Genomic DNA, 57671 nt, shown 5'->3' on the forward strand with positions numbered 1-57671 from the left:
GTTCCAGGCGCGCATTACCTCCGCCGACCACAAGACCATCAATCAAGCTCATCGTGGGCTGTTTGCGCATCGCCGTTCCTCTTCGTCGGATGGGGATAGTTTTGCAAACATCCCGCGAAAGCGGGAATCCATGTTGCCTTACGAGCAAGAGCAAGGTGGGTTGACCAGCTTCGCTGTTGTAGGGCGCCTCCGCTTGACCAGCTTCGCTGTTGTGAAGCGCCTCGCGGGAATGACGGCAACGCAAGATTGAGCTTTTCCGCAATAAATGACCCATATAACCCGCATCAGCCAACAGGCTGGATGTCGATTTCTGGGTTAGCCAATCGTCATTTACATGAAGGGGCTTGCTGGACCAGACGCGTAGTCATCCCGGCAAGTTGGGTAGTACCCAAACCCCTTCCAAGCGGGCAGAAGAAGGAACAAGAAATGAAGAGATCCATTTTTTAACCATTGACCGGGCCATGCCTGCTCGTCGCCCCAGGCATGTGAACACCAACAACCACAGGAGTTAGTGAACGTGTAGTCACACTCAAAGCAAGCAAGGAGTAACCACCATGAAGATGAGACATCTAAAGATGGTAAATGCCATACGCATGGCATTAGCTCTAGGAAGCTGTGTGTTGACGGCGGTCGCGGTAGCGCAAACCGCAACCACCGGACAACAGTCCCCCACAGCTAACACTCAGACGACTCCTCCAACAACTTCAGCTTCATCGACGGCCGCGCAATCACAACCAGCACAGGCGCAACCGGCGACCAATCCGCCAGCCGCGCAGAAACCCGCGACATTGCAGGCCATAACAGTTACCGGCTCGCTGATTCGCAGCGTTGACGTGGAAACGGCGCAACCGGTGACCGAACTGTCACACGAAGCCATTCAACAGCAGGGCTTTGTGAGTGTCGGCCAGATTCTGCAGAACGTTTCCTCGGTAGGCTCTTCCGGTACCAGCAGCCAGAGCGCCCTGGGCAATATCGTGGGGCAGTTTGTCAGCCTGCGCGGCTTAGGCGCGCCACGCACCTTGGTGCTGGTGGATGGCCAGCGTTGGACCACGGACATTTTCGGCGAAACCGATCTAAGCACGATCCCGAGTTCGATCATCGATCACGTGGAAATCCTGCAGGACGGCGCTTCGGCAATTTATGGCTCCGACGCGATTGCCGGTGTGGTGAATATCATCACCAAAAAGGATTTTGATGGCCTTCAGGTCGACACCTACAACAGCATGTATTCACCGCAGAACGACGGAAAAACCGGCCAGTTCAGTCTCACTGGCGGCAAGAAGTTCTCCAGAGGTTCGTTCCTGTTCAACATAACGGCACAAAACACCGATGGCTTGATGGCCAACGATCGCGATTACAGCAAGTACGGATTTTTTAGCCTTGGACCGAACTATCCCCAGAGCCAGCAGATCCCATCGCCGTATGGAACGATCACCGGCGCGCTGAATCCGGCGACCGGCCTGCCGGTGAGTCTGCCGCCACTGGCCAATGGCCCGATTACCGTCAACATGGGCCAGAACGGGCTTGATATCGCCAACTACCATCTGGACACCTTCGGATCGCAATATCCGTCGCCTTATTTCAACAACGATTACCAGAACTCGTCGTATCTCGAAACGCTGATTCCGAACAATCGCCTGCGGTCGTATTTGCTGAAAGGCGATTACAAGCTGACGGATCACATCACCGCGACCTTCACCGGCACGTACAACACCGCCAACTCCGAAGTGAGTACCAGTGGTTATGAACTCAGTTCGTTGACCCCGGCCAACGGCGCGCATCTGGCCGAAGCGCTGGGTCTTCCGGTGGGCACATTCCCGGCGGTCTATTTCCCGACGGTGTCCTCGCAGAGTTATTACAATCCGTTGCCGGGCAATAACCTCGAATTCGACCTGCCGTTGCAATATCCCGATCGCGTTACGACCAACAAGATCAAGCAGGCCGGCTACCGTGTGGGACTTGAAGGCGATTTCTCGATCGGCGATCGAGGGTTCAACTGGGATGCCGGCTACAGCGACTATCGCTACGACCAGTCGAGTTTTGGTCCAGGCAATCTCAACATGGTTCACCTGGAGCAGGCACTCGGTCCGTCCTTCATGGGCCCCAACGGCGTCGTGGAATGCGGCACGCCAGGCAATGTGATCGCCGGCTGCGTACCGCTCAATCCGTTCTCCGGTTCGGGTGGCATCACCCCGGCGGAAATCAACTATCTCAACATCATTGCCGGCACGCGCTCCTTCAGCGAAATGAAAACCGCGGACGTCAATTTGTCGGGCGATATGGTCACGTTCCCGGATTCGATGGGCGGCGGTGACATGACCTTTGCCGTGGGCGCCGATCACCGCACGATCTCCGGTGGCGCTACGCCCGATGAATACACGCAGCTCGGTCTCAACACCAATCTGCAGCAAAACGCAGGTGCCGGCTCCTATGGCCTCAACGAGGCCTACGCCGAAGTGAACATTCCCATTTTGAAAGATATGCCGGGCGCGCAATTGCTGGACGTTGACCTCGCGCATCGCTTCTCGCGCTACACGAACTTCGGCAACACCAACAATAACCAGTTCAAATTGTCGTGGCAGCCGATCAATGACCTGCTTGTTCGCGCCAGCTATGGCACGGGTTTCCGTGCGCCGGCCATCGCCAATTTGTATGGCGGCACCTTGCAGAGCTTCACGACTTATACCGATCCGTGCGACGTCAACTTTGGCTTGACCGGCAATCCCATCGTCAAGCAGCGTTGCCTGAATGGGTTCGCCGGCGTGCCGGCGGTCGGCCCCGGCTTCACGCAACTCAATATCAATGGTCAGCCGATCTCCCAGCCCGACACAACCAGTACGACGCCTTTTTACACCGGCGCCAATCCCAACCTGAAACCGGAAACGTCCAGGAGTTACTCCGCGGGCCTGGTCTACAGCCCGCATTATCTGACCGGCTTTAACGCCACCCTGGACTGGTATCGCATCAGGATCGACAACGTCATCACGTTGCCGACGGCCAACAGCATTCTCGACAATTGCTATCTATTGGGCGAGACACAACAGTGCGACCAGTTCCAGCGCTCCACCGCCGGAGGGCCATTCCAAGGCCAGGTCATCAATCTGTTGCAAGCGCTGGTCAACCAGGGCTTTGTCGAAGAGCGCGGCGAAGATCTGGACTTGACCTATCGCTTCCCCGAGACGCCGATCGGCCAGTTCAAGTTTGACTCCAACAGCACCTATATCAACTCGGTCAAGGAGCAGACCACGCCCGGCGGCCCGATCATTTCCAACACGCTGGGTGGTTACGACACGGTGCTTGGTCCATTGTGGCGCTTCCGCTCCACGGTCAATATGAATTGGAGTTACCGGCAATTCGGCGCGACCTGGACGATCCGTTACTACTCATCGCTGTCCGAGCCGTGCATTCCGCCCAATCCATCCTTGAGTGAGGTGTTCCCTTGCAACAATCCCAATAAGGACCTCGCCGTATCACCGACTGGAATAAATCGGCAGGGCGGCCTTGCCTTCAACGACGTGCAAGTGAATTGGCAAACGCCATGGAAAGGACGCATCTCGTTTGGCGCCACCGATGTCTTCAATCGCAAGGCGCCGCTTTCCTACACCGGGGTATACAGCGTGGCTGGTCCATTGGGCCCAACCGGTACGGATGGCTACGGTGATTATCCGTACAACCCGCAATACGATATCGGCCGCGTTATTTACATCAAGTACGAGCAGAAGTTCTTCTAGTCACGCTCGTTACTTGGTGCCCGCGGCATGTTGCGGGGCATGCACAAGGCAAAGGGCGCGGATAATCCGCGCCCTTTGTGGCTTTACCGCCGACCATGTGTGTGTGCTGCTGCGATTTCGACCCCAGGCGGACATTACAAAAGCCTTGAAGGCTCGATCGAATATATCCGACCAATAAACACGGTGATTGCCGTCGCCAGAAACGTAGCCGTAAATAGTCCAATGCGCTCCCATACAGCATCACTATCGGGTTTCGCCTTAGATAGAGTCTGCTCGAGAAATCGGTCCAGCTTGCTGACAACGTAACCCGACAGAAATGCAGAAGCCGCAGTCCTAACGGCGTCAATCGGCAATTGGTCGACGGTCGAATAAGGGGCGAAGGCAGTGGCAGCTGCCAAACCGCATAGGCCTCCAATCAGCGCCACCAGCCGATTCGCCCAGCGAGCCCCCGAGCCTGAACTGCCGGACGACAACTTGCTCGTAAGCCTCCAGATAAGGAAGAGAACCGAAACGTACGCAATGTCGGTCAAAAGTACCGTTACAGGCGCAGTGGAATTCATAATTTGCGCTAGATCCAATGTCATATCGCCCCCTCGCATGAACGCTCAATGGAAGAGATACCCTTTGCCATGACGCATTACTGAGTAAAGGATCGGCCTTGCAGACCATCGACATCCTTACAAGTCAATCACTTAGATCATACGCAACCCTGCCCTACGGCCTTTGACATCATTCAAAGCCATCCGCCTTCGACCCGAGCCGGACATATTTCGCGTGGCAGGATTTGGCGAGGTAATATAGCCGCGGTCCACTATCGGGAAGGGGCTGCCTGTTGTGAGTATTCAAAGCGTCAGCAGTACTCAGCCGCAGTCCCTGAGTGGCGTCATTGCGCCCCAGTACACGCATCACAAAAGGGAGTTCAATGAGTCGGCGGCGTCGATAGCCTCGACGGGCGCATCGACCCAGAATGCGAGCCTGCTGGCTTCGGCCGTTGCGGCAGCACTGGCGCAACTCGGGTTGACCTCCACCCCCAATGCGGCACCCGCCGCCATTACCGCTGCAACGGCGGCGAGTGGCACGGATGACGCGACCGCAAAGAACAACACGCCACTTGCCACCCTGCCGCAGCAGCCCAAAGCATCGCAGCAGGTGCAACAGTACAAGAACATTGCATCGACGTTCTCCAATCTGGCGCAGGCATTGGGCTCCAGTTCGAGCAGTGCGCCGTCTGCTTCAAGCAGCTCCAGCAGTTTAACCAGCGTCTTCCAAAGCCTCTGGACCTCACTCGGCTCGTCATCCGGAACATCCAGCGACGCTTCAAGCAGCACCATCCCGAGCCTGCATTCGTTTATACAAACGCTCGCGCACAATATCGGTGAAAGCGGTATTTCCGGCCTGCGTGGAGTGTTTGTCGATACTGTGGCTTGATGGCAGATGTTGATTCGCTGGGTTACGCTGCGCTAACCCAGCCTACGTATTGCATGCGGAGTGGTTTGCCATTCCGAAAAAGGCGGCACGTTGTTGTCACTCAACGTGCCGAAAATGGCGCACTGTCCTGACTCAGCGAGCCAACATGGCCGCCCTCATACGTACACGCGTTGATCCACCCTACGCTGGGGTGTGCGTGTCGACGAGGTGATGCAGGAAGTGAGGGGCGGCGTGCAGGCCGTTGCGTTCGCCGGTACGATGGGATGTGAAGGCGTTGTCCACCCGGCCTTTGCCTTCAGCCACAAGCACCGCTAGCGCAATTTCAGCCTGCCTGGATGTGGGGATTTGCCGCATTTCCCGACCCGAACTCCGCGTTGGGAGCGTGCCGTCGAGGTTTAAGGTGGGGCCAGAATCGGAATCGTTGCAATCCGAGGGGCGCGGCGGTGCCGTATGATGTTGGGAGATCATGAGCAACTCTTCTACAGTTGTTTGTGATTTAGCGGGTCGTGGGAGCGTCAACTCTCACGATCCGCGCCTCCAAGCATGGCTGCCTGAGTCATCGGTGTTGGCTGTTTCGCGAACTGCATCGATGACCCCACTAGAGTAACGAAGTGGCGGTGTGGCGGAATATAGGCTTTCGCTGACACATGCTGTACGTATAACGCCATTGGTCGTCTTCGATGGCCGCCCTCTTGGCTGGAGCGACACACCAAGATCGAATCAGCCGAGTGTGAATGTCAAAGCACCCGCCCCTGCGACATCTTCACGTTTTCCGTGCTGTCATTTCCGCTTTCGCGGGAATGGCGATGACGAAAGATTGATCTTTTTTGCACATCCATCTGCTGATTTTTCCCGCAAGCGCGGCCCCTCACTCCAAGCCCCGGATCAAGTCCGGGGCAGGCTCTCTCCCCGGAGGGGAGAGGGAGCCAAGTGAGGCTGCCGGACAGCAAAGCATCATCCACGCGGGTGGCGTACAGTAGTCGGCGGCCGACCTTGGACTGGCGCAGACGGAAACATCGCTACAGAGCTTCAAGACACATGCAGGAACGCTGGAACGGACGCATCACCAGGATCACGCAATAAAGAGGTTAACTCTTATGATCTCGACCGTCTTCTTGATCAATAAAAGTACTTCAAAAGTTGAAAAGCTCGCGGACGCCCCCGAGCTGCTTGAGCGGGATGGTGTCGTTTTCTCCCTGCGTGGCGGCCCCCGCACCCCTCGGCCCAGCGGCGGTCAGGTGTGGGACCCGGTCGCCGTGTACGCGCCTGACGAGCTGACCGAAGAAGAATTCCAGGAATTATATGAAGCAGGCAGACAGCGCGTTGATGAGCTGAATCTCAAGTACTGATCATTCGGCGCTCATCGCAGGGAATGCAAGCACGAGCACTCAAGCAGAGTGCTTGAGATAGTCGTCTACACAAGCAACGGCCTTCTGCAAACAGAAGGCCGTTTGCATTCAAGCACGCGCTGCAAATCGATTATCAAGCCAGCATAGATCGGACGCTCCGCCACCGAGACATCAACTCCGCCTATCGATAGATTTCATCTATCAAGGCCAGGAAAACTTTCAATTTAACTAGTGAAGGCAAGTTCAATAGGATCCATTCACCGCTTGCCACTGACGAATGAAGACGTGCTCCAAGCCAAGTTCTCATTGACGCTCTCAATCTCCAGGCAAGAGCGTGGCTATCACTTCTTTGGCGCATTTGGAATGCGAACGGATCTGTACGGACCCTCAGTCAGCGCGCCCACTTTTTCATTGAGAGCACTCCTATGAACGACAAAACCAAGTCTCCCTATCTGACTCACGCGACTGGCGCACCCGTCAGCGACAATGTGAACATCCAGACCGCAGGTCCGCGTGGACCGGCCCTGTTGCAAGACGTGTGGTTGATCGAAAAGCTGGCCCAATTCGCTCGCGAGGTGATTCCGGAACGGCGCATGCATGCCAAGGGTGCCGGCGCGCATGGCACGTTTACCGTCACGCATGACGTCACACGCTACACCAAGGCGAAGATTTTTTCGGAGATCGGCAAGCAGACGCCGATGTTCGCGCGCTTCTCGACCGTGGCCGGCGAGCGTGGCGCGGCCGATGCCGAGCGCGATATTCGCGGGTTTGCGCTCAAGTTCTACACCGAAGAAGGCAATTGGGACGTGGTCGGCAACAACACGCCGGTGTTCTTCTTCCGCGATCCGCTGCGCTTCCCCGACCTGAACCATGCGATCAAGCGTGATCCCCGTACCGGCATGCGCAGTGCCGACAGCAACTGGGATTTCTGGACCTTGCTGCCGGAAGCCTTGCACCAGGTCACCATCACCATGAGCGAACGCGGCCTGCCCCGCACGTTCCGCCACATGCATGGTTACGGCAGCCACACCTACAGCTTCATCAACGCCGCCAATGAACGCACCTGGGTGAAGTTCCACTTCCGCACCCAGCAGGGTGTCCAGAACCTGACCGATGCCGAGGCCGAAGCACGCGTCGGCAAGGACCGCGAGACACACCAGCGTGATCTCTACGACAGCATCGAGCGCGGCGACTTTCCGCGTTGGACGCTCTTCATTCAAGTGATGACCGATGCGCAGGCCAAGGCCTTTCCGTTCAACCCGTTCGATCTCACCAAGGTGTGGCCGCAGGGCGACTATCCGCTGATCGAGGTAGGTTACTTCGAGCTCAACCGCAATCCGGACAACTTCTTCGCGGAGACGGAGCAGTCGGCCTTTTCGCCGGCGAACATCGTGCCCGGTATCGGCTACTCGCCGGACAAGATGCTGCAAGCCCGCCTGTTCTCGTACGCCGATGCGCAGCGTTACCGCCTTGGGGTGAACTTCAACCAGATCCCGGTCAACGCACCCAAATGCCCGTTCCACAGCTATCACCGCGACGGCTCCATGCGCACCGACGGCAACCTCGGCGGCACGCCGTCCTACTGGCCGAACAGCAAGGGCGTGTGGACCGATCAGCCGCAGCTCAACGAACCGCCGCTTGAGATCGATGGTGCCGCAGCGCATTGGGACCATCGCGTCGATGAGGATTACTTCCAGCAACCCGGCGCCCTGTTCCGCAAGATGAACCCGGCCCAGCGCCAGGCGCTGTTCGACAACACCGCGCGTGCCTTGGGCGATGCCCGCGACATCGTGAAGGAACGCCATATCGATAACTGCAGCAAGGCCGATCCCGCCTACGGCGCCGGTGTTGCGGCCGCAGTGGCCCGGCTCGCGGCCGAGGCGAAAACCCAAGGAGGCAAATGATGGATATCAACGTAACCACGTCGCTCGGTGGCGAGCTCGCGACGGTAAGGACGCCCGCCGGTCTCGGCCCGACCGCCGTCCGCGAGATTTCAGCCAGCCTGAACTTCCTGCTGGCCGATATGTTCGCCCTGTTCTTCAAGACGAAGAACTTTCACTGGCATATGACCGGGCCGCACTTCCGCGACTATCACCTGCTGCTGGACGAACAAAGCGCGCAGATATTCGCCGCAACGGATCCGGCTGCGGAGCGGGTGCGCAAGCTCGGCGGGACCACGTTGCGGTCGATGGTGCATGCCTCCAGGCTGCAGCGCACTCCCAACAACGAAGAGGATGCGGTGACGCCGCTCGACATGCTGGCCGAGTTGCTGGATGACAATCAGCAACTTGTCGCCGGTTTGCGGGAGGCGCATGACCTGTGTGACCGACATGGCGACTTCGCCTCGGCCAGCCTGATCGAGAACTGGATCGACGAAGCGGAAGAACGCGCCTGGTATCTCGCCGAAACGATCGGCGGATGAACCAAATCCGGCAAAGACATGGAGGGGCGCATGCCCACGGCCTCTCCATGGATTTGCCGGCACTGGATGCCGGTGGAAGTGTCGCAGCCAATCTGGACGGCTCCCTGATTCAGTTGAAATCATCGAGGTGAAAACCATGAAGACGCCTCAAGCTCGGACCACATTTCTCAGCGCCATCGCGACAAAAGCTGCTGCAGCGTGTTCCCTCACTGCGAGCACGCCCCATGAGGGCGATTACGCGCACCCGGTGCTTTCCTTCTATCATTTGCCATGGTGCTAGACCGCAATGATTGAATCCATGCCCATCTCCGAACGCATCGCCATCTTCGACCTGGACGGCACACTTATCGATGCCGTGCCGGATATCGTCTCGGCCATCAACCATGTCATGGACGATTACAAGCTGCCGCCGGTATCACTTGCCGAGGCGGCATCGCTGATGGGAGATGGTCTGCGCCAGTTCGCACTGCGGGTGTTTCAGCGACGTGGCCTGACGGCCGGCGAAGACGATATCGCAACCTTCATCGAACACTACAGCCGCCATCCCGTCATCCGCACGAAGCTGTACCCGGATGTGGCCGACACGCTCAACGCCCTTGCCGACGCCGGCTGGCGCTTGATCGTATGCAGCAACAAGAAGGAGGCCCTGGCCGATCGCATCCTGGATCAGCTTGGCATCCGGTCTTATTTCGCCGTGGTATGCGGTGGCGATACGGTTGTTGCGCACAAGCCCGATCCCAGTCACCTTGCCGAAGCCTTGTCGCGCGCCAACGGCAAGGCGGACCAGGCGGTGATGATCGGGGATTACCAGGCGGATATATGGCCGGCGCGCATCCTGGGTATCCCGAGCATTTTTGCGTCGTGGGGATACGGACGCCAGGAGATGGGAGACCAGGCCACCCGTATTGCAGAACGGTTCAAGGATCTGCCGGCCTTGCTGGATGAAGTGCGTCCAGCTGTCGCGGCAAGTGCAGAACCTTAGGGCCTGTTTACACTATTTGCGTAACTCGCAAATAGTGTAAACAGGCCCTAGAACAGCCCGGGATAACGGCCACCATCCATCAGCAGGTTTTGTCCGGTTATGTAACCGGCATGGACGCTGCAAAGAAAAGCACATGCCGCGCCAAATTCGCGCGGGCGCCCGAAACGGTTGGCGGGAATGGTCTGAATCGCTTTTCTTTCCAGCTCTTCGACCGTCGTGCCGAGATGTTTGGCATGTGCGCTCAGCAACGAGGTTGAGCGTTCGGTGTCGTAGACGCCTGGAAGCAAGTTGTTGATCGTGACATTGCGCGCGGCAACGCTGCGCGCCACATTGCTGGAAAAGCCGGTCAGTCCAAGCCTTGGCGCGGCGGAAAGGCCGTAGGCGTCGATGGGCGACTTGACCGCCCAGCTCGTGATGTTGATGACGCGGCCGAAACCCCGCTCCATCATGCCGTCCACCGTCATGCGGATAAGCTCCACCGGCGCCAGCATGTTGCTGTTGATGGCTCGTTCCCAGTCTTCCAGCGTAAAGCTGCGGAAGTCTCCGGTCGATGGACCGCTCGCATTGGTGATCAGGATATCCGGCGTTGCGCACCTGGCGACCGCGCTGCGACGACCTTGCTCGGTGGTGATGTCACACGGCAAGGCCGACACCTCGACGCGGTAGCTTTGCCGGATGTCATCGGCGGCTTGTTCAAGCGTGGATTGCGTGCGTGCGAGCAGCACCAGATTGACGCCCTCGGCGGCAAGGGCATCGGCGCAAGCGCGGCCAAGTCCCTGGCTGCCGCCGCAGACCAAGGCCCACTTGCCTTTGATTCCCAGGTCCATCGCGATGCCCTCAGCTGGCCGCCTTCGGTTTTCCGGTCTCCCGCAAGGTGAACGACACCAGCAAAGCCAGCATGATGATGGCGACCCAGAACAGGCTCGACTTGAAGAAATGAAGTTCCGGATTGATCGTCGACGCGCCAATCGTTTTTCCGATGTGCTTGGAAAAAACCGGTCCTAACAACGCCGTGACGCCGAAGGTGATGAAGTTGATCGCACCGGTAGCGCTGCCTTTGACGTTGTCCGGATTGGCCTCTTTGATGATCGTGTAGGGAATCATCGCGGCGCCGGAGGCAACGCCGAAGATCAGCAGCGTGATCCAGGGAGGCAATACGCCCGGCACAAACGTCAGCTGCAAGGCACAGGCCAGCATGGCGCTTACGCCGATGAGCAGCGCCACTTTTCTACGATGCAATGCGTCGGCCAGCCAACCGAACAGCGGACAGCCAAAGACCCAGCCGAACGGCACCATCGAAATGGCAAACACGGCATCGTGATAACTGAATAAGCGATCGACCTGGAACAGCCGAACGCCCCACACCATGTCCCCAATGGTGGTTGGCGCAAACAGCAGGCCCGACACGATACCGCACAGGTACGATTGCGGATTACTCAGTACAACCTTGTACGGTGTAAGGAAATTGCGTTTTTCGCCCGCCGCGGTCGTGTGGTGCTCGCGTGGCGTCACGATCATCAAGCCCACCGCCACCACCAATACCACGATGCCCATGCCCGTCCAGAACTGGTGGATATTGGCGAAGCCATGAATCAGCGGTCCCACCGCGATCTGCCCCATGGATCCGCCCAGCATGCCAAAGCACTGGGTAAATCCGATCGCCGTCGCCAGGCTCTTGGCAGAGAACCCACGCGATGCAAGGTAGACCGCACTGGTGAAAGCGAATGCCGAGCCGGCGCCCTGCAGCAGGCGTCCGACGTCGCCCAGGGAAGCCTCAGGTATGGAAAAAAGCACACAGCCCAGGGCGAGCAGCGCCATGCCGGCGGGTGCGACATAGCGAGCGCCAAAACGATCAAGCAAGATGCCCGCCACCAGGCTGGTGGTTGAATAGGTGTAGTAGTACAGGCCCAGGATCGAGCTGAGGGCGAGCGTGGTCACGCCGAACGCCTGCTCCAGTTCCGGAAGCATCACGGCCGGCGCGGAACGCGACGCGTACTCCAGGAAGTAAAACACCACCGCAAACCCCCACGCGATGGCGTAGGTGGTTGCCGCGGTTCGAACTGCCGGGATGACTGCGGGTTTTGCGCTCATAAGGATGCCCTGGCCGCCTGCGATGCAAAGGACCATTCGCGCGATGGTTACGCGCAGCTAAACGATACGTAAGGCCGCTCAGGGGGTATTGGACAAAAACGCCTCGTTAGGAACAGATACGATCCCAGGGCGCCTTGCTTGTGGGCGCTACACAAGCGCTTTAGATGGCACCAATGCCATGGTGGCGAAATATGGATTTTGTCCATAGCCCGTCAGACGCGTACAAGCCGACCACCGCTTATAGCGCTAACGTTTGAATTCGCATCGGCATGCCCGTGCTAAGCGCTCCACCATACGCTCACTCGCTTATCGCGCGCCCTAGCCTGCCCCGCCCTCAAGCCTGCCAATTAGGGAGATCATCACCATGGCCATGTCCTCCGCCGAATACGTTGCCAAAGTTTTCGAACAGGCGGGCATCAAACACGTCTACGGTGTCGTCGGCGATTCGCTGAATGGCCTGACTGATGCTTTCCGCCGCAGCTCGGTCGAATGGCTGCATATGCGCCATGAGGAAGCCGCCGCGTTTGCCGCCGGCGCCGAAGCGCACTTGACCGGTGAGCTGGCCGTCTGCGCCGGCAGTTGCGGGCCGGGCAATCTACACCTTATCAATGGCCTGTTCGACTGCCACCGCAGCGGCGTGCCGGTGCTGGCCATCGCCTCGCATATTCCGAGCAGCGAAATCGGTATCGATTATTTCCAGGCCACGCACCCGGAGATTCTGTTCAAGGAGTGCAGCCATTACGTGGAGCTGGTATCCAATCCGACTCAGCTTCCGCAGGTACTTGGCCGCGCCATGCGCACCGCCGTGGCAAGGCGCGGCGTCGCAGTGATCGTCATCCCCGGGGATGTGTCCCTGAAAGACGCCGTGGCGGAGGTTCCCCGCTGGTTTGTTCCGACCAAGCCCATCCTGCATCCAGCGCCGGCCGATCTGGAGCGGCTGGCCAAGCTGCTGAAAGACGGGACGCGAATCACCATGTTCTGCGGCGCCGGTTGCGCCGGCGCCCACGATGAGGTTGTGGAGCTGGCCCGTCGTCTCAAGGCGCCGATCGTGCATACGCTGCGCGGCAAGGAGTTCATGGAATATGACAACCCTTATGATGTCGGCATGACCGGACTGGTCGGCTTTGCGTCTGGCTACGCCGCGATGAAAGACTGCGACACCTTGCTGCTGCTCGGCACCGATTTTCCGTATCGCCAGTTCTTTCCCAAGAACGCCAAGATCGCGCAGATCGATCTGCGCCCCGAAGCGCTGGGCAATCGCTGCCCACTCGACCTCGGCCTGATCGGCGATGTGCGTGAAACCCTGCAACTGCTGCTGCCGTCGATTGCCGAAAAAACCGATGCCGGCCATCTGAATGCCTCGCTCGCCCATTACAAGAAGGCCCGCGAAGGGCTCGATGAGCTGGCCGAACCCAAAAGCGACCTTATTCACCCGCAGTACGTCACCAAGTTGGTGAGCGAACTGGCAACCGAGGACGCCATCTTCACGTGCGATGTCGGCACGCCGATCTTGTGGACGGCGCGCTACCTGAAGGTCAACGGCAAGCGCCGGATCGTCGGCTCGTTCAATCATGGCTCGATGGCCAATGCCATGCTGCATGCCATTGGTGCACAGGTCGCCCACCCGGATCGCCAGGTCATCTCCATGTCCGGCGATGGCGGCTTTGCCATGATGATGGGTGAATTTCTGACCCTGACGCAGTTGGATCTGCCGGTAAAGATCGTGCTGCTGAACAACGGCACGCTGGGCTTTGTCGAGATGGAAATGAAGGCGAATGGCTTTATCGATTCGGGCTGCGACCTGATCAATCCAAACTTCGCGCAAATGGCCAGTGCCATAGGCGTCAAAGGCATTCGCGTGGAGCGCGCTGCAGACCTTAAGGCGGCGCTGACCGAAGCGCTTTCACACGATGGCCCCGCACTGGTCGATGTTGTCAGCGCCAGGCAGGAACTGGCCATGCCGCCGAAGACCACGTTCGACGAGGCCTACAAGTTCGGCCTTTTCATGCTGAAGGCGGTGCTGGATGGGCGCGGCAGCCAGTTGGTGGATCTGGCGAAGGTGAACCTGCTGCGCTGATCGTTGGCGCGACATTGCGGAAAACCAAACGCCACCGAAAGGTGGCGTTTGTGTATCCATGCTGCATGGCTCGGATGTCACTTTGCCGAGTGATCGACCAGCGTCTTGAGATCGGTCACGTCATACGACACCGACATGCGATAACCGTTACCGCAACGCAGTGGCGCCAGCTCCGACACTTCCTCGTTCTCGCACTCGGGCAGCGTCAGCTCGCCCTTGCCCATCCATGCATCGGCCACGGTGAAGTTATCCATGATGGACTCCACCAGTTCATGCACCGCAGGACGCTCCCACTGCCCTGCCGCCAAGCGCGGGAAGTGACGCATATTGAGCGTGGGGCGCGAACCGAGCGTAGCCGGATCCGTCACCGCTTTTTCGAGCGTGACGGTGGCGCGCGCAATCCGCTGCCCGCCAGTCGAAGCACTTGCGCCGAATCGACCACCCGGCGCGAGCTTGGGCGATGCCGGACCACTGGCGGCAAACACCCGGGTCTGGAACACCGAAGCAAGCCGCTTGGGGAAGCCCTGTGCCCAACCACGCGCAAGCGCCGCATCGTTGTCGACGAAGATATATGGGCAATACATGACCGGCTTACCGTCGAGCAAGGCATCCACCAGAATAAAGAACTCGCGGTACTGGTAGCGCGCCGGGTTGAGCAATTCGTCATGCTCGCCGGTGAATTGCCAATCGATGAAATACGCCTGCGCATGACCTTCCGCTTTAACGTCCGCCTGCAACTCCGCGGGCAGCAGCGACGCGACGGCTTGCGGGCGCGCCCAGAAATCCACGATCAGAAAATCACCGGCATAGTGCCAAGGCGGCGGCGGCGAAATGCTGGAGATGCCGCGAGGTGTCAGCGGTACGAAAAAATGGCTTTTCATGTACTCATTCCTGGATGAATGCCGAGCAGGATCGCGGCCGATCTCGTGGTCATCAGGAGAATGTGTCGGCATGGACGGTATGACCGCGATCGGCTAACTGTGGCATTCACCCTTCGATCGATCTTGGACGAATATGACCGCGAAAGCTGGAAACGTACGCCGCGCGTGGAGGCGTGGTCAGAGTTCCTCTGTCCCGCACAGGCTTTCCAGCAACTCCCACAGCCGGTCCGCTTCGCCATCGGCAATGACCTGGTAGGCGTTTCTTCCCTCCAGATGCCGATGCCGCATGCACATCCATCTCGCGGCACGCGTGCGGTCGCCGAGGCTGATCACCAGCATGGCGGATAGATCGCTCAGCCGCTCTTCCAGGATGGAAAAGGCCGCGAAGGCGATTTGCTCGCGGGTGGCCTGAATCTCCTCCAGCCGCGCGCCCATCTCCCGGAATGAATCTACGTTACGCATACGCATGGACCTTTCTTCAATCGCGTTCACGGCGCCGGACTGCCCATAGAAAACCGATCACCAGATCGGCCTTGCCTTGCCTGACCAGCTCCTGCGCGGTCAAGCCGCCAAGTTCCCGGATACATACCGATCGGTACCATTCCTCGACGCGATGCGGATTGCCCTCAATAGCCGCAGCCAGACGGGATATTTGGACAGCGATATGGGCCGGGCGGCCAGGGGGTGACTCACCGGTCCTTGGTGACGACCATGACGCCAGCTCGCTTCTCGTGGTCATGGCTGCACCTGGTAGCGTGGGTGAGCGTTACGTTACGCCGGTGTGTGCGTGGGTTTCTTGCATTTTCTTGCACGTGAATGTGCTTTCCCGCCCGGCGTGATCGCCATCCGGCCTCAAGAGATTGCCGTCAAAAGCAGCCTGGCGCCGGGCCACGCGGGCCCGGCCGATTGACCCAAAAACCGAAAGAAAACCGAATTAGAACGTGAATTTCACGACAGGACGGGTCATCTAGCCTAATGTCCCCATCGAAAGGATGAATCAGACGTTGAGAGGGCCAATGGTCTGCTGAGTGGATTGGGTGACAGGTACTTTCGGCAAGAGGCGTGTACTAGGAGCCATCCCAACAGCGTCCGTGACTGAAGCCACGTTGGCCCGCTTCAGTATTCTTTGCGACGGCTGGAGAGTGGACCCATGAATCTCTTGACTGTTGCGCGTAGCGCAACCGCCCCAGCCGGTCTCGGATGGATCCAGGATTGGCACGATCCCGATGCCCCGGCTGAAGCGCTGAGGCTGGTACTGGATTCGGCCTGGCACGCCGTAAGCGCCATGAAGGGAACCGAGGTGGTGGCGGCCGCGACCACGCTGCGCCAGGCCTTTCTGCAAAAGGATCGCTTCGGCGACGAGTTCCCCTGCGATGAAGTGGAAACCCTGCTGGCGTTGGGAAGCCTGTGGGAAGACGACATCGACGAGGCGATGCGCCGTGCGCAATCGGTGTTGGCGCGACGCGGCGGAGCGCGCTACCGGTCGGCGCTGGCGACGGTGATGAAGTTCGGCTTTTGGCGTACGCGCAACTTCATGCCGTTCTATGAGCTGTCCTGGGGCAAAGCCCCGCGCGACCATGCCGCTTCGCTGCTGACGGCGATCATCAATCTCTCTATTGAAGCGGTGGCCGAAGCCGAGCAGTTGCGTTTCAAGCTGGCCGAGCGCCTGGCCAGGGACGCACTGTGTCTAAGCAGCAAGTCGATCGGGATCGAAGCGTATGCATCGCTGCTGCCTACCTGCGTGCTGGCGCAATTGCAGTATGAGGCCGGAGCAGTGGATGACGCCGATGGCCTGCTGCGTGGCCGCCTCACGGCCATCGAAGAGAGTGGCGCGATCGAAAGCGCGCTGATCGCCTATGTCCTGTCCGCCAAAGTGGCAGCGGCCAGGGGGGACCAAAACATTGCCCTGCTGCTGCTGCGTCGTGGCGAAGACATCGGAGCGCAACGACAATGGCACCGGCTGGTGCTCCGTTGCAAGGCGGAAGAAGTCGTCCTGCATATCCAGGAAGCGCGCACCGATCTTGCCGAGGCTGCGCTGGAACAACTGAAAAGCTTTGCCGGCAAACTGCATAAGCGGGGCAGCCTTAAGAGCATGGATGCATGGCCCCTGCACCTGGCCAAGCTGCGCCTGCAGATGGCCCACGGCCCCGACATCGGCACCGTCCGGTCGCTGGATGAGCTGCGCACCGCGGCCCTGCAGAACAATGACCCAGCCCTGGTCGTCAAGCTCACGATCCTGCTGGCGAGTGCGCTGCATACCCTGGGCGAAGTAACCCGAGCGCGCAAAGAGTTGCTGGCGGCCTTGCACCAAGGCGCCAATGCCGGACTGTTTCGCAGCTTTCTTGACGAGATGCCGCTGATCGAACCCCTGCTCAAGCAGCTTTGGCGATCTCCCGAAGCCAGGTGCCTTGGCCATCTGGCGCCTTACGTCGGACGCCTGCTCACCGCACCCATGATGCAGCCGCCGGTGCGAAAAAAATTCCGCATCAATCACCGGCTCGTGGAATCATTGAGCACGCGGGAGACAATTATCCTACGCTTGATGAGCCTGGGTCTTTCCAATAAATCCATCGCTCGCGAGCTGCAGATTACGCCGGAGACAGTGAAGTCGCATGCCAAGCATATCTTCATCAAGCTGTCTTCCAAGAACCGCGCCGAGGCCGTCTCCCGCGCGACCGAGCTGGGACTCATTTGAACGCGGCACACGCTCATCGATGCCAAGGGTGGTCGAATGAAGGAGTTCAAACCCTTCCGGCTCGATCCCACCAATCATCAGCTGTGGCGTGTTGCCGATGAGGGCACCCCGACGTCCGTCAGCATCACCGCCAAGGCGTTCGACGTGCTGCGTTATCTGGTCGAACATCCCGGACGCCTTATCTCGCATGAAGAACTGCTTGAAGCACTCTGGTCTGGCGTAGCCGTTCAACCCGAGGTGCTGAAAGGACATGTGCTGGCGATCCGCCATGCGCTGGGTGACGATGTGCAGCACCCGCGCTACGTGGAAACGCATCGCGGCCGCGGATATCGCTTTATTGCGAATGTCACCACCACGCAAAAGGCGGACAACCGTCTTCTGCCTGCGGCCGCTCCGCACCTGATCGGTCGAAACGCGCAGTTGAATACGCTGCGCGAGGCATGGCTTGAAGCACGCGCAGGACAATCCAGGATCGTCTTCGTGCATGGCGAGGCCGGCATCGGCAAAACCGCGCTGGTGGAGACATTTTGCAACGACCTGGGCAGGGACCGGACGCCGCTTTCATTCGGCCGCTGCATCGAAGGATTCGGCGGTGCCGAACCTTTCTATCCCGTGATCGAAGCGCTGTCCCGATTAATCAAGGGTGCCAACAGCAACAAAGTGCAGGATGCGCTGATTGCCGTCGCGCCTTCGTGGGCCAGCCAGCTGGCCGGCGTCCTGTCGCGTGAACATCGCGCCATGCTGCAAAAGGTGGCGCATATCTCTGCCCGTAGCCGCATGCTCGGCGAATTCTGCGATCTGCTTGAAGTATTCGCAGAAGATGAAGCCTTCGTGCTGTTGCTGGAAGACCTGCATTGGAGCGACTTCTCCACGCTGGACCTTATTTCCGCCTTCGCCCGGCGCAAGTCGCCGGTCAAACTGCTGGTGCTGGCCACCTATCGTTCGGATGAATCGGCGACACACGGCTCGGCACTGCGGCAGCTGGTCAACGAATTGATGCTGCACAAGCTGTGCGAATCGATCCATTTGACCGGTCTGGACCAGCAGGATATTGCCGAGTATGTGCAGGCAGACGATTCCGATGAAGGCCGCTCGTTTGTGCAATTGCTCCAGCATCGCTCAAGCGGAAACCCACTATTCCTCAGCACGATCCTCGATCATTTGCAAAACAACAGGCTGGTATCCAGCGATCGTGGACGATGGAAAAACGATGTACCGCTTTCGCAGATTCATTTCGAAATACCCCAGACGATAAACCACGTCGTCGAGACAAAAATTTCCGGCCTGGATGACGAGACGCAGCGCGTGCTGGAAGCCGCCAGCGCGGTGGGTGACGTGTTCAATCCGGTCGTGCCAGCGGCAGCCGCCGGCCTCAGCGCGCGCCGGTTCGAAGAAGTGTGCGAGACGTTGTGCCGAAGCAGAACGTTCATTCACCGCCACGACATGGATACGCTGGACGGTGGCGAAGTGGTCCGGCTCTATCGATTCAATCACTCGCTGCTGAGACAAGTCCTGCTGAGCCGCCAGGGACCGCTTCGGCTGGCGCAAAGCCATGCATTGATCGGCAAGGAGCTGGAAAAAACATATCCCAGCGAGTTGAGCGCGCATGCCGCCTTCGAACTTGCCGAACAGTTTTCCAGTGCACACGAGTACGCCAAGGGACTGGCCTATCTGAAGATCGCCCTGCAAACGGCGAAACGCCGCTTTGCCCATCAAGACGCGCTGGCAATCCTGGACAAGGCGGATGAGATTGCCGCCCGTCTTGCCCATGGCGAGCGTGGCCTGACCCAGGCCGCGCTGTTGGAAGATCGCGCATCCATCTACGCGGCCAACCATGATCCGCGGGCTTTGCAGGCCTTCACCGAGCTGACGCAGATGTCCGAGCGATTGGGTCTTTCGGATATGCAGGCGCGTGCGGAACTCGGCCTGGCCTTCGGCCTCAGTTGGCGCGATGCCGCGGCCTGCGTTTCGCATCTGGAAACGGCGGCCCGCTTGAGCAACGCGCAGAGCGAACCGCAACTCAAGGCACGCATCAGACTGAGCAGCGCGGTATGGCGGATCTGGATCGGCGGATGGGATCCGGAGCTGGCCAGGATCTGCGAAGAAAACCTGGTACCCCTGCGCAACGGTCCCGACCGGCAGATCACCGCCTGGGGACTGGTCGAATACAGCATGATCTGCCTGATCTCCAGCCGCTATCGCGAGTGCCTGGAAACCGTCGACACCAATCTGGAAATTCTGGTGCGGCATGCGGTCGACCGACCCGAGTTCAATATCTTTCGCGCCATCTGGATGGCTCATCTCGGACGGCCATGGGTGTACACCCTGCTCGGCGAATGGGGGCGGGCCTTGCAGGAGTTCGACGCCAGCGAGGCGCTGTTTGTCGGCAACGGCAATCGCTACAGCATCTGCACCCTGGAAACGCTGCGTGGATTTCTTTACCTGATGGCCGGTGACTATCAGGCTGTCAAGGACATTTGCGGCAAGCTTGGCTTCTACAAGGATCAAACGGGTCATCCGCAGCAGGCGCTGTATACCCTGGTGCTACCGAACGAAATCCGGCACTGCACCCTGCTCGCCGGAGCGGCGGAAGCGGGGCTTGGACATCTGGATACGGGTATCGAGATCCTGCAGAAGCTCGAACACGACATGCTCGAACAGCCGGTCATCACCGATTGGTATTGGCTGCTCCTGCTGGAATGGTCGCTGGCCCATGCTCTGTTGCGATCCGGCGACTTCGAACAGGCGCGCGTGCATGCCGAGCGTATGCTTGAGCGTTCCGCGCGCACCAACGAAGTCACCTGGCGGGCGTTGGCGCACGAGGTGCGATGCCTGATCGCGATCGAACAAGGCGACCTCGCACGCGCGTCCGATTTGATCAACGACGCCCTGCGCATGACCGAGGTGACGGGAGCGCCGACGGCCGACTGGCGCATTCACCGCACCGCCGCACGCTTGCATCGCCTGCAAGGCGATAGCGCACAAGCGTCCCTCCACGAGCAATCATTCAGCAAGAAGGCGCAACGGCTGCTCGATGGCCTTCCACCAGGGCATCGGCTGCAGCAGGCCTTTTTACTCTTACTGGCTTAAACGAAGCTTGCGGGATTATCGCTTCGAAGTTCCACCTCACGCGTGATGCGCATGACCCTCCCCCACGCGGGGGATGGTCACCTGGATTTGCACGATCCAAGATCGAGCCAAGACTCGCACTCCACCACGCGTTACCCCGACCGGATCAGCGTTACAGAAATGTGAAGCGCGTACGCGCCATGAGCTGCTGCTCGTCATCGAGATCGGAAGCTGTGCAACACCGCTGTCATGGGAAACCCATCGACACCTTCGGGTGACGCTGCGCCGCCCCCTGCCCCGGTACGTGCCGCTTGACGAAGGCTTCGGCGAATGACGCGTGCCGCACTGACGACAACCAGGGAGGGTCGACGACCATGAAGCTCGAAGAGGCGCGCATGTATCACGGTGCATTCGGCGATCGGCTTGGCCGTTCGTTTCATCTAAGCAGTCCGCCGGTACTGCACAGCCAGACCCGGCGTGGCGTACATCTTGCAGTAACGGAACTGCGCATCGACCAGCCCGGCTATGGCATGACCTCCCCGATGGGCAGCGACGATGCCTACCTGGTCTGCCTCAACCTGCGCAAGCAAAGCACCCACGAGCTCTGGTGTGACGGCCGCTCGGTGTGTTCGACCGCCTATGACGCCGGCACCGCCTACGTGCTGGATCTGCGCTGCGACCCGATCACCTACATCGGCGAACCGCTGCACTCGCTGTACTTCTACATGCCCCGACAAGCGATTGTCGAAGCCAGCGAGGAACTGGGAAAAAGGAATATTGCCGGGCTGGACATCCGTCCTGGTGAATGTTTCCAGGATGCGATCGTCGGCCACATCGCGCAGACCCTGCTGCCGATCTTCAACTCGGCTACCGCGGCGAATCAACCGCTGATCAATCATCTTCTGCAAGGCCTGTGTGCCTACATGACCTCCACCTACAGTGGATCTTCGATACGTCCCGACATCGTGCGCGGTGCGCTGGCGCCATGGCAGCAACGGCTGGTCATGCAGATGATGCGTGAGCGCATCTTCGACGGGATCTCCATCGGCGAACTGGCGGAAGCCTGCAGTCTTTCAGCGGGCGCGCTGGCGCGGGGCTTCAAGAAGAGCACGGGCATGTCGCCGCATCAATGGCTGCTATCGCGCCGCGTCGACCTGGCGCTTGAATTGATGGCCGATCCCGACACCACGCTGGCGGAGATCGCCTTCCATGCCGGCTTTTCCGATCAAAGCCATTTCAGCCGCGTTTTTACCCAAAAGATGGGCGTAGCACCGGGCGCATGGCGCAAGTCGCTGGCCAACCACAAACGCATGGAAGCAGCTTGATCGTCGTTTCCGCATATCGACTTTACCCATAGAAGGCGGCACAGATGCACGCACATCGACCGACGCGTAGATACGCTTATCTTCGCGCAGCACTGACGTCATCCTGCGCGATGGCGATGACCGCATGCAGTGCCTCGCCATCGCGAAACATCCTCGGCTCCTATTTCCCGACGTGGATGGTGTGTGCGCTGCTTGGCATCGTATTCGTCGTCGTGGTGCGCGGGGTGCTGGTGAAAACCGGCGTGGATGCCGCGCTTCCGCTGCCGGTGATTGTCTACCTGTGCATGTGGACGGCGGCAACGCTCGCCATCTGGCTGGTGTGGCTGGGTTGAATGGAGACCTCATCCGTGCACGCCAAAGCCCTGCTAGCGCATATCGTCGCGATCATTTCCATCGCTTCGGCGCTGGTGCTCATCGTGGTGTCGATGATCGTCGTGGACCAGCGCCCAAGAACCCACGATGCCTATATTTTCGCCTACAGCGCCGGTATCACGCCGGAAGTCAGCGGACGTATCGTGGCGATCCATATTCGCAACGATCAGGTCGTGCATAAAGGCGATGTGCTGTTGCAGATCGACCCGGAACCGTTCGAGCTGAAACTCCGGCAAGCCAACGCACAAGTCGCGGCCTTGCAGGCGGACATCGACCTCACCAGCCGGCAGGTGAATGCACAAGGATCCGGCGCGGAAGCGGCCGCTCGTGAAGTCGACCGCGCACGGCAACAACTGGCGCTGGCCCAGAGCACCCTGCAACGCATGCAGCCACTGCTGCCCAAGGGCTTCGTCACCGCGCAACAAATCGATGAGGCGCGCACCAACGAGCACACCGCGGCGGCACAACTGGCAGCCGCCATCCAGCAGGCCGCCCAGGCCAAGGAAGCCATCGGCGACGTGGAAAGCCTGAAGGCGCAACTGATGGGCGCGCAAGCGACCCAGGCGCTGGCGGCACGCGATCTGCGCGAAACCGTCATCCGCGCGACGGTGGACGGCAGAGTGGTCGGTTTCAATCTTGCCTTGGGATCGTTTGCCGTCGACGGACATCCGCTCTTCACGCTGATCGACGACAACAGCTGGTACGCCGTCGCCAATTTCCGCGAAACCGATCTGCGCGGTCTGCGTACCGGCGATGGCGCAACGGTATGGGTGATGGGACACGAAGGCCAGCCGCTACATGGCGTGGTGGAAAGCCTGGGCGCGGGTGTCCAGCCGGAAGGCGTGGCCGGTCCGGGACTGCCCGAGGTGGATCGAAACCTGAACTGGGTCGTGGTGGCGCAGCGCTTTCCCGTGTGGGTGCGCCTGACCGGACCATCGCAACCCTTCTTGCGCATCGGTGCCACCGCTTCCGTAAAGGTGAGCCATGCACGCACCGATTGAACTTCAGTACAGGAGTGGATTGACCGGCGTACTGCAGCGCGAACTCACGCTGACCGACACGCGCATTCACACGATGACACGCATCATCGTGTGTACCACCATCGTCGTGGCAGTCGCGATGGTGTTTCAGATTCCGCTACCCTCGTACGTCGCTTATCTGGTCTTCCTGGTCAGCCAGGAAGATGCCGCCTCGACCTTGATCTCCGCAGTCGGCGGACTGGTGGCGGTGACCCTGGCCGTCGCGGTGTCCTTGCTGCTCTACGTCTTCGACGCTGCCGAGCCCGCGCTGAGAATTCCACTGCTGGCCGCCAGCACACTGGCCGGGACGTTTCTCGCACGCACCAGTCGCTTGGGTCCGATCATCTTTCTCGCCGGATTCGTCCTGGTGTTGTCGCAGACCCTGCTGGACGATGTTCCCTCCACGGAAGCGGTCACGCATGTCGTACTGTGGCTGTGGGTGGTCGTCGCTTTGCCGGTTGGCGTGACGATCTTCGCCAATCTGCTGGCCGGCGAAAGCCCGGTCGCGCTCGCCCGGAAGCGTGCCACGCAGTTGCTGGAGGCCGTCGCTACCTACATCGAAACGCCCTCTTCCGCCGATCCGTCACGCCTGCGCGATCAGCTACTGGCGCTCAGCCAGCTCAAGAACAAGGCCTTTATGTGGAGCAAGCAGCTCAAGGTGTTTGCGCAGGAAGACAACCGGCTGATCGACCTGCTGCTGGAAGTGCTGCAGATCGCACGGTACCTTCCGTCGAGCGTTCCGCCGGCCGCCAGGCAGTCGCTGGCCCGTTCGCTACGCGCAAGCGAACGCCATTTTTTGCGACGCCGTGGTATCGCGGTCAATGAAGTAAGCGGCGCGAACGAACCCGCGCCGGACGACTTCGATCCTGCCCAGGTTGCCCTGCGCGATGCAGTCGATGAACTGTTCGACGCAGCGTCCGGTAAAGCGCCAGCTGCCTTACCGGACAAAGCCGCATCCCCGCCGCGACAGCCGCCAAAGGCGGACACATCCCCGAACCGCGCAGCTGCGCGTTTTGCCTTCAAGGTGATGTTTGCGGTGCTGGCTTCCTATGCGACCTACACGCTGCTTGATTGGCCCGGTATCCGCACCGCGGTCACCACCTGTTTCTTCGTCTCCCTGACCACGGTCGGAGAGAGCGTGCATAAACTGACGCTGCGACTAACCGGTGCGATCATCGGTGGACTGATCGCCGGGCTATGTATCGTCTTTGTGCTGCCATCGCTGACCGATATCGGCCAGCTTTGCCTACTGGTCGCCGTGGTATCCGCTTTCTGCGCGTGGATTTCCACCAGCAGCGAGACCATCGCCTATGCCGGCATGCAGATCGCATTCGCCTTTTTCCTCGGTGCGCTGCAAGGCTACGGCCCCGCCAGTGACCTCACGGTGCTACGCGATCGCGTGGCAGGTATCTTCATCGGCAACATCTGGATCACGATCTTCTTCACGACGCTTTGGCCGGTCAGCGCATGGAGCCAGGCGCGTGACAAATGGTCCGCGACCGTCCGGCAACTCGGTGATCTGCTGGTTGCCGATGACAAGGGAACCGTCGCCTCATTGAAAACAGCGATTTGCAAGCAAGCCGCTGACGCGGCTGCCTTGAACGCACGCGCCTTGTTCGAGTGGCGTTTTTTTTCACGCGGCGATTCAGCAGCGCGTCATGCACCGGAAGCACATCAGGTTGAACAACTTGCCTCGGCGGTCTTTGTCGTGCTTCGACTCCAGGACAAAGCAGCATTGCTTCCATCCGACAAGGAGACAGACCAGCTCGCAGCGCAGCGCCTGATCGCGCTTTCGAAAGGGACACGTATCGATGCATCAAACCCGCCGGCTGCTCCAACCCCATCCACGCTGCTGAATCAGGCCCGCGAGCGCCTCAACGAGGAGATCGATCATGCGTCGCGTGCGATCTGACTCGTTTCCGCTGGTGCTCGCCACCGCGCTGTTCGCCTATAACGGTGTGGCGAGCGCGCAGTCGACTTCATGGGTTGCCAGTTCTTATCACGGTGCCGTGGAAATCGCCGATCACACCGATGAACCGGCGATGGAAGATCGCGTGTACGCGCTGCCGGAACTCTTGTCCATCGCCCTGGACATCAATCCCAAGACCCGCGAAGTTGCACAGGAAGCCGTTCAAGCCGACCTGGCCATCAAACTGGCCAAGACCCAGTACTCGCCGCAACTCGATGCCAAAGCGCTAGGCGGCATCCAGCGTACGCCATTGGCGATCCCGACCTCGGTTTCGCCCAAAGGCTATTTCATTTCCTCGACCGAGGAAGTTTTCCCGACCCTTGAAATGAAATGGCTGCTGTTCGACTTCGGCCGTCGCAAGGGACTGGTCGAGGAAGCCAAACATAATGCCTCCGCCGCGCAATCGGGCTTGCTTGGCGCGCAGGAAAAGCTGGTCTTCGATGTGTCGGAAGCCTATTTCGATGCAACCTCCGCCCAGGGGCAAGTACGCGCCGCCCAAAAAGCGCTGGATGCCGCCAAGCTGACCGAGCAGGCCGTGGCCGACGAGAAGAAGCACGGCCGCGCCACGGTCGTGGATCTGGCCGAGGCGCAGCGCCAGACGGCGGCCATGCAACTGGCCCTGACGAAAACCACCGGCGCGGCAGACACGGCATTCGCAACCTTGGTCGCCACGATCGGACTGCCGCCTGAAACCCAGTTTGAGATCGCCTCCCCTGCGCAAGCGCCGGTCACGGCAACACCTGCACCGTTGCGGGAATTGATCGACGAAGCATTGCGGTCCCGACCGGATGTATTGGCCGCGATGGACAAGGTTGCGGCATCCGATGCCAAGCTCGAAACCACACGCGCTGCCTATCGGCCGACGATCAGCCTGGATGCGCAGGTGTTCCAGAACATCGGCCGGATCAGCAGCGATGGAGGCCCCTATTCCTCCATCGATCGAGCCGGCAATGCGGTGTACGTATCCTTTGACTGGTCGCTCTTCGATGGCGGTGCGCGCGCAACCAGCGTTTCATTGGCAGTCTCACAAAAGACCGCCGCGGAAGATGCCTTGGCGGAAGCCAAGGACACCGCCTCCCAGCAAGTGGTGCAGGCCTATAACAACCTGAAGACCAGCCTGGACAACCGTAATCAGGCGCTTGCCTATACGCACGCTTCCGAAGTCGCCTATCAAGCCGCACTCGATTCGTATCGACACGGTCTTACCAGCATTACCGACCTGACCAGCAACGAGGCCGTGCTCGCCCAGGCCGAGGCCGGCCAGGAAGACGCGGATGCAAGCGTCGGGATTGCACAAGCGGCTTTGGACCTGGCCATCGGGCGCCAGCCTTCCACGCACTAGCCCCCTACCGATCGTTCAACGAGGTTTCCAACCTCACCATGCGGAGCAAGTCATGAGCAAGAAAGTTGCAGAAATTCTCGTTGAAGTGCTTGAACAAGCCGGCGTGAAGCGCTGCTACGGCATCGTCGGCGACACGCTCAATCTATTCGCCGAACACTTGGAACGCAGCTCGATCGACTGGGTGCATATGCGGCATGAGGAAGCCGGCGCGTTTGCCGCAAGCGCCGAAGCCCAACTCACCAACAACCTGACCGCCTGTGCGGGCAGCTGCGGGCCGGGTAGCTTGCACTTCATCAACGGACTCTATGAGGCCAACCGCAATCGTGTGCCCGTCGTGCTTATTGCCAGTCAAATCATGATGAACGATATGGGATTCGAGTCCATCCAGGAAGTCGACTTCAAAGCGGTCTACAAGGATTGCTCCGTGTTTTGCGACATGATCCTGACCCCCGAACAGGCAAGGAAGAAAGCCGTAATGGCCTGCCAGGCTGCGCTGACCAAACAAGGCGTCGCCGTACTGATCGTTCCCGTGGATATCTCGCATGCCGAAGTGCATGAAGATTTTCCCTACCGCGTTCACCACAGCAAACCGATGGTCATCCCCAACGACGATGAACTGGCTGAGATCGCCAAGATCCTCAACACCGGCAAAAAAATCACCATCTACGCGGGCGCCGGCTGCGAGGATGCCCTGGACGACATCAAGGCGGTCGCGGAAATACTCAAGGCGCCGGTCGCCCATACCTCGCGCGCGAAGAGCTATCTCGAACACGACAACCCCTTCAACGTCGGCATGACCGGCATTCTCGGCAGCGAGGCGGGCTACAAAGCCATCCTCGATTGTGACACCTTGCTATTGCTCGGCGCCGACTTCGCGTGGCGTCAGTTCTATCCGGACAAGGCCAAGATCGTCCAGATCGACATCAATTCCACCCATCTTGGCCGACGCCATCACATCACATTCGGTGCCGTGGGCGATATCAAGCCAAGCTTGCGTGCACTGATGCCGCGCCTGGAACAACATGACGATGCATCGTTTCAACAGGAGTATGTCGAACGATTCGCCAAGGCCATGGCGGCATGGAAAAGCCACCTGGTTCCAGGACACAACGACACCATTCCCGGTTCCTACCTGACCTCGGTGATCGATCGCCACGCCGATCAGGCCGCACTGATCTGCGGCGACGACGGCACCCCCATCGTGTGGGCGGTGCGCCATACCACCGCCAATGGCAAGCGCAGGATTTTCGGAAGTTTCCTGCATGGGACCATGGCCACGGCACTTCCCAATGCCATCGGCCTGAAGAAGGCCGCGCCGGATCGCCAGGTGATCGCGATGTGTGGTGACGGTGGCCTTGCCATGCTGTTCGGCGAATTGCTTACCGTCATCCAGGAAAACGTGCCGATCAAGATCGTGGTCTTCGACAACAGCAAACTGGGATTCGTCGAAATCGAACAAAATTCCGAAGGCATGCTCGACACCTTTACGCGCCTGAAAAATCCCGACTTCGGTAAAGTGGCCGAAGCCATCGGCCTGTGGGGCAAGACCGTACGCAAGGCCTCGGACATCGATGCGGCCGTCCAGGAATGGCTGGCTCAGCCGGGACCGGCGTTGCTCAATGTGCTGGTGAACCCGCTGGAATTGGTCAAGCCACCCTTCATGGAACTCAAGCCTGTTCTAGGCATGGCGCTCTATACAACCCGGGCCATCCTGCATGGCCGCGGTGCGGATGTGCTGGAGCTCGTCCGCGAAAATTTCTGAGGCATTGCGCAAACAGAAGGAGGGGCAAGCAGCATGCGCCCCTCCTTCCCATTGCTCTGAACAAGACCCTTTCATTACCGCCATTAGGCCTATTTTCACCACCATCCGGACTACGCTAGATTCCGGCCGTTCATTCCATTACCCATGGAGCGGCCATGCAGCGAAGAGCGTTTCTCAAGGGAGTGGGTGCAGTTACGGTGCTGGTGATCGGCGGTGGTGTCTGGCGAGCCTATGATCGCGGCGTCTTCAGCGCAGGCCAGGGGCCTGCCTTCGAACCCTGGAAAGACTGGCTGCAAACCGAAGACTCCCCGCTTGCGCTGGTGCGCGCGGCCATACTTGCCGCCAGTCCGCACAATACGCAGCCATGGTTGTTCAAAGTCACGGATTCAGCCATCGATTTATATCTCGATCCCAAGCGATATCCCGGCGCGCTCGATCCTTACCTGCGCGAAGAACATATCGGCATGGGTTGCGCGCTGGAGAACCTGCTGCTTGCCGCTCCCGCAAACGGGTACATCGCATCGGTCATGCTGCCTTCCGCAACACTCACCGCTGCTGCGGACTACCCTGATCCGGAACTTGTCGCCCGCGTGGTGTTGACGTCGGGCTCCAAAGAGCAAAGCGAGCTCTACCAGGCGATTCCGTACCGCCACACCAATCGCAACCCTTGCAGCGAGAAAATGCCCCCGGCAGATTTCGTCGACGCACTTGGCAAGCTGGCCAGCGATGAACCCGATGTCAAAATGTTTCTCTTCACCAAGGATGAAGACCGCCACCGCATCGCCGATCTGATCGCCAGCTGCGATGACACCTTATATGCCGACCCGGCGGTGGAACAGGGCAGCGATTCATTCGTGCGCAAAGTATGGAGCGAGGTCCAGACGCATCGCGACGGCTTGATCGACGATCAATTCGGCAACCCTCCCCTCACGACGGCCGCCAGGAAATTTCTGTGGCCCGAAGCACGCAACTTCGCTTACCAGCACAATCTGCTGCCGACGATGCACTATCGCGACCGGCTTCGCACGGCACCCTTATTTGGAATGATCGCGGTACGCGACCGCTACCGCCGCGAGCAATGCCTCAAGGCAGGCCGTCTCTGGCAGCGCGCACACCTGCTCGCCACCGCCCGAGGTTTAGGCGGACGGCCAGCCAATGAAGCCGTTGAAACGATCGACCACGAACGCTGGCACCAACAGCCACCGCAGATAGAGGCGGCGCTTGCCACACTGACCGGTGACGCAAGCTGGCAGCCAACCTTCATGTTCATGCTGGGCTATCCGGTCAGCAACGTTTTGCCCAGTCCAAGGCGGCCGGTGACCGATGTGCTTATTTAAGGATGCGTGATCCATTCCACGTACCCGTTACTATCCTTTATACGCAACGAGGCGTGCACAGGACCGGCTGCCATCAACCGTTGCAGAACCGGATCACCTGAGATATCACCTCAAGAACACTGCGAAGCAGCACCCACCACCTGCCCTGAACCGATGGAACGCACGATGCCGAATGACTCCCGCCGAACTTTCATACTGACATTGGCCAAATGTTTGCCGGCCACTTTACTGCTTCCTGGTGATGTGTTGTCGCAAGTCATCGCCACAGCTACGGATAAATCCCTGCAAAAGAGCCAGGCCGCCCTCGCCCTCTGCAAGGATGGGCAGTGCGACGCAACGTCGGCCATTCAAGCTGTCATTGATGCGAGCACCGAAGCTGGCGGCGTCGCGGTCATTCCAGCTGGCAAGTATTCCGTAAACGCGGATAAAGGCGTCTACTTGCGCACCAATACACGGCTCGCGCTTGACCAGGGTGCGCAACTTATCGCGCAGCCGTCAAGCAATGGTCGATATGGAATCATCCGAATCTACGATGCCAAAAACGTCAGCCTAAGCGGGGGTACCATCATTGGTGAGCGCGATGCACACCTCGGCCAGGGTGGGGAATGGGGCATGGGTATCGATATCGAGAGCTGCTCCGATGTATCCATCAGCAATGTCGTCGTGAAAGATTGCTGGGGTGATGGGGTATATATCGGTCTGAGCCACAGCAGCTCGCCCCCCTGCAGAAACATCAATCTTCAAAACGTAATGGCCATCGGCAATCGCCGGCAAGGCATGAGCATTGTCGCCTGTATCGGCGCAAACGTGATCGATTCCAAATTCCTTTCCACGGCTGGTACACCGCCGTCGTGCGGAATCGACCTGGAGCCGAATGGCGATAATCCCGTGTCCAACATTGTGATTCGCAATTGCAACATTGAAGGCAACGCGGGATCGGGCATCCAGACATGGAATCATGCCTCGGATATCAAGATTATCCAATGTACGATCATCAATAATCGCACCCACGGAATACTGCTCGGCGGGATCGCCAGCAACGTGCTAATCAACGACAACAAAATCTTGGACAACGCAAAATACGACATCTATGTCGGGAAAGATGCGAGTCAATACGCCATGAAAGGAAACATCCTGTCACCACCGCGCCGAACTTTACTTTTTTCATCGCACGAACCCATTTACATTCAACAATGACAGCCTCGTCCTTATGTTAAGGGTTGTGATGTTAAGGGACGTGAGCTCCTCCTATTGCATCAACACTCGAACGCACAAACAAGTGGGTACATTCACAACACGCATAGGCTCAGCCAGCACGAGTCATTCTGTAAAGAAAACTTCTTCAGTTTCATTATTCTCAAGAAACTCGTAGCTAATAGTCTTTTCGAATCCCGCAGCTAGCGTGGTTGGCGGCAGAAACCCACTCGCCTCGACCGAAGACGAAAATTGCGTCGTAGCGCAAAATTTCTTAACTCGAATGGTACTGATAGGAAACTTTTTGCCGACTAACCGGGCCAAAGCATCGCTCAAGCCGCCAATTGCCAAACCGATGACGTAAGGCAGCCGCGGCCCCACGCCGCCGCTTCGATTTAACTTCAACCTTGCCAACGCCACAAGATCATTCATATTGAAATCGGGCTTATCTACATAGTTGTAAACATATGCACCAGACTCAAATTCAAGAGCGTATTCAATGAACGCGACAACATTTTCAACGTAAGCCATCGACTTGACGTTCCTACCGTCTCCGACCATGACAAACCGCCCTGACGCGATTTGCCGCAAAAGGTTATAAACATTTCCGCGATTACCTTCGCCAAAAATCACAGTGGGGCGAATTATGGTAAGTGTTTTTTGCCCCTCATCCTTCCCCTCGTACCACGAACGATACACTTCTTCAGCGCGCGCCTTAGTTTTTCCGTACTCATTAAAAGGTTTTATCGCACCTTCTTCACCCGTGCGAGGCGGAGCAAATCCGTAGCAAGCCACAGTACTCGTAAAAACGATCTTTTTGACGTTTTTTTCGGCGGAAACTTGGCAAATATTCACAGCTCCGCCGACATTCACATCCTCATAGAGACTGAGAGGACGCACGTCATCGCGATGTTCCGCGGCCAAATTAATTATGATCCCCCCTTTCGGAATGGCCGAACGTAGTGTCTCTAAGTCGCGCACGTCGACGTTGACGCAGCGATCAGGGAACGCCGTACTAGGGTTTTTATCCAGAATCACAAAGTCCCTGCCCGTTTGCGCAAATCGCCTGCACAAGCGAGTACCCACAAATCCAGATCCACCGATTACCACGATCATAATTCCCCCTTAAACACCCATAATTCGACACATGTCGTGGTTAACCAAATTGACGTCGAATCTCTTCTCGGCCAAGCGGCGGCTGGCCTGCCCCATACTGGTGGCAAGGTCAAAATCCGATCCTAGTTTGATCATTGCCGATGCCAATGATCGCGTGTCGCGAACGTTGACCAAAAGCCCGTTCACACCTTCAGACACCGTTTCACGACAACCTGGCGTGTCCGTTGTGATCACTGCTAGACCTGTTGCCATCGCCTCCAGCGTGCTTCTTGGAACCCCTTCACGGTAATAAGAAGGAAGAACGAAAATGTGCGCCTGGTATAACCACGGCCTTACATCGGTGACGCCGCGGATGTGCCTTACCGTACCATCCTGCAAGTACGACTGGATTGAATCAAACGTCAACGCGCTTGGATTGCTATCGAAGTCGCCGACCAATAGAAAATTGGCTTGCGGCAGTTCACTCTTAACCAGGCGCGCCGCTTCCAGATAGTTTTTCACCCCCTTTTCCATCAACAAGCGACCTACAAGAATGAAATTCAGTTCAGCCCTGTCGCGCCGCCTGTAGCCAAACTCATCGAGATCCACTCCCGACCCTGCAACCACGTGGGCCTGATTACGGCTGCATATGAGCTTTGAGCACAACTCATCAAGATCATCTCGATTTTGAAAAATCACTCCCCTGTTAAGCCTTAGCGCCATTGAAAACAACGCAGACATAGTCGTTCGAACAAAAACCTTTCGCCAATTCCTAACTTTTCCGTCATCCGTAAAGGCGTAGCCAAGACCACTTACCAGCGCATAACGTCGTGACACGCCAGCCAGTTTTGCCGCAAACGTTCCGTATATGACCGCTTTGGCTGTGTTCGTGAGTATTACCGTCGGTTGCAGCTGCTTGAGAAGCGCTACAAGGCTCCACGTATTTTTTAAATCGACTATTGGATTGAACCCCGTCGCATCTAGGTCGCACCGACGCCCATCAATGCGGCATTTACGCAGAGTATCGAGATGCTCCGCACTCATATTGGGGGCTATAGCCACGACTTCGTGCCCCAGCTTCGTCAGTTCGCGCATAAGCGGAAGCCGGAGGCCAACCAGATAATTTGCATTGGAATGCAAAACAACGATCCGCATAAATATGCCCCTAACCTAGTACTTTTATTCCAATTCACTGCGGCTTTTTCGCTATTGGCGTCGCGTCACGCCCGGCAAAACAACGCCGACGCACGCCTGCCGTTATGCAGTTAACCTTCGTCAGTTGCGAACAACGCAATGGCCACGCGTTCTACAGCTCAATCCATCCGGCGATCGGCAAGCCGCAGGACCAAGCTCGAAAGACGAGGTCCTTGTACTTGCAGGCAGTACTCCGCTTCGACGCGTTTGCGTCCGGCCTCTCCACATTGCCGGCGCAATTGAGCATCATCGATCAACTGCTGTAGGCGTACGGCCCATTCTGCGGGCGTACTAGCCAAATATCCGTTCTGGCCATGCTGGACAATGTTGCAGTTCTCACCTACCGGAGAAGCCAACACGGGCACACCGCAAGCCATGTACTGAATCAGCTTGTAGCCACACTTGCCCCGCTCCCATGCCTCGTCATGCAACGGCATGATGCCGATGTCCAGTGACTGCAACAGCGCAACCTCAGTCTCTTCGTTCCAGGGCAGTGCAGTGAAAGGGGTACCGGACAACTGATCCTGGCGAGCTCCGATCGCGACACACCGCATGGGGCGATCTCGGCACAGCGCTGCCAGCGGCTCACTTACGAGACGCAAGTAGTGCGCGGTAGAAGGAGATCCGATCCATCCAATGACCAGCTCATTGCTTGGTGTGCGAGGCACGATTGAATAGCGTTCAAAATCGACGACTGTGGGAACCCATTCGACGTTCCGACTACCGGCTTGTTGCGCACGTTCCATCAGGTAGCGGCTACCAGCCGTAACCAGGTCCGCGCGTCGCATCAACCTGTCCAGCTTCCCACCAAGCAGACGTCTGACCACTCCGCTGGCATGCTGGTCGTAGGTATGAAAGATCGCATCGTCATAGTCGACCGCAAGCCTCACTTTGGCGGGAAGAACACCCAACTCAAGCATAGCGGGCAACCACGGAAGGGCTTCCTTTTCCATATACACGGCATCAAAGGAGCGCGCAGAAAACAGCTTTCCGATTCGCGCCAAATATCCGCGAAAGATGGAACGCAGGTCGCGCTTCTTTACGTAAAGCGCACGGAGATAGGCATCATCAAGCAAAGAGTGGACATGCGCCTCTATACCCATCCGCTCAAAGTACGGAAGATATTGATAGCTGCGCAGCCGGCTGCTGGCGCCAAGGCGACCGTACTTCGACAATACGAGGAGTCTCACGATGCCCTCCCGCTGCGAACGATGTTGGCGAGGTCACGCACCAGTAGGCATTGAGCCTTCCAGATATTGCGAAAATCCGTACCGCTTCTTTGAAAGAGCGCCAGGCAACTGCGCGTTAGCGGCTCCACCATCACCGTAAGCAGCAGCAGCAACCATGCCTTCGGGCTGCTGAAATGCTTGAAACCGTAGAGCAGCCTGCTGCGGAGGGAATAGAACAACCGCAGCGCCTTGACCTGTCTGGACGCCCCACCGCCAGCATGAAAAGCCTGCACATGCGAAAGAAAGAACGTGCGTAGCCCCTTTTTGCGCACGCGAAGCGATAAATCCAGATCTTCCAGGTAGACGAAAAAACGCTCATCGAAGCCACCAAGAACCCGGAACAGGTTTTGGCGAATCAAATAGAACGCGCCGATCACATGATCGACGTCACGACTGCTGTCATGCGCCCAGTCATGCATGCGCATGCCTATCCGTCCGAAGAAATTCAGTCGATTCAGGGCAAAGATATGGACTAAGTAGGAGCCAATGGTAGGAAAGCGACAGCAGCTGCGAGATATCGTTCCTGTTTCGTCGACCAATTGCACGCCCACCACACCGACCTCGGAGTTAGTGGGGTCTTGCATAAAAGCCAGGGCGCGATGCAGCGTATTGGCATAGACACGCGCATCAGGATTAAGAAACAGGAAATATTCCGAAGCGCCCAGCGCGGCGCCAATATTGCAGGCAGCGGCAAAGCCTAGATTTTTTCCGTTCTCAACCACTTCCAGCGGGAACGGGAGCTCTCCAACACGTCCCCGAAGCTCCATGATCGACCGATCGGTCGATCCGTTATCGATCACGATAACTTTTTCAACTAATCCGTCATGATGATCCTTGAGGCTCTCGATGCACTGCCACAGAAAAGCACCGCCATTCCAGTTGACGATTAACACAGAAACCATGGACTAAGCTCCCCTTATTACCACAACCCCATGTCCGCAAATTCATAGGGCAACAAAAGCTTGGAATCCATCAACAACAACAGAAGCCCCGCGCAATACCCCAGTGCTATGCCCCATGAAATCAACTTTCTTCCGAGTAGGGCGTCGGCAATGATGAATACACTGAAAGCGTCGAACAATTCATAGATTCTGAAGCCGAACCCACTGGCATTATCCTTAAAAATCATCAGGAAGCCGTAACCTACGAAAGCAAACAGGCAACTCAACTTTAGGATGCGTACTTTGGCCTCCTCCACACTGCCCTTCACAAGGAGGAAGGTGAGAATGCCCAAGCCAACGAGTTTCACCGGTGCAACGATCATCATATGATCGCTAACGTTTCCTAGTTCTTCATAATTGGCGGCACGCCCGTCAAAGTTCGCGATAATTGCCAACAAATTTCCGATATAGGCGACGCACAGCAGGGCAAATAGACTGGCAACAACCATCCACAGGTTGTAACGCACTCCGAACACCAATGGCAGCTCGAACGCCACAATCGCAAACGTAGATACATGAAAGCCCAGCGCGATCACGCTGTAGACCATCCACCGTGACTTTCTGCCCTCGCATAATTCGACGAGCGCCATGAAGGAGAATCCCAACGCGATGGCGACGCGGACCTGGGTGTAATCGTGCAGGAAGTAACTTCCGCAGACCAACGCGAACAGAGGCGTCATGATGGAGCCGAAAACTCGTTGGAAAGATTTCGCCTTGAAGGCCAACCCAACAAAGGCCGACACCATGAACAACCATTGCGAACTCAATCCAAGAACTTGAATCAGCATGATCAAGGCGCCAAAAAGAGGATCCTTGCCAATGTGCAGTCTTTGCCAAAGCCCCCCGCTCGCCCTCGTCATGTCCTGATACATGGATACGTAGTTGTCGTAATCCATGCTCGCGCCACGCATGCCGGCGAACAGTACGGCGTAAATGAAAAAGATGGCGCCACAATACGGGGCAGACCTGGGTTTTAACCAGGAACATCCGGCCAGCACAAAACCGAAGGCTATGAAGATGAAATAGGCCATAACGGTGTCTAAGCAAAAAGCTGCATGAATTCTTCGGCCACCGATTCCCAGTAGAAGCGACCGACCGCCTGAGCCGCCTCATCAAGCTTCACCTGCAGCTTGTGCGTGGAAAGGGTTGACACGTCCTTGAATGCCTCGACGATGGCCTTCGCATCGTGCACAGGTACGATCCAGGAGTTGATCGGATCTGCCGGCAGATAGCCCGTGGTGATGACCGGCGTGCCGCATGCCATCGCCTCCAGCACAGGGTAATGGCATGCGCCGAGTTGAACGGTACCCGGCGCGACCAGTACGTCGACAGCGCGGTAGTAATTGGCCAGTTCGTGATCGTTGCTGGGCACGACTACTTCCGCGCGGTCATGGCGCCAACCCGCAGGAAGGTTCCCAAAGGCAATCTTGAGTCGCACATGCGGATCGATCCGCGCATACTCCTCGAATGCCTCCAATACGTACTTGACGCCTTTAGACGGTTCGTGGCGACCGATCACACCGATCGTCCACGGAAGGCCCTGCGCAAAACTGGGCGTGTCTGCGCGGCGGAAGAACAGATCCCTGTCCACCCCCGGCGGGACCCAATGCCTGGCACGCACGCCTTTGTAACCGATGTATATCGGCGCATTGGCAATCTGGTTTAACGGAAGTCGGTAGCTCAGTGCCGAAAGCGATCCGAGCACCTTACTCTTCCATCCGCCCCTAAGTTGGTAGTACTCCGGTTCATAGGCTTGTACGTAGTAAAACTTGCGGGCACGTCCTGCTTTGGCCGCCGCGACCGGGAGCGTAGTCAAGGAATGATTAGCCAGGATGACATCGTATCCAGCTGCAATCTTCCGCAAGCCACGTAGCATACCCAGGTAGATGGCGATAACACCCGGCTTGCCATGATGTGGCGCAGCGTCCACGCTCTCCGATACAAGGCATCCATGGATGTTGAAAACTTTGATGCCCGCCTTCGTGGGAAAGTAAGGCGCAGCCATCTGATGGTGTACAAGAAAGTCCACCGTGTGGCCCGCATCGACCCAGCGGCTGGCAAGCTCCGAAAGTACGCGGTAGCCGCCCGCCACACCAAATCCGATGATGGGGATCAGTATTCTCTTGGGACTCACCTGACTATCCATGCCTTTGACGTCAAGCGTCGTAATTTCGCGGCGAGAGGCACACCGATCTCGCTTAGTTCGCCCAGACGCCTGAGCGCGTACACGCTGTAGCCCGCGCATGCGCACAGACCAACCGCGGCACCGGCCCGGCCATCCCAAACGGAAGCGAAGTGCACCATGACTCCCAATCCGATGAGCGCCATGAGTTGAAAGCGCACCCTGCCATCCCAACGGAACCCGGTGCGCCTTCTGGCAAACGTATAGGTAAAAAGCAAGTAGAAAGCGTACATGCCGACGAACGCCACCCCTGTGCTACGAATACCCAACACAGGTAACCCGATCCAGGTCAAACCGATAAACAAGGCCATAGCCATGCTTTCGGACAGCATGTAAATGCGGCCCGAGCCCGATGCCAGGATGACGTAGGCGAGCGGGAAGCCTGCAACCTTCATGATGTCGCCCAGCACTTGCCAGCGCAGTATGTCCACCGCCTCATTGAAGCGGCTTGAATAAAGCAGGTCGATCACCCACGGAGCCAGACCGAGCAGCAGCATGAACAAAGGACCGGCCAACAGAAGCGCGACTTCCGACTGCTCATTGACCATGCGATTGGCGAGTGCGCGGTCATGGATGGCTGCGGTCAGGCGTGGGTAGTAATCCGTTCCCATCGCCGTGAGCACAAACCCGATGTAGGTCATTGAGATCGCCCAGGCCGCCTGGAAATGGCCGAGCGCTTCCGCACCCAATTTTTTCTGAACCAGACTACGAACAACAAGCTGGCCGACCGTCGTCGCCAGCCCCGCGATCATGAATGCCGAGCCGAGAGTGGCCAAAGCGGTGAATTGACGCATGAGCTGCGCGAAGGGCGCACGAACCGCAGCCTCGGTCCTTGGTAAGCGAGAGACATACACATGCCCTGTTATCAACGTGAGCAGCGGCGCAGCCAGCACGAATACGATGAGGCCGTCTTTGCCCATCATGTACAACGCGCCAATGCCCAGCAGCGTGGCAAACAGGCTGGAAAGGACGTTGATCCTGGCGATATCACCGATCCGTCGAAGCCCGGTGAGCAACGCCAGTTGCGACCCACTGGCCACGGTCATCGCCACCCCAAGTGCCAGCCAGGCCACATCGGATGACAGCGCCAGATTCCCCAGCACGCTTTCGGCTAGCAACCGATGCAACGCTAGAAAGATCGCGCCACCGAGCACGGACAGGATCAGCGTGCCCCAGAACAATGCCCGCCGCGCAGCGGTCACCGCCACCGGGTCGTCCCGTCCCACCGCCTCAGCGACTTGCCGCGTTCCGACATTGCCCAGTCCGAGTGCGGACATCATCGACGCGGTGGCCATCAGGTTCTGCAGCAAACCGATCAAGCCAACACCGACCGGACCGAGCAGCAGCGCAGCGGCCTTAGTGCGGATAAGACTGATCAGTACGTTCAGCACCGAAGCTCCACCAACAATCGAGGTGGAGCGCAGGATCTGCCGATGTGAACTGCCTTCGCTCACCGCTCCCCAGCCCATCGCCTGATCGATTCGGCAACAAACGTCGCCTGCGACATTTGCAAATGCGGCCCCAACGGGAGACTCAGCACTTCGTTGGCCATGCGTGACGCCAAGGGAAATCGATCCACGCCATCTTGTTCGCCGCCGTAAGCCTCCTGCTTGTGCGGCGGAATTGGATAATGAATGAGGCTGCCCACGCCTGCCTTGTCGAGCTGACGCTGCAGGGCTTCGCGCTGTGGATGCGCGACCACAAACAGGTGCCAGGACGGCTCCGCCCAAGAGGGAACTTCCGGCAACGTCAGGCCGGTGTCGGCGAGCTCGCGGATATAACGCTGCGCCAGCGCGGCGCGGCGCGCATTCCAAGCATCCAGGTGTTTCAGCTTCACCTGTAGAACGGCCGCATGGATGGGATCCAGCCGGCTGTTGTAGCCCTGGCTTTCGTTAACGTATTTCACCCGCGAACCATAGTTTCGCAGCACACGAATACGGTCTGCCAGTTCCGCGGAATCGGTGGTGACGCCGCCGGCATCTCCCAATGCGCCGAGGTTCTTTCCAGGGTAGAAACTCCATGCCACAACATCGCCATGAGCACCGACACGGCGCCCTTTGTAGCGCGCGCCATGTGCTTGCGCAGCATCCTCCAGCACACGCAGGCCATACTTGCGCGCCACGGCCAGAATCGCATCCATATCCGCCGGCTGTCCGTACAGATGAACAGGCAGAATGACCTTCGTGCGTGCGGTAATCGCAGCCTCGATCCGTTCTGGGTCCAGGTTGTATGTGGTGGCGATGGGCTCGACAGGAATCGGCGTGGCGCCACACTGGCTGACCGACAGCCACGTCGCGATATAAGTATTGGATGGCACGATCACTTCGTCGCCAGGACCAACGTCCATCGCGCGCAGCGCCAAATGCAGCGCATCGAGCCCATTGGCAGTACCAATACAATGGCCCGCACCGCAATAATCGGCAAAAGCCTGCTCAAAGGCCTCCACTTCCTGCCCGAGTATGTACCAACCGGACGACACCACCCGATTCACAGCCGCATCGAGCTCTTCCCGCAGCTCCTCGTAAGGAGCCTTCATGTCCAGAAATGGAATCATTTAGACTCACCTGTCAATGCGAGAAAAGCCTCATAGTCACGGATGTAGTCATCGGCATCGTAGTGATGCGACGCAAACACCAGCAGCATCGCATCAGAGGAATACTTGTACTGCACACCCCATACCATGGGGCGCAGGTGCAGACCCAATTCAGGACGATCCAACACGAACTCCTCGCGCCGCTGTCCATCGTCTGCCAGCACTGTGACACTGCCGCGCACGCATACCAGGAACTGGTGACATTCGCGGTGGGCATGTTCGCCCCGCGTTTCCACGCTCGGCACGTCGAAAACCATGAAGTAGCGTTTTACGGCGAACGGAACACTCCGTTCGAACTCACCCACGCTCAGGCTGCCGCGGATATCCGTGATGCGCGGCAGCCGATACAGTTGCGCGATTTCGCCCGTAACGCTCTTTACCTCGGTGGTTTGCGTCCGGGCCTGGTTCTTGTTGTACGTATCGACATAACCCACGATCCGTGCTGGATTGCCCACCACGATAGCGTTGGGCGGGATTGAGCGGGTCACCACCGCGCCAGCCCCCACCATCGCATTGCGGCCAATCTTCAGTCCAGGAAGAATCGTTGCCCCGCCACCAATGGATACGCCCGAATCAATCCTGGTGGTCAGGAATTCCTCAGGATGCTGGCGGCTTCGAGGAAATTTATCGTTGGTGAAAGTGACATTAGGACCAATAAATACGTCGTCACCAACACGCAGCCCATCCCACAACTGAACACCGTTCTTGATTGTGACGCGGCTACCAATTACTACGTCGTTTTCGACGAAGCAATGCGCACATATATTGCAGTCCTCACCGATCACAGCTCCAGGCAACACAACCACAAACTGCCACAGCCGCGTACGTGCGCCTATCGATGTGGAGGACACGTCCGCAAGCGGATGGATAAAAGCATCTTCAGGCTGTTTCATGAGTGCTCTTAGACTCCGTAGTAGTCGCGATGCCAGCGAACGAAAGAAGCCATGCTTTCTTCGACTGACACTTTCATCTGATAACCGGCCGTGGGCGCCTTGCCCAAAGTTTCGTTGGAACGCACCAGCGGTGACAGATCGGCTCGCTTGGCGGCATCGATGGGAGCCTGGATAGTGACCATGTCAACCCGGCGCTCGCGGATTTCGTCTGGCATCGATGCATAGCGCAAGTGTGAAGCCGCGCGTAACTCCGAGTTACTTACTTCCTGTGTGTCATCGCTTTCTGCGCACAACGCTTCGATGCGCGCAACGTTAACGCCTAAACCTATCATGTCGTAACGCTTGCCGAATGCGACTACTAGTGGCAGTGCCATGTAGCGAAATCCAACGACGGCTATCTTTGTATCCTGCAAACTCGTCATTCGGTATTCCTTTACGATAATTGACCAGCCCTTGAAGTGACTTGCGGATCACTTCGCCGCTTCGTATTCGTAATATCCGTATGAGTAATAGCCCGCACTGCGCTTCTGGACCGCGTTGAAGACAAATCCCTTGATATCTACGCCATTCTGATCAAAACGCTGCTTTGCCAAGGCAATTTCGCGCAGCTGATTGTGACCAAAGCGCACCACCAGCAGACTGGTTCCGGCATGACGCCCGATCACCGCGGCATCGGTAACTGCAAGTACCGGCGGCGTATCGATGATCACCAGATCGTAAAGCCCCATCAGCTCCTGGAGCCGCGCAGTGAACCGCGCGTTCATCAGTAGTTCCGACGGATTCGGCGGCACTTTGCCGCGCGCAATGAAGCTCAGCCCTTCCACACCCGGAACCGATCGAATCGCAGTGGCGCGATCTATCTGGCCGGCGATAAATTCGGACAATCCGTTCTCAGGCTTGCCGCCAACAGCCTTGTGCAATGCGCCCTTGCGCATATCGGCGTCGATAAGCAGTACCCGCCGTCCCGACTGCGCGATCACCACCGCCAGGTTTGAGGATACGAAAGTTTTACCAGCCTGAGGGCTGGCGCCGGAGATCATGAGCAGGTTGTTTTTCGCCTCCAACTGCGCGAAATGCAAGCTTGTGCGCAGGCTTCGCAATGCCTCTGTGGCGAGGTCCGCCGGCGATGTCAAGGCCAATAGATGCTGATTTCCGTCGCTACGAACTCGCTTGTCGCGCAGCGTTATAAGCTCCTCACTCTTGCTAAGCGGAATGGAGGCATACACCGGTAATCCCAGCTGTTCGATATCGGCCGGATTCTCCACGCCCCGATTCAACGTCTGGCGAATAAAAATGAAAGCTGCTGCGAGCAAGGCGCCGAGAATGGTACCGCCCAAGATTACGATGAGCTTCTTCGGCTTGACGGGCTGGGTCACGTCCACCGCGGCGGGGTCGACGACGCGCACATTCCCAACGGTGCCAGCCTTGGCGATTTCCAACTGCTGCGCCTGGTTCAGCAAACCAGCATAGGTATTGTTGCTGACCTGTACATCTTCGGTCAGACGAAGCAAGTCTCGCTGTGTGTCCGGCAGGTCCCCTACTTGTTTGTCCAGATCCGCCTTCTGGGCCTGCAACTGGCCAATCTGTTGCAGCAACGCCTTGTAGGCCGGATGGTCTTTGGTAAAGCGCCGCTCCATGTCGGCTTGCTGCAGCTGCAATTGCTGGATGCTGGTTTCAAGTGCCACGCCTTGATCCAGCAGAGCCTTGGTCTGAAGTGAAATGTTGACGGAATGCGCCTTGATTTGGAATGCGTTGAGCGCGTCCTGGGCTTTATCCAGGCTTTCGCGCGTCAAGGGCAGCTGCTGCTTCACGAATTGCAGGCTATTTGCCGCTTGCGCAGAATTCTTGTCCACGTTCTGCAGCACATAACCCTTGGTAACCTGATCGAGTATCTGCGTAGCCAGCTCCGGATCTTTGTTCTGGTAAGTCAGGCCGATGATGCCTGAGTCCTTACCCTCTTCCGTGGTGGTGATGTCGTATCTCAACTGGCTGATGGTGGCCAACTCGCGGTTGCGCATGACTTCGAATCGCATGCCCGGATTGGCGATCAGCGTCTTGACCTGAATGGTCACCCCGTGCCCGCTGGCAGATTGCCCAATATGCCCATGTAGCAGCGCATTGCCGTCGTCATCCAGCAAGGTATAAGCACCATTTTCGCCAGCGACCAGCGTAAGGGCTTTGCCGAGCAATCCATCGGGCACGTCCAACTGGAAGACATCGAGCTTTTCGCCACCCCATCCATACCTAGCCATGCCCAGCCACGGATTGGCAACGTCGCCAGCCTGCTCTGGTACGTAATGCCGGGCGATGAATCCACCGAACATCGGGAAGTGATGCGGCCTGACGACGATATTCAAATTGAGGTTGTCGACCGCTTTGCCGATCACCGAGCGAGAGGTGATGATCGCAATCTCCGTAAGATCTTCTGAATCGGAAGCGCCCAACGTTTGCGTGATGGCGCTCAGCCCCGGAAGATCCGGTACCTTCTGCTCAACTTGCACCATCGCGTCGGCTTCATAGACGGGCGCCGCCAATACGGCGTAGGCCACGCTAAGCACGAAAAAAATCGAGGTAACCGCGATGATCAACCACTTGTGATCGATCAAGGTGCCAAGCAAGGCATTCAGATCGATTTCTTCGTCGCGTTGGGACGGACTGTGTTCGCGCGCTGAGCTCATTGATGGAATATCGCTGTTCTGTTGTGGCGGTTTTTTATGGCGGGGCTTGTCTACAGGTAACGCAGCCAGCTCTGCACAGCTGGTTCGATACGCGCATAGACATGCTCGAAAGCGGGACGCTGCTGCCGGTAGGGATCCGGAATATCCCGGCCCTCCAGCCACTTATCGAGTAGAAACACTTTGCCGCTGGCTTCGGGAGCCAGCTGGTTGACGGCAAGCAAGTGGTTTTTCTCCATCACCAGCACCAGGTCAGACTCACGCAGCATCGAAGAGGCGAGTTGGCGCGCGCGATGTTCCGCGCCGTCGATGCCCTGTTCCTGCAGCAGTTGCCGGGAGGTGTCGTCCATGGATCGGCCGACCAGCGCACTCAAGCCTGCGCTGCCGATCTGGATATCCCGATGGGCGAGGTGATGACGAAAAAGATATTCAGCGGTGGGGCTGCGACAAATATTGCCCACGCATACGGTCAAAAGCCTTTTGAACACGACGTCCTTTCCCCTGTGGCGCACGCAGAATCCTACGAAGCGAGCACCATCCCCTGTAATGCACTGACTAAAGTAAGTACTGTGCCACAGAATCAGGGCTTGATGAAACTATAAGTATCCTTCCCCTATTGACTTATAAGGCGACTTTGACTGATGACAAGCGAGTCATGATGTGTTTATATTTCATGCGAGTCATGTCAAGGAGCTGTGCATGAAGAAGTTGTTGATCGCTTTGTTGGCTACGGGCCTCGCTGGACAAGCGTTTGCCTCCGTACCTTCCGTATCTTCGAACGCCCCGGCCGGGGTAGCCGGTCAGACGGCGGCGCCCGCTGCCGCCGGCGCCGCCGGGGGGGCAGGCGCCGCAGCCGGTATATCGACGGGCACCCTCGCAGCCATTGGTGCAGGGGTCGTGGTTGCCGCAGGTATCGGCATCGCTGCTTCCAGCAGTAGCAAGGGCAACAACAGCCCGACCACGGGTCATTCGGGCACCAGCGGTACCAGCGGTACCTCGGGCACCTGAAGCTTGATGCTTGGTTGAAATCCGTGCCGGACATGTCCGGCACGTTTTTTTTTGGCTGTGGGAACGAATGCAGTTTCGGGGTGGATCCCAAAGTTGATGAAAACGCTCGCTGTTGTTTCGATGTTGGCATTGGCCACGCTATTGAATGGATGCATGTGGGCCCCAGGCCAGCACATGTCGACAAACAAGCTGATCCGCGGCAACGACGTGGATAGCCGTCTGGTACAGATTGTCCCTATCACCCCAAAACTGTTGGCGATGGATCGTGCCGAAGCGCAGACCGCAACCGTCCCTCCTGAGCTGGCCGCTTACCAGCCGCAGCCATACCGGATCGGTGCGGGCGACACGCTCTACATCACGGTGTGGGATCACCCCGAGCTGACCTCGCCCGCGGGCCCGCAACAGGCCACACTGGCCAACGGCCGCCTGGTGCGGTCCGACGGCACGCTGTTCTATCCGTATGTCGGCGAACTGAAGGTTGCCGGCATGACGATCGAGCAACTGCGCGCGGCGATCACCGAGAAGCTGACCAAATACATCCAAAACCCGCAGATCGACGTCAACGTGGTGGGCTACGCCAGCCAGTTCATCACGATCAAGGGTGCTTTCATCAAGACCGATCCCCAGCCGGTGACTGCCGTACCGTTGACATTGGAGCAGGCCATCGGCGTGGCCAGCATCAACTTGGCAGACGCCGATCTTTCCGGTCTCGTGCTGACCAGGGATGGCCAAAACTACACCATCAACCTGGACGCGCTCGATAACGGCAGCGCCGTCATACCGCGTATTTACCTCAAGCCGGGTGATCAGGTTTACCTGCCTTACAACGACCGTCACGAAGCCTATGTGATGGGCGAGGTCAACCGGCCACTGGCTATTCTTTTCAAGACCAGTGACCTTACCTTGACCCAGGTGCTGGGCAAAGCCGGCGGTCTGAACCAGACATCTGCCAAGGGCAATGCCGTCTACGTCATTCGCGGCGTCAAGGACCTGCAAAAGGAACCGGCCACGGTTTACCAGCTGGACGCGCGTTCACCGGAAGCCTTTGTGCTTGCCGATCAATTCAAGATCAAGCCAGGTGACGTGGTGTTCGTCGGGCCAGCCAGCGTGACGCGCTGGAACCGTTTCATCAGCCAGATCCTGCCTTTGACCAGCGTTCTCAGCAACGCGGCGGTTTCGGATTACTACATCAATCCGACCAAGTAAGGAACGGACGCCTTGTCCACCAGGGGAAAACATCGCGATGGCGCGATCGCCATCGCTGTGATTCGATGCCTTTCGGCGATCCGCCGGAACGTGCAGGCGTGTGTATTGGTGCGTCTGAGCCGTTGCCTATGGCCGCTCGCACTGGCCAGCGTAGCTGGCTGCACGACGCTTTCTTCCAGTTTCGTCGATACGATGAAACTGGTCGCCAACAGTCATTTCTCTAAAGCGCCCACGCTTGAACAGGTCAATGCCAATCCTTACGCGCAGTTGGAAGTACAGACGGCGCAGGAAGGCCAGGTTGTGCTGGTGCTGGGCAATGTGGATGGGACGCGTGAAGTCTGGTACGGCAATCCGCATGTCGCGGTGTTCACCGAGCATGGCCGCGTCGTCCAGACCGTTGGTTTCAATCACGACCTCGATGGCTTGCATGCGCCGGCCGACGATCCGTTTGTCCGCGGATTGCAAATGCTCGCCGTTCCGACTGATTACATCCGCACCGAGGATTGGGCCCCTGGCTACCGTTACGGTGTCATCGTCAATGCCCGGCTGGTGCCCGCCGGTCGCACGCAGATCACCATTCTCGGCGTGCCGCATACCGTGCTGCGCGTGGACGAAGAGCTCAGTGCTCCGGCAGCTGGCTATCGCGCCACTAATCATTACTGGGTTGATCCGGGCAACGGCTTCGTGTGGAAGAGCGAACAGCATGTATCGCCCGAGCTGACCCTGACTCTGACCGTGTTGCGCCCCTATCGCGGGAGCCAGCCATGAAGCGGCATATGGCGCTTTGCGCGATGCTCGTTGCCTTGCTGCCGGCGTCACCGGTCGCGGCGCAATTGCGAGTACGTGTCGAGGGAGCCGTAGCGAAAGCACAGACGCTTTCGCTGCCTGATCGCTCGCATCTGAGCGACGCTGCACTGGCGGCCCAAGTATTGCCACAAGCGTATTCGCTGGGAGCGGCATGGCTGCGGTTTTCCCAGCTCAAGCCACAGACCGGACTCAAGGCCGGCGTGCTGTTCGATCTGACCAGCCTCGGTTCGCAAGCCCTGCTCCATCAGCAGAATGAACTGGCCACCTTGGCCGCCGACCTGCATGACTGGATCGAGGCGATGCCGGTGACCGGCCGTACGCCGGCGATGCTCGATCCACGCGCGGTGGAAATCACGCCGGATGCGAACATGGGCATGGCCGATAGCGATCGCCTCTACTATCCCTTGCGGCCGAGCACGGTACGCATCGTCGGTGCAGTTCAACAGCGCTGCGAACTGCCGCTGCAACCCTTGCAGGATGCACGGCTTTATCTGGCTTCGTGCACGCTCAGCCCGCTGGCGGATCCGGATTGGATTTATGTCATCGAGCCTGACGGCCGCGTATTCCGGCAAGGCATTGCATTGTGGAATCGCTCGCCCGCCTTGTCGCTGGCGCCTGGTGCGATGGTCTACGTGCCGATTCGGGAAGGCCGCGCGGCCACCGTCGATCCGCAACTCAATCACGACCTGGCTGCATTTCTGGCCACGCAGATCCTGCCAGGCCCAGGGGGAACGCCTTGAAACGCTCGTCCACGCATTACGGGCGGGCTCGTCACTCTTACGTCCGGCCGCGAAATAAACTGTCGCTCGCCTGCCGCGCGCTGTTTCGGCCACATTACGCATACCTCCTGCCACTGACGGGCCTGCTCTTTGCAGGCCTGGCCCATGCAGACATTGCGCCTACCGAGAGTGACTGGGGCGGCACCGGCCTGCTGCAGACGCCTTCCGCACAAATGGCGCAGGAAGGCGAGTTGGGCATCGAAGTGACGCATGTGTCTCCGTACACCCGCTACAACTTCACGCTGCAACCGCTGCCCTGGCTGGAAGGCATCTTCCGCTATACCGATATCGACAATCGCGCTTACGGACCCGCCGTGCTCAGCGGCGATCAGACCTACAAAGACAAATCGATCGACATAAAGGTACGCGTGTGGCGCGAAAGCCATTACCTGCCCGATGTCGCGATCGGCATCCGCGACGTCGGTGGCACGGGCTTGTTTTCCAGTGAATACGTGGTCGGCAGCAAACGCTTCGGGCCGATCGAGGCAAGCCTGGGCATGGCCTGGGGATACATGGGCAGCCGGGGCGATATCGACAACCCGTTGAGCATTTTCAGCAGCCGTTTCAACACGCGCCCCTTGTGCGGCGATGCCGTGGGCGGCCAGTTTTGCAGCGATGATTACTTCCGCGGCCCTGCCGCGCTCTTTGGCGGTTTTTCTTATCAAACGCCATGGGACCCGTTGACGCTCAAGATCGAGTACGAGGGTAACAACTACCAGCACGAACCGCTGGGCGAAAAGCTCAAGCAGGACACGCCGGTAAACGTCGGCGCCGTATTTCGCCTGAATCGCAACGTGGATTTCAGCGTTGGATTCGAACGTGGCAACACGGCCATGCTCGGAATCACCCTGCACACCAATATTGCCCAGGCGACCCCACCGCCGAAGCTGCTCGATCCCCCGCCACCGCCCCGACCAACCACGCCGCCGCAGCAGCCGCCCGAGCAGGTGAACTGGGCGGACGTAAGTCGCGAGTTGCAGAACAACGCCGGACTCAAGGTAAGTAAGATCGCGCGTAGCGGCAGCGAGCTGATCGTCACTGGCGAACAAACCAAGTACCTCTATATCGCCCAGGGCATTGGCCGCGCGGCACGTGTGCTGGACAACCATGTCGGTCCGGGCATTGACTGGTACACGGTGGAATCGACCAACGAAAGCCTGCCCGTCGTCGATACCAGCATCAACCGGCATATCTTCGACGACCTGCTCGATCACCAGATCGACTTGGATGATTTCCAGCGCAGTGTGGAACAGGATGCCCCGCAGCCGCGCCAGGAAGAGGTGCTTTACCAAGCTACGCCGAAAGCATTCGATGGTGGCCTTTCACTCACCTATGCCCAGAGCATGGGCGGCCCCAACGCCTTCATCCTTTACCAGATCGCGGCCAACTACGACGCCGAATACCACTTCGCGCCTGATCTATGGTGGAGCGGCACCGTCAGCGCCAACTTGGTCAACAACTACGACAAATTCACCTACACGGCGCCGAGCGACTTGCCGCGCGTGCGCACCGATATCCGGCAATACCTGACCAGCTCGGATATCACCATGCCCAATTTCCAGCTGACCACAGCGCACCAGCTAGCCGATGGCCTCTACGGCATGGCCTACGCCGGCATGCTGGAAAGCATGTTCGGCGGCGTCGGTGGCGAGACGCTTTATCGTCCCTTCGGTGAACGATGGGCGCTGGGAGCGGACATCAACTGGGTCAAGCAGCGCGGCTTCGATCAAGGCTTTACCTTCCGCGATTACCACATCGTCACCGGCCAGGCCACACTGTATGTCGACACCGGCGTGCAGGATGTCACTGTGGCGGTGAGTGCCGGGCGCTACCTGGCCGGCGACTGGGGCGGCACTATCGATATCTCGCGCGAATTCCGCAACGGAGTACGCATGGGCGCCTATGCCACCCTGACCAATGTCGACGGCCGACAGTACGGTGAAGGCAGCTTCGACAAAGGCATCTACATCTCCATCCCGTTCGATCTGATGCTGCCCGAATCCACCGTCGAACGCGCGGGATTCCTATGGGAGCCGCTCGTCCGTGACGGCGGCGCGCGTCTGCAAAAACGCTACTCGCTCTACACGCTGACCGATGACCTGGACAGCGACAACTTCGACGACAACCTGCAAAAGATCACCTATTGACGCGACAGAAACACTGCGCTCCCTCTGCCATATATACGTGAAAATTGTCAAGTGGCTTTTGGTGATAGTGATCACAGATTGATAGTTCTTGAACAATAAGCCGACCGTCAGGTATTGTCGGAAAAGTTCTAATTTGTGATGCACTTCAAAAAACCGAGAACGCGTTGACGATACCGCCGACGCTTTCCGACGCGCCTGAGGGGGGGCGTCTTATGTACGTGTTGAAGACTTCTCCTCTCCTTGCGTTGGTCAGCCGCCTGGCTCTGATGTCAGATCGACGCAAAGGAGATTTAGATGCAGGACGCAAGTCTAGTCCTTGCTTGTGCGATCGCCGCCGTAGTGTCGTTTTCCGCTATCGGGATCTTGCGCAGGTTTGCCGAACCACTGGGCCTGGTCGACCGCCCCAATGAACGCAAACACCATGTAGGCAATATTCCGCTGATCGGCGGCCTGGCCATTTTCCTGGGGGTCGTCATAGGCGCATGGTGGCTCGGCTATTTCAACGTGTATCCGCGTGTGCGGATCATTATGGAAACGGCCGCCGTGCTGGCCCTGATCGGCGCGCTGGATGATCGTCACGACTTGAGCGTGGAGTCACGTCTGGTGGTGCAGGTCGCAGCCATTCTGACCGTCATTGCCAGCACCGGTCTCTATATCGAAAGCCTGGGCCATCTCTTTGGGCACCAATTGCACCTGGGATTGGCAGGCATACCGTTTACCGTGTTCGCAGTGATCGGCCTGCTCAATGCCTTCAACATGATGGATGGCATTGATGGCCTTGCTGGGGGACTGTGCCTGGTGAGCGTCTGCACCATTGTGCTGTTCAGCGACTCGTTCGGGTCGCGTGGCTTCATGAACATCACGATCCTGCTGGCCGCGGCAGTACTGCCCTATCTCGCCTGGAATCTTGGATTCTTCGGCCGCAAGATCTTCATGGGCGACGCCGGAAGCATGGTGATCGGGTATCTGCTGGCCTGGGCGTTGATCAGCGCGAGCCAACATCCCTCGCATCACCTCTCGCCCGTCGACGTGCTGTGGTGTGTCGCGCTGCCTGTGCTGGATACGATCGCGGTGATGTACCGCCGTATGCGCAATGGCAAATCGCCCTTCAAAGCCGATCGCGGGCATATCCATCACATCCTGCTATCGGCCAGCCTCAGCGCCCGCCGCACCCTGCTCTGCCTGATTGCACTCGCAGGCGCCCTCGCCTTCCTCGGTTCCGTCGTTCGACTGTTCGGAAGTGCCGCGAGCCTTTTGACGTTCTGCGGACTAATGGGCGTATACGTACTCCTGACCGCACGCATCTCGACACGGCAGGAAGCTCGCAAGGTCATTGCTCAATCGGCGTTTGTCGCGGCCAACGATGCGGACATCGGTCCATCCGGCAAGGTCATGCCACAACGCACGCCAATGTCTTGTCCGCAGCCCGAGGCAATCGCCGAAGACTCGTGAACATCCAAGCCATATGAGTGTCGACGCCAAGGCGGAATAGCCAGTAGTCACGTCTTGTGATGCTGGGTGTCGATAAAGCGCCCGACGTACTGGCTCAAACGTGATTTCATTCGCGTCGATCGGCGCTGGCGGCATGTTGAATTTTGCCATGGGCCCCAAACCTTCCAAATGGGCGCCCAATGCGTAGCGACCAGCGCTGCCATAGAGCGTCGCCATTAGGAATGGCATCCATTCCCGGATAGCTGAACGCATGCCACGCCGCACCGTAAGCATTACGAGGACAAGACAGTCATGACGCTACAGACACGAAAGCTCGGCAGCCAGGGGCTCGAAGTTTCGGCCATCGGCCTGGGTTGCATGGGCATGAGCCAATCCTACGGGCCGGCCGACGAAACCGAATCCATCGCCACCATACATCGCGCGATCGAACTCGGTTGCACCTTCCTGGATACCGCGGAAGTCTACGGGCCGTTCATCAACGAGGAACTGCTCGGCCGCGCTCTGGCCGGCAAGCGCGACCAGGTCATCCTCGCCACCAAGTTCGGTTTCAAGATCGAAGGTGGCAAGAGTCACGGCACGAATAGCCGCCCCGAACACATCCGTGAGGTGGTGGATGCGTCGCTCAAGCGACTGCGCACCGATCACATCGACCTGCTCTACCAGCACCGCGTCGATCGCAAGGTGCCGATCGAAGATGTGGCCGGCACCGTCGGTGATTTGGTGAAACAAGGCAAGGTGCGCTTCTTCGGGCTATCCGAAGCAGGCGCAGACGCCATTCGCCGCGCGCACGCCGTGCATCCGGTATCGGCGCTGCAGAGCGAGTATTCGCTGTGGGAGCGCAACCTGGAGCAGGACATCATTCCCCTGTTGCGTCAACTCGGCATCGGCCTGGTGCCGTTCTCGCCCCTCGGGCGTGGCTTCCTCGCCGGTGAAGTCAAACGGGCGGAGGAATATCCGGAAGACGACTTCCGTCACAACGACCCTCGCTACCAAGGCCAGAACTACGATGCCAACGTGCAGGCCGCGCAAATCGTGCGTGACGTCGCCGCAGAACTGCACGCCAAGCCCGGCCAGATCGCGCTGGCCTGGCTGCTGCACAAGGGCCAGGACCTCGCACCCATCCCCGGCACCAAGCGCCGCACTTATCTGGAACAAAACATCGCATCGGCTTCCATCTCGCTCAACGATGCGCAGAGGAAGGTGCTGGATGATGCGCTGGCGCCGGGCAAGATTTCCGGGCTGCGCTATAACGAGAAGATGATGTCGCTGGTGGATCGCTGATTGCACTCAGTCACACCACGTCCGTACTCCCTCTCCCTTCCGGGGAGAGGGTTGGGGTGAGGGGCTGCGCTTGCCTCAACCGACATGGATGCATCGAAGTGTTTTTGTCTGAATGTTGGCGGATCTTGCCAAGCACCACGCAAGAGTGCCCCCCCCTCACCCCAACCCTCTCCCCGGAGGGGAGAGGGAGAAAATCACGCACGCGCATCAAAACGTAAACGTCGCACCAACTTGCGCATACCGGCCGATATCCTCAAACAACGACGGATCGTAGTAACCACGATACGTATACGTCCATACCGGGTCAAACGGCGGCGCGTGATTGAACAGATTGTCGACGCTCGCGTAGAGCTTCCAATGCTTGATGCCGGTGTAGCTGACCGAAAGATTGAATTGGCTGTAGGACGGCACATTCGAACCCGCGTCGATTCTTTGCTCGTAAGGGCCGGTGAATTGCCAGGTGAGCGTCGTACTCCAGTTGTTCCTGTCCCAGCGAAGGTCCGTATTGCCCCTCCAGCGCGGCAAGGCGCCGCCGAACACAGTGTCGTTCGCGCCGTTGTTGCCGGCGAAGTCCGCCACGATGCTATCCGGTATTTCGTACTTCCACACATAGGCCCAGTCGCCCGACAAGGTAAAGGTGCCGATCTGGGTGTGCAGGGCCTGGCTGAGGGTCGTTTCGAAACCCTGAGTATTCAAGTAGGAAATGTTTTCGTAGGGCAGCACATAGAACGGCTTCCCCGGATTGGCATTCACCTCGTTGACGATATTGACCTGACTGATCACGTCGCTGACGTAGATCTTGTACCAGTCAAAACCGATATCGGTGTTGGTGGTCGGCGACCACTCAAAGCCGATGTTGTAGTTCCTGGTCTTCTCCGGCTGCAGATCGGGATTGCCGACAAAGTATTCGTTGACGTTCTCGGTGCCGACTGCCTGATAGGTAACGCTGCCCTTCTCGTAGAGTTCGAGCAGCGTCGGCGCGCGGAAGCCGCTGCTGTAGGAGGCATACATGGTCAACGCCTGTATCGGCTGATAGCGGATCGCATAGTGCGGTGAAAACACTCCGCCGAAGTCGCCGTAGTGGTCATATCGACCCGACTGGCTGACGGACAGACTTTCCAGTATCGGAATATCAACCTGATAATACGCAGCCGCGATATTGCGCTGGCCATTCACCGCCTGCGTGTACGGGTTCACAAAATCGATGGAGCCGGCACCGATGTATTCGCTCTGATGCTGGAACTGCGTGCCGAAGCCAAGACCCACTTCGCCGGCCGGCACCTCGAACAGATTGGAAGTCGAAATCGTCGCATCGAAAGTATCGAGCTTCGAGGTTGCTTGGGTATGGGCTGTACCAAACAGGCCCGGCAACGTATCAAACGCGGTCGGGTTGAACGTGCTCATCGTGACGCTGTTGAGATAGTTTTGCGCCACGGAAGCGTCGATCTGGTTGGCATATGAATTGGACGCATTGCTCTCCGAATGTCCGACGGATGTCGCCCAGTCCCATTCGCCGAGTTTTGATGTGCTGAACGAACCTTTGATGCCGAATGAGGCGCGATAGAAGTTCGCGTTGGTGTTGACCACCATCGCTCTCGGGAAATAGTAGGTCAACGGGGTTCCGTCGACCGTCGGTGCGAACGCCGTATAACCAGTGCCGGGAAGGTAATACAGCGATGGGACCAGCGCGCCAGCGCCAAAACCGGGCTGCCCCGATGCAAGCGAGGTGGTGTCGTGGCTTCCCCACAGGTCCGCGTATGCCTGCACGTTATCGCCAAGCTTGAATTCGGCGTGGATCTTCACATTGCTGCGCTTGACCTGGGCCGCGAGTGACTGATCCGCCGCGCCATTCTGCGAGCACACCGTACCAGGCATCTTGGTCTGCAGATTGTCTAGCGCGGAGGTCACTTGTGCGCCAGGTCCACATGGCGTCAGCGCCTGCGGCCCGTTAGGCGTCATCCAGAACGAGCTCGGTTGGGAGAAAAAGCCTCCGTTCAGTCCACTGTAGTCCTCGTTGCTGGTGATATCGCGCTGCGCGAGCGTCACGCCGCTTTGCTCAAAATGACTGGCCGCAATGGTCAGGTTGTAGCGATCCTTGTCCAGATCGCCGAAGCCGCCCAGCAAGCTGAAATTCGATGTGCCCTGCCCGCCTTGCTGCGCACCACCCACACTTCCGTCGACCTGAAGTCCCTGAAATTCCTTCTTCATGATGATGTTGACCACACCGGCGATCGCGTCGGAACCGTACTGCGACACCGCGCCGGTCTTGACGATCTCGATATGGTCGATCATGTTGATCGGGATCGTATTGAGATCGACGAAGGTATCAGTGCCGCCCGAGGCATACGCATACGGCGCAACACGCTGGCCATCGACCAGCACCAGGCTGTACTTCACGCTCAGGCCGCGTAAGGCGATGCCCGTCGCGCCCGGCGATTGATTAAGCACCGTGCTCTCGTCATAACTGCTTCCGGAGTTGGCGCTGGAGTCGCGCAGATAATTCGCGGCCGTGGTAGCACCGCTGGCCTGGATATCTGCGGCCGTGATGCTCTGGACCTGTTGGTAGCCCGTCTTGTCCGAGCTTCTGATCAGCGAGCCCGTCACTTCGACACCCTTCAGTTCCTGGACCTTGCCATCCGGTGCCGCAGTGCTGGTCGAACCGGGTGTCTGCGTGGTTGAAGTACTCCCCGGCGCGGTTCCGGCACCGCCTTCGGCAGGTGCGTTTGCGAGCGTGCTCTGCTGGCTTTGCGCAAAGACCGGTACAGCGAAGGCGGCCGACAACGCCAACTCCGCCAAGAGGATGTTTCTGACGGCTTGTGCCAATGTTCCCTGTTTCATGTTTTTGCCTGTTGATAGATGGCTTCTGTTTTGTCGGACGCAGTACTCCACCGCAGCCGATACGACGTACCGGCTGATCGAAGCGATGGGTAACCGCGTTTGAATCGTGTTGTCCCTCAGCGCCGCCGAAACTTCCGCGATGGAAAGGCGGCAGTCAGCGGGCGCTGATCATGGGTGTCTGCAATAACTCGCTTATGCGGGTGCGGATGGCTTCCTTGAAGTCAGGCAGGTTGGAGGGAGAAAAATCTTGGTGTGCCGGTCACTCAAACAGCACGACGCACCGGCTTCGACAAAAACACTTCAGTAGGTGCGCGCGGCGTACGACCACGCGCAGGCACGGGATGACCATCACGTTGCACGCGATGCAGCAAGGCACGCATGGGACGGAATTCGTCACGCAGGCCATCAAATGTCCGCATGGCGGCGCGGATCTGTGCCTGCTCGGCCTCACCGACATACAGATCCGCCGTCACCGCTTCGTGATGCGGAAAAGTGCGCAGCACGATATGAATGCCCGCACCGGTCATCGCACCGATTACGCCGTTTGCAGCGGCAGCAGTGAAGTATTCATAACTGATCGGAAGATGGCGGCGTGCAATGTGTTCCATGCAACGTGCCTGGATCGCTTGCGGATCGCACAGCAGCGCCTTGGGCGCACGGCAGTCAAACCACTCACCGACGAAATGGATGTTCTTCATGACAATGTCTTCGCTGATATGCCAACGATCACGCCGGCAATGAAGAAAGCATTCCAGCCGCCGATACGGCGGCCGAAAACCTTGGCTAGGGGACCCGATCGATCACTGCGGCGATATCGGTTTATTCAGCACCCGACGCAACAGCTTGCTCATCGAACTCGGCGAGGGTGGCCTGGCCGGCCTACGGCAGGTGAGAAATATGTTGAGCAGCGGATCCGGCGTGTGGATCGGCCGAAGCGGGGCATGCAGGAAGGATGAGAATGACATGGCTCGGTCCCTGTGGTTCGCCGCTTGGCGCGACACGGACACGAGCCGGCATCAAGTCATGCAGACTTGAGCAGGATGTATCGCGTGCACGTCCAGGCGGATGCTTGAAAGCAATTCGCTGGTTATCCCTGGAGGGGGGCGCATGGTGCTTGGCGTGCTTATCGCGAAGGAGGACGCATGCCGCCGAGCCGGGGCATGCGAACAGCAGGACGAAAATCGACAACCGCGCGGCGCGTGAGTGGCTCCGCGACAGGCTCCGCCAGCCAGCGGCATTCCAGCGCGCCCGTGGCGTTATTGCGCACCCACTGCACACGCAGCGAGATAGCGCGACGCACGGGAGCATCATGGCGCAAAGTGGTGGTGGGGACGGCATTCCGCGCACGGCTCACGCCGTGTAATGCCTTGCGTCGGTGGAAAGTGCTGGCCGTACGAGGACGGACCGCACGCAATTGCAGCTTATTCATGACTCACCTCGTAAAGCGCCACGGTGGCGCGCGAGGCGAGCCGGACTTCCCTAGTCGTGGAAAGCGCCGGCCAACCGCACGCGGTCGCCGTAGAGGCTTACGTTTGATTTTTGGCACGCCAACGTCGGATAGGTGCATCCGAAGCTAGCGCATCGACTAGGAGGGTAACTGTCCATTTCTCGCAGTTGGGTTATTGAAAAGTGCCCATGGGCTAACCAAAGGCGTGCGCAAGGTAGCTCTTGCGATATGGGCGCGTCAACCAAAATGACAGAAAAAATATGTAAAAAAACACCTCGCCGAATCCCGTAAGGATGAGGAAGGGTTTGTATAGCGTACCAATACCGTCTGAACTACTTATTCGTTGCTAGTCAGTGATGGTTTTGCCGCATTCGAATGAACATACGTAAACATCCTCGCGGAAAAATTCTCGATGGTGTTAGCAGCAGTCGGCACTGAGGCGCTTCCTTGACGTACTCGGAGAACGATCAACAAGAAATGATCGCGATACCAAGTTGTCGCTTAACGAGTTGCGTATCGAACCCGCTACGCTGTGGCGCTTCACCACGCTCGTCAAGACATCCCACCCACCGGCTCTATCGCGGATCAGAACACTCCTCGACAGCCAGGCCATTAGAAAAGTGTTTTGCACCGTTATTTTCTGAATGCCTGAATTCTCGTGCCAACACTTGATCAAAAAAAATAAACGTTCTCTCCGCGTAACTTTTTGGCACCAACGTCCATGCTAGGGTTCGCAAGGAGGCGTAGCGCCGCCGCGCGCGCACTCATCCCTCCATCGGAGGACATATGAGCGTAGTAGAACAAGTTGGCGAGCGCGTGCGCGAGCTGACTCATTTCATCAATGGTCAACGCGCCGCCG

General features: G+C 58.4%; 47 protein-coding genes (1 of these 47 running past the window's edge). 26 read left to right on the plus strand and 21 right to left on the minus strand.

What is annotated here, in order from left to right:
* A partial coding sequence (locus ISP19_RS01100; protein ID WP_204678710.1) for a hypothetical protein occupies positions 1-250 on the plus strand: 250 nt, incomplete at its 5' end.
* A gap of 538 nt (positions 251-788) precedes the next feature.
* The gene (locus ISP19_RS01105) at positions 789-3731 is read left to right on the plus strand and encodes a TonB-dependent receptor plug domain-containing protein (protein WP_204678718.1); all 2943 of its coding nucleotides are present in this window, start codon (positions 789-791) and stop codon (positions 3729-3731) included.
* Positions 3732-3865: 134 nt separating this feature from the next.
* Here the strand turns inward: ISP19_RS01105 and ISP19_RS01110 are convergent, their stop codons facing one another.
* Positions 3866-4315 (minus strand): hypothetical protein, encoded by a 450-nt coding sequence (locus ISP19_RS01110; protein WP_204678720.1) that lies wholly within the window; start codon positions 4313-4315, stop codon positions 3866-3868.
* Between the two features lie 250 nt (positions 4316-4565).
* On the opposite strand from ISP19_RS01110, the gene ISP19_RS01115 reads away from it, so the two are divergent.
* From ISP19_RS01115 to ISP19_RS01135, 5 genes are all read left to right on the plus strand, one after another.
* On the plus strand, positions 4566-5159 hold the full coding sequence (locus ISP19_RS01115; RefSeq protein WP_204678722.1) for a hypothetical protein: 594 nt from the start codon (positions 4566-4568) through the stop codon (positions 5157-5159).
* Between the two features lie 1097 nt (positions 5160-6256).
* Positions 6257-6508, plus strand: a complete 252-nt coding sequence (locus tag ISP19_RS01120) for a hypothetical protein (protein WP_204678724.1) — start codon at positions 6257-6259, stop codon at positions 6506-6508.
* Between the two features lie 425 nt (positions 6509-6933).
* Complete coding sequence (locus ISP19_RS01125; RefSeq protein ID WP_204678726.1) at positions 6934-8412, plus strand: catalase; 1479 nt, start codon at positions 6934-6936, stop codon at positions 8410-8412.
* The gene (locus ISP19_RS01130) at positions 8409-8930 is read left to right on the plus strand and encodes a Dps family protein (RefSeq protein ID WP_204678728.1); all 522 of its coding nucleotides are present in this window, start codon (positions 8409-8411) and stop codon (positions 8928-8930) included. Before ISP19_RS01125 ends, ISP19_RS01130 begins: the two co-directional genes overlap by 4 nt.
* Before the next feature lie 298 nt (positions 8931-9228).
* Complete coding sequence (locus tag ISP19_RS01135) at positions 9229-9912, plus strand: HAD family hydrolase (RefSeq protein ID WP_204678730.1); 684 nt, start codon at positions 9229-9231, stop codon at positions 9910-9912.
* Between the two features lie 47 nt (positions 9913-9959).
* On the opposite strand, the gene ISP19_RS01140 is transcribed toward ISP19_RS01135, so the two are convergent.
* Together ISP19_RS01140 and ISP19_RS01145 are read right to left on the minus strand one after the other, a co-directional pair.
* Positions 9960-10739 (minus strand): SDR family oxidoreductase, encoded by a 780-nt coding sequence (locus ISP19_RS01140; protein ID WP_204678732.1) that lies wholly within the window; start codon positions 10737-10739, stop codon positions 9960-9962.
* 10 nt (positions 10740-10749) lie between these two features.
* Positions 10750-12003, minus strand: coding sequence for an MFS transporter (locus tag ISP19_RS01145; RefSeq protein ID WP_204678734.1), 1254 nt, complete (start codon positions 12001-12003; stop codon positions 10750-10752).
* Positions 12004-12367: 364 nt separating this feature from the next.
* Between ISP19_RS01145 and poxB the strand changes: the two genes are divergently transcribed.
* Positions 12368-14080 (plus strand): ubiquinone-dependent pyruvate dehydrogenase, encoded by a 1713-nt coding sequence (gene poxB, locus ISP19_RS01150; RefSeq protein ID WP_239556344.1) that lies wholly within the window; start codon positions 12368-12370, stop codon positions 14078-14080.
* Positions 14081-14157: 77 nt separating this feature from the next.
* Here poxB and ISP19_RS01155 read toward each other — a convergent pair whose 3' ends face one another.
* The 3 genes from ISP19_RS01155 to ISP19_RS01165 form a co-directional block, all read right to left on the minus strand.
* On the minus strand, positions 14158-14961 hold the full coding sequence (locus ISP19_RS01155; RefSeq protein ID WP_204678736.1) for an acetoacetate decarboxylase family protein: 804 nt from the start codon (positions 14959-14961) through the stop codon (positions 14158-14160).
* 177 nt (positions 14962-15138) lie between these two features.
* Positions 15139-15453 carry a DUF2384 domain-containing protein gene (locus ISP19_RS01160; protein ID WP_204678738.1) on the minus strand — a complete coding sequence of 105 codons (315 nt, stop codon included), beginning with the start codon at positions 15451-15453 and terminating at the stop codon, positions 15139-15141.
* Entirely contained in the window at positions 15440-15700 is a 261-nt protein-coding gene (locus ISP19_RS01165) for a hypothetical protein (protein ID WP_204678740.1), read from the minus strand. The genes ISP19_RS01160 and ISP19_RS01165 overlap by 14 nt, the downstream gene beginning before the upstream one ends.
* A gap of 411 nt (positions 15701-16111) precedes the next feature.
* Here ISP19_RS01165 and ISP19_RS01170 point away from each other — a divergent pair, with 411 nt between their 5' ends.
* The 10 genes from ISP19_RS01170 to ISP19_RS01215 all read left to right on the plus strand — a co-directional run bounded on the left by ISP19_RS01170 (position 16112) and on the right by ISP19_RS01215 (position 31048).
* Positions 16112-17656 carry a LuxR C-terminal-related transcriptional regulator gene (locus tag ISP19_RS01170; protein WP_204678742.1) on the plus strand — a complete coding sequence of 515 codons (1545 nt, stop codon included), beginning with the start codon at positions 16112-16114 and terminating at the stop codon, positions 17654-17656.
* A gap of 36 nt (positions 17657-17692) precedes the next feature.
* A complete protein-coding gene (locus ISP19_RS01175) occupies positions 17693-20746 on the plus strand; it encodes an ATP-binding protein (RefSeq protein WP_204678744.1) in 3054 nt (1017 codons plus the stop codon).
* Between the two features lie 353 nt (positions 20747-21099).
* Positions 21100-22050 carry a helix-turn-helix transcriptional regulator gene (locus ISP19_RS01180; RefSeq protein WP_204678746.1) on the plus strand — a complete coding sequence of 317 codons (951 nt, stop codon included), beginning with the start codon at positions 21100-21102 and terminating at the stop codon, positions 22048-22050.
* 44 nt (positions 22051-22094) lie between these two features.
* Positions 22095-22382, plus strand: coding sequence for a YtcA family lipoprotein (locus tag ISP19_RS01185; protein ID WP_204678748.1), 288 nt, complete (start codon positions 22095-22097; stop codon positions 22380-22382).
* Between the two features lie 15 nt (positions 22383-22397).
* On the plus strand, positions 22398-23423 hold the full coding sequence (locus ISP19_RS01190; RefSeq protein ID WP_204678750.1) for an HlyD family efflux transporter periplasmic adaptor subunit: 1026 nt from the start codon (positions 22398-22400) through the stop codon (positions 23421-23423).
* Positions 23407-25353 carry an FUSC family protein gene (locus ISP19_RS01195; protein WP_204678752.1) on the plus strand — a complete coding sequence of 649 codons (1947 nt, stop codon included), beginning with the start codon at positions 23407-23409 and terminating at the stop codon, positions 25351-25353. The genes ISP19_RS01190 and ISP19_RS01195 overlap by 17 nt, the downstream gene beginning before the upstream one ends.
* Positions 25334-26752, plus strand: coding sequence for a TolC family protein (locus ISP19_RS01200; protein ID WP_204678754.1), 1419 nt, complete (start codon positions 25334-25336; stop codon positions 26750-26752). The genes ISP19_RS01195 and ISP19_RS01200 overlap by 20 nt, the downstream gene beginning before the upstream one ends.
* A 52-nt stretch (positions 26753-26804) precedes the next feature.
* Positions 26805-28514, plus strand: a complete 1710-nt coding sequence (locus ISP19_RS01205; protein ID WP_204678756.1) for a thiamine pyrophosphate-dependent enzyme — start codon at positions 26805-26807, stop codon at positions 28512-28514.
* Positions 28515-28669: 155 nt separating this feature from the next.
* The gene (locus tag ISP19_RS01210) at positions 28670-29851 is read left to right on the plus strand and encodes an Acg family FMN-binding oxidoreductase (protein WP_204678758.1); all 1182 of its coding nucleotides are present in this window, start codon (positions 28670-28672) and stop codon (positions 29849-29851) included.
* 165 nt (positions 29852-30016) lie between these two features.
* Positions 30017-31048 (plus strand): right-handed parallel beta-helix repeat-containing protein, encoded by a 1032-nt coding sequence (locus ISP19_RS01215; protein ID WP_204678760.1) that lies wholly within the window; start codon positions 30017-30019, stop codon positions 31046-31048.
* A gap of 123 nt (positions 31049-31171) precedes the next feature.
* On the opposite strand, the gene ISP19_RS01220 is transcribed toward ISP19_RS01215, so the two are convergent.
* From ISP19_RS01220 to ISP19_RS01275, 12 genes are all read right to left on the minus strand, one after another.
* Positions 31172-32161, minus strand: a complete 990-nt coding sequence (locus ISP19_RS01220; RefSeq protein ID WP_204678762.1) for an NAD-dependent epimerase/dehydratase family protein — start codon at positions 32159-32161, stop codon at positions 31172-31174.
* A gap of 9 nt (positions 32162-32170) precedes the next feature.
* A complete protein-coding gene (locus ISP19_RS01225; protein WP_204678764.1) occupies positions 32171-33295 on the minus strand; it encodes a glycosyltransferase family 4 protein in 1125 nt (374 codons plus the stop codon).
* Between the two features lie 158 nt (positions 33296-33453).
* Entirely contained in the window at positions 33454-34524 is a 1071-nt protein-coding gene (locus ISP19_RS21455; protein ID WP_204678766.1) for a glycosyltransferase family 4 protein, read from the minus strand.
* Positions 34521-35465, minus strand: coding sequence for a glycosyltransferase family 2 protein (locus ISP19_RS01235; protein ID WP_204678768.1), 945 nt, complete (start codon positions 35463-35465; stop codon positions 34521-34523). Before ISP19_RS01235 ends, ISP19_RS21455 begins: the two co-directional genes overlap by 4 nt.
* A 17-nt stretch (positions 35466-35482) precedes the next feature.
* Positions 35483-36535 carry an EpsG family protein gene (locus ISP19_RS01240; RefSeq protein WP_204678770.1) on the minus strand — a complete coding sequence of 351 codons (1053 nt, stop codon included), beginning with the start codon at positions 36533-36535 and terminating at the stop codon, positions 35483-35485.
* An 8-nt stretch (positions 36536-36543) separates the two neighbouring features.
* Positions 36544-37650, minus strand: coding sequence for a glycosyltransferase family 4 protein (locus tag ISP19_RS01245; RefSeq protein ID WP_204678772.1), 1107 nt, complete (start codon positions 37648-37650; stop codon positions 36544-36546).
* Positions 37635-39140 carry an O-antigen translocase gene (locus ISP19_RS01250; protein WP_284384856.1) on the minus strand — a complete coding sequence of 502 codons (1506 nt, stop codon included), beginning with the start codon at positions 39138-39140 and terminating at the stop codon, positions 37635-37637. The genes ISP19_RS01245 and ISP19_RS01250 overlap by 16 nt, the downstream gene beginning before the upstream one ends.
* The gene (locus ISP19_RS01255) at positions 39137-40240 is read right to left on the minus strand and encodes a DegT/DnrJ/EryC1/StrS family aminotransferase (protein ID WP_204678776.1); all 1104 of its coding nucleotides are present in this window, start codon (positions 40238-40240) and stop codon (positions 39137-39139) included. The genes ISP19_RS01250 and ISP19_RS01255 overlap by 4 nt, the downstream gene beginning before the upstream one ends.
* Positions 40237-41172 (minus strand): WxcM-like domain-containing protein, encoded by a 936-nt coding sequence (locus tag ISP19_RS01260; RefSeq protein WP_204678778.1) that lies wholly within the window; start codon positions 41170-41172, stop codon positions 40237-40239. The genes ISP19_RS01255 and ISP19_RS01260 overlap by 4 nt, the downstream gene beginning before the upstream one ends.
* Before the next feature lie 8 nt (positions 41173-41180).
* Positions 41181-41594, minus strand: coding sequence for a nucleotide sugar dehydrogenase (locus ISP19_RS01265; RefSeq protein ID WP_204678780.1), 414 nt, complete (start codon positions 41592-41594; stop codon positions 41181-41183).
* Positions 41595-41642: 48 nt separating this feature from the next.
* Positions 41643-43850: a polysaccharide biosynthesis tyrosine autokinase gene (locus ISP19_RS01270; RefSeq protein WP_204678788.1), complete on the minus strand. Its 2208-nt coding sequence runs from the start codon at positions 43848-43850 to the stop codon at positions 41643-41645.
* Positions 43851-43900: 50 nt separating this feature from the next.
* Positions 43901-44335 (minus strand): low molecular weight protein-tyrosine-phosphatase, encoded by a 435-nt coding sequence (locus ISP19_RS01275; RefSeq protein WP_204678790.1) that lies wholly within the window; start codon positions 44333-44335, stop codon positions 43901-43903.
* A gap of 211 nt (positions 44336-44546) precedes the next feature.
* On the opposite strand from ISP19_RS01275, the gene ISP19_RS01280 reads away from it, so the two are divergent.
* From ISP19_RS01280 to ISP19_RS01310, 7 genes are all read left to right on the plus strand, one after another.
* Positions 44547-44855, plus strand: coding sequence for a hypothetical protein (locus tag ISP19_RS01280; RefSeq protein ID WP_204678792.1), 309 nt, complete (start codon positions 44547-44549; stop codon positions 44853-44855).
* A gap of 174 nt (positions 44856-45029) precedes the next feature.
* A complete protein-coding gene (locus ISP19_RS01285; RefSeq protein ID WP_204678794.1) occupies positions 45030-46061 on the plus strand; it encodes a polysaccharide biosynthesis/export family protein in 1032 nt (343 codons plus the stop codon).
* Positions 46062-46073: 12 nt separating this feature from the next.
* Positions 46074-46829: a YjbF family lipoprotein gene (locus ISP19_RS01290; RefSeq protein WP_239556346.1), complete on the plus strand. Its 756-nt coding sequence runs from the start codon at positions 46074-46076 to the stop codon at positions 46827-46829.
* Complete coding sequence (locus tag ISP19_RS01295; protein ID WP_239556348.1) at positions 46826-47608, plus strand: capsule biosynthesis GfcC family protein; 783 nt, start codon at positions 46826-46828, stop codon at positions 47606-47608. Before ISP19_RS01290 ends, ISP19_RS01295 begins: the two co-directional genes overlap by 4 nt.
* On the plus strand, positions 47605-49794 hold the full coding sequence (locus tag ISP19_RS01300) for a YjbH domain-containing protein (RefSeq protein WP_239556350.1): 2190 nt from the start codon (positions 47605-47607) through the stop codon (positions 49792-49794). Before ISP19_RS01295 ends, ISP19_RS01300 begins: the two co-directional genes overlap by 4 nt.
* A gap of 294 nt (positions 49795-50088) precedes the next feature.
* On the plus strand, positions 50089-51246 hold the full coding sequence (locus tag ISP19_RS01305; protein WP_204678796.1) for an undecaprenyl/decaprenyl-phosphate alpha-N-acetylglucosaminyl 1-phosphate transferase: 1158 nt from the start codon (positions 50089-50091) through the stop codon (positions 51244-51246).
* A gap of 291 nt (positions 51247-51537) precedes the next feature.
* A complete protein-coding gene (locus tag ISP19_RS01310) occupies positions 51538-52527 on the plus strand; it encodes an aldo/keto reductase (protein WP_239556352.1) in 990 nt (329 codons plus the stop codon).
* Between the two features lie 207 nt (positions 52528-52734).
* Here ISP19_RS01310 and ISP19_RS01315 read toward each other — a convergent pair whose 3' ends face one another.
* From ISP19_RS01315 to ISP19_RS01325, 3 genes are all read right to left on the minus strand, one after another.
* Positions 52735-55365, minus strand: a complete 2631-nt coding sequence (locus ISP19_RS01315) for a TonB-dependent receptor (protein WP_204678798.1) — start codon at positions 55363-55365, stop codon at positions 52735-52737.
* Between the two features lie 263 nt (positions 55366-55628).
* Positions 55629-56063 carry an S-adenosylmethionine decarboxylase gene (locus ISP19_RS01320; protein ID WP_204678800.1) on the minus strand — a complete coding sequence of 145 codons (435 nt, stop codon included), beginning with the start codon at positions 56061-56063 and terminating at the stop codon, positions 55629-55631.
* Between the two features lie 425 nt (positions 56064-56488).
* Positions 56489-56794, minus strand: coding sequence for a hypothetical protein (locus tag ISP19_RS01325; RefSeq protein ID WP_204678807.1), 306 nt, complete (start codon positions 56792-56794; stop codon positions 56489-56491).
* A gap of 804 nt (positions 56795-57598) precedes the next feature.
* On the opposite strand from ISP19_RS01325, the gene ISP19_RS01330 reads away from it, so the two are divergent.
* Positions 57599-57671, plus strand: partial view of a CoA-acylating methylmalonate-semialdehyde dehydrogenase gene (locus tag ISP19_RS01330; RefSeq protein ID WP_239556353.1) — the start only. Its footprint extends 1451 nt past the window's final position; 73 of the gene's 1524 nt are visible here — the first part of the coding sequence; its start codon is at positions 57599-57601; its stop codon lies beyond the right edge, outside the window.

Source organism: Dyella flava (assembly GCF_016904955.1).
GTDB classification, from domain to species: Bacteria; Pseudomonadota; Gammaproteobacteria; order Xanthomonadales; family Rhodanobacteraceae; genus Dyella_B; species Dyella_B flava.

Excerpts from the sequence above, each read along its gene's own strand:
- ISP19_RS01175 (WP_204678744.1), top strand. The coding sequence starts at position 17,693 with ATGAAGGAGTTCAAACCCTTCCGGCTCGATCCCACCAATCATCAGCTG.
- ISP19_RS01145 (WP_204678734.1), bottom strand. The coding sequence starts at position 12,003 with ATGAGCGCAAAACCCGCAGTCATCCCGGCAGTTCGAACCGCGGCAACC.
- ISP19_RS01215 (WP_204678760.1), top strand. The coding sequence starts at position 30,017 with ATGCCGAATGACTCCCGCCGAACTTTCATACTGACATTGGCCAAATGT.
- ISP19_RS01255 (WP_204678776.1), bottom strand. The coding sequence starts at position 40,240 with ATGATTCCATTTCTGGACATGAAGGCTCCTTACGAGGAGCTGCGGGAA.
- ISP19_RS01135 (WP_204678730.1), top strand. The coding sequence starts at position 9,229 with ATGCCCATCTCCGAACGCATCGCCATCTTCGACCTGGACGGCACACTT.
- ISP19_RS01210 (WP_204678758.1), top strand. The coding sequence starts at position 28,670 with ATGCAGCGAAGAGCGTTTCTCAAGGGAGTGGGTGCAGTTACGGTGCTG.
- ISP19_RS01165 (WP_204678740.1), bottom strand. The coding sequence starts at position 15,700 with ATGACCACGAGAAGCGAGCTGGCGTCATGGTCGTCACCAAGGACCGGT.
- ISP19_RS01305 (WP_204678796.1), top strand. The coding sequence starts at position 50,089 with ATGCAGGACGCAAGTCTAGTCCTTGCTTGTGCGATCGCCGCCGTAGTG.
- ISP19_RS01260 (WP_204678778.1), bottom strand. The coding sequence starts at position 41,172 with ATGAAACAGCCTGAAGATGCTTTTATCCATCCGCTTGCGGACGTGTCC.
- ISP19_RS01130 (WP_204678728.1), top strand. The coding sequence starts at position 8,409 with ATGATGGATATCAACGTAACCACGTCGCTCGGTGGCGAGCTCGCGACG.
- ISP19_RS01220 (WP_204678762.1), bottom strand. The coding sequence starts at position 32,161 with ATGATCGTGGTAATCGGTGGATCTGGATTTGTGGGTACTCGCTTGTGC.
- ISP19_RS01325 (WP_204678807.1), bottom strand. The coding sequence starts at position 56,794 with ATGAATAAGCTGCAATTGCGTGCGGTCCGTCCTCGTACGGCCAGCACT.
- ISP19_RS01270 (WP_204678788.1), bottom strand. The coding sequence starts at position 43,850 with ATGAGCTCAGCGCGCGAACACAGTCCGTCCCAACGCGACGAAGAAATC.
- poxB (WP_239556344.1), top strand. The coding sequence starts at position 12,368 with ATGGCCATGTCCTCCGCCGAATACGTTGCCAAAGTTTTCGAACAGGCG.
- ISP19_RS01295 (WP_239556348.1), top strand. The coding sequence starts at position 46,826 with ATGAAGCGGCATATGGCGCTTTGCGCGATGCTCGTTGCCTTGCTGCCG.
- ISP19_RS01200 (WP_204678754.1), top strand. The coding sequence starts at position 25,334 with ATGCGTCGCGTGCGATCTGACTCGTTTCCGCTGGTGCTCGCCACCGCG.
- ISP19_RS01310 (WP_239556352.1), top strand. The coding sequence starts at position 51,538 with ATGACGCTACAGACACGAAAGCTCGGCAGCCAGGGGCTCGAAGTTTCG.
- ISP19_RS01265 (WP_204678780.1), bottom strand. The coding sequence starts at position 41,594 with ATGACGAGTTTGCAGGATACAAAGATAGCCGTCGTTGGATTTCGCTAC.
- ISP19_RS01320 (WP_204678800.1), bottom strand. The coding sequence starts at position 56,063 with ATGAAGAACATCCATTTCGTCGGTGAGTGGTTTGACTGCCGTGCGCCC.
- ISP19_RS01205 (WP_204678756.1), top strand. The coding sequence starts at position 26,805 with ATGAGCAAGAAAGTTGCAGAAATTCTCGTTGAAGTGCTTGAACAAGCC.
- ISP19_RS01110 (WP_204678720.1), bottom strand. The coding sequence starts at position 4,315 with ATGACATTGGATCTAGCGCAAATTATGAATTCCACTGCGCCTGTAACG.
- ISP19_RS01285 (WP_204678794.1), top strand. The coding sequence starts at position 45,030 with ATGTCGACAAACAAGCTGATCCGCGGCAACGACGTGGATAGCCGTCTG.
- ISP19_RS01280 (WP_204678792.1), top strand. The coding sequence starts at position 44,547 with ATGAAGAAGTTGTTGATCGCTTTGTTGGCTACGGGCCTCGCTGGACAA.
- ISP19_RS01225 (WP_204678764.1), bottom strand. The coding sequence starts at position 33,295 with ATGCGGATCGTTGTTTTGCATTCCAATGCAAATTATCTGGTTGGCCTC.
- ISP19_RS01125 (WP_204678726.1), top strand. The coding sequence starts at position 6,934 with ATGAACGACAAAACCAAGTCTCCCTATCTGACTCACGCGACTGGCGCA.
- ISP19_RS01120 (WP_204678724.1), top strand. The coding sequence starts at position 6,257 with ATGATCTCGACCGTCTTCTTGATCAATAAAAGTACTTCAAAAGTTGAA.
- ISP19_RS01185 (WP_204678748.1), top strand. The coding sequence starts at position 22,095 with ATGCACGCACATCGACCGACGCGTAGATACGCTTATCTTCGCGCAGCA.
- ISP19_RS01195 (WP_204678752.1), top strand. The coding sequence starts at position 23,407 with ATGCACGCACCGATTGAACTTCAGTACAGGAGTGGATTGACCGGCGTA.
- ISP19_RS01180 (WP_204678746.1), top strand. The coding sequence starts at position 21,100 with ATGAAGCTCGAAGAGGCGCGCATGTATCACGGTGCATTCGGCGATCGG.
- ISP19_RS01170 (WP_204678742.1), top strand. The coding sequence starts at position 16,112 with ATGAATCTCTTGACTGTTGCGCGTAGCGCAACCGCCCCAGCCGGTCTC.
- ISP19_RS01240 (WP_204678770.1), bottom strand. The coding sequence starts at position 36,535 with ATGGCCTATTTCATCTTCATAGCCTTCGGTTTTGTGCTGGCCGGATGT.
- ISP19_RS01235 (WP_204678768.1), bottom strand. The coding sequence starts at position 35,465 with ATGGTTTCTGTGTTAATCGTCAACTGGAATGGCGGTGCTTTTCTGTGG.
- ISP19_RS01315 (WP_204678798.1), bottom strand. The coding sequence starts at position 55,365 with ATGAAACAGGGAACATTGGCACAAGCCGTCAGAAACATCCTCTTGGCG.
- ISP19_RS01245 (WP_204678772.1), bottom strand. The coding sequence starts at position 37,650 with ATGGATAGTCAGGTGAGTCCCAAGAGAATACTGATCCCCATCATCGGA.
- ISP19_RS01155 (WP_204678736.1), bottom strand. The coding sequence starts at position 14,961 with ATGAAAAGCCATTTTTTCGTACCGCTGACACCTCGCGGCATCTCCAGC.
- ISP19_RS01140 (WP_204678732.1), bottom strand. The coding sequence starts at position 10,739 with ATGGACCTGGGAATCAAAGGCAAGTGGGCCTTGGTCTGCGGCGGCAGC.